General features: G+C 63.5%; 57 protein-coding genes and 1 pseudogene (2 of these 58 cut by a window edge). 26 read left to right on the top strand and 32 right to left on the bottom strand.

Annotated features, from left to right (window positions below; genetic code table 11):
• The 3 genes in view from KIP88_RS03810 to KIP88_RS03820 are tightly spaced (at most 14 nt apart) and all read left to right on the top strand, a layout consistent with a single transcriptional unit that may run on beyond the window.
• Positions 1-1014, top strand: the 3' portion of a protein-coding gene (locus tag KIP88_RS03810; RefSeq protein ID WP_214486499.1) for an FAD-binding oxidoreductase. It extends 414 nt beyond the left edge of the window; 1014 of the gene's 1428 nt are visible here — the last part of the coding sequence; its start codon lies beyond the left edge, outside the window; it ends in the stop codon at positions 1012-1014.
• Positions 1015-1022: 8 nt separating this feature from the next.
• Positions 1023-1472 carry a GNAT family acetyltransferase gene (locus tag KIP88_RS03815; protein ID WP_374226420.1) on the top strand — a complete coding sequence of 150 codons (450 nt, stop codon included), beginning with the start codon at positions 1023-1025 and terminating at the stop codon, positions 1470-1472.
• Between the two features lie 14 nt (positions 1473-1486).
• Positions 1487-2068 carry a GDP-mannose pyrophosphatase gene (locus KIP88_RS03820; protein WP_214486500.1) on the top strand — a complete coding sequence of 194 codons (582 nt, stop codon included), beginning with the start codon at positions 1487-1489 and terminating at the stop codon, positions 2066-2068.
• 100 nt (positions 2069-2168) lie between these two features.
• Here the strand turns inward: KIP88_RS03820 and KIP88_RS03825 are convergent, their stop codons facing one another.
• Positions 2169-2933, bottom strand: coding sequence for an SOS response-associated peptidase (locus KIP88_RS03825; RefSeq protein WP_214486501.1), 765 nt, complete (start codon positions 2931-2933; stop codon positions 2169-2171).
• A 104-nt stretch (positions 2934-3037) separates the two neighbouring features.
• Between KIP88_RS03825 and KIP88_RS03830 the strand changes: the two genes are divergently transcribed.
• From KIP88_RS03830 to KIP88_RS03850, 5 genes are all read left to right on the top strand, one after another.
• On the top strand, positions 3038-3511 hold the full coding sequence (locus KIP88_RS03830) for a hypothetical protein (RefSeq protein WP_214486642.1): 474 nt from the start codon (positions 3038-3040) through the stop codon (positions 3509-3511).
• A 92-nt stretch (positions 3512-3603) separates the two neighbouring features.
• On the top strand, positions 3604-4068 hold the full coding sequence (locus KIP88_RS03835; RefSeq protein ID WP_214486502.1) for an NUDIX hydrolase: 465 nt from the start codon (positions 3604-3606) through the stop codon (positions 4066-4068).
• A gap of 20 nt (positions 4069-4088) precedes the next feature.
• Positions 4089-4466, top strand: coding sequence for a TIGR02301 family protein (locus KIP88_RS03840; protein WP_214486503.1), 378 nt, complete (start codon positions 4089-4091; stop codon positions 4464-4466).
• 3 nt (positions 4467-4469) lie between these two features.
• Positions 4470-5108: an HAD family hydrolase gene (locus KIP88_RS03845; RefSeq protein ID WP_214486504.1), complete on the top strand. Its 639-nt coding sequence runs from the start codon at positions 4470-4472 to the stop codon at positions 5106-5108.
• Positions 5109-5259: 151 nt separating this feature from the next.
• Positions 5260-5526: a hypothetical protein gene (locus tag KIP88_RS03850; RefSeq protein ID WP_214486505.1), complete on the top strand. Its 267-nt coding sequence runs from the start codon at positions 5260-5262 to the stop codon at positions 5524-5526.
• Between the two features lie 172 nt (positions 5527-5698).
• Here KIP88_RS03850 and KIP88_RS03855 read toward each other — a convergent pair whose 3' ends face one another.
• Positions 5699-7033, bottom strand: coding sequence for a dihydroorotase (locus tag KIP88_RS03855; protein ID WP_214486506.1), 1335 nt, complete (start codon positions 7031-7033; stop codon positions 5699-5701).
• Positions 7034-7180: 147 nt separating this feature from the next.
• Here KIP88_RS03855 and KIP88_RS03860 point away from each other — a divergent pair, with 147 nt between their 5' ends.
• The 5 genes from KIP88_RS03860 to KIP88_RS03880 all read left to right on the top strand — a co-directional run bounded on the left by KIP88_RS03860 (position 7181) and on the right by KIP88_RS03880 (position 12802).
• The gene (locus KIP88_RS03860) at positions 7181-8062 is read left to right on the top strand and encodes a folate-binding protein YgfZ (RefSeq protein WP_214486507.1); all 882 of its coding nucleotides are present in this window, start codon (positions 7181-7183) and stop codon (positions 8060-8062) included.
• A 10-nt stretch (positions 8063-8072) separates the two neighbouring features.
• A complete protein-coding gene (locus KIP88_RS03865; RefSeq protein WP_214486508.1) occupies positions 8073-8696 on the top strand; it encodes a DNA-3-methyladenine glycosylase I in 624 nt (207 codons plus the stop codon).
• Positions 8693-9304: a YfbR-like 5'-deoxynucleotidase gene (locus KIP88_RS03870; protein WP_214486509.1), complete on the top strand. Its 612-nt coding sequence runs from the start codon at positions 8693-8695 to the stop codon at positions 9302-9304. Before KIP88_RS03865 ends, KIP88_RS03870 begins: the two co-directional genes overlap by 4 nt.
• 91 nt (positions 9305-9395) lie before the next feature.
• Positions 9396-9902, top strand: a complete 507-nt coding sequence (locus KIP88_RS03875) for a tyrosine phosphatase family protein (protein WP_214486510.1) — start codon at positions 9396-9398, stop codon at positions 9900-9902.
• A gap of 176 nt (positions 9903-10078) precedes the next feature.
• The gene (locus KIP88_RS03880) at positions 10079-12802 is read left to right on the top strand and encodes a DUF2339 domain-containing protein (RefSeq protein WP_214486511.1); all 2724 of its coding nucleotides are present in this window, start codon (positions 10079-10081) and stop codon (positions 12800-12802) included.
• Between the two features lie 4 nt (positions 12803-12806).
• Here KIP88_RS03880 and KIP88_RS03885 read toward each other — a convergent pair whose 3' ends face one another.
• The 6 genes from KIP88_RS03885 to KIP88_RS03910 form a co-directional block, all read right to left on the bottom strand.
• Positions 12807-14495, bottom strand: coding sequence for a methyl-accepting chemotaxis protein (locus tag KIP88_RS03885; protein WP_214486512.1), 1689 nt, complete (start codon positions 14493-14495; stop codon positions 12807-12809).
• A 168-nt stretch (positions 14496-14663) separates the two neighbouring features.
• Positions 14664-14897, bottom strand: coding sequence for a hypothetical protein (locus KIP88_RS03890; protein ID WP_214486513.1), 234 nt, complete (start codon positions 14895-14897; stop codon positions 14664-14666).
• 229 nt (positions 14898-15126) lie between these two features.
• A complete protein-coding gene (locus KIP88_RS03895; protein WP_214486514.1) occupies positions 15127-15741 on the bottom strand; it encodes a hypothetical protein in 615 nt (204 codons plus the stop codon).
• Between the two features lie 107 nt (positions 15742-15848).
• A complete protein-coding gene (locus tag KIP88_RS03900) occupies positions 15849-16835 on the bottom strand; it encodes an MDR family oxidoreductase (protein ID WP_214486515.1) in 987 nt (328 codons plus the stop codon).
• A 42-nt stretch (positions 16836-16877) separates the two neighbouring features.
• On the bottom strand, positions 16878-18128 hold the full coding sequence (locus KIP88_RS03905; protein WP_214486516.1) for an MFS transporter: 1251 nt from the start codon (positions 18126-18128) through the stop codon (positions 16878-16880).
• Between the two features lie 274 nt (positions 18129-18402).
• A complete protein-coding gene (locus KIP88_RS03910; RefSeq protein WP_214486517.1) occupies positions 18403-19854 on the bottom strand; it encodes a cell wall hydrolase in 1452 nt (483 codons plus the stop codon).
• A 101-nt stretch (positions 19855-19955) separates the two neighbouring features.
• Here KIP88_RS03910 and KIP88_RS03915 point away from each other — a divergent pair, with 101 nt between their 5' ends.
• Positions 19956-20300, top strand: a complete 345-nt coding sequence (locus tag KIP88_RS03915) for a hypothetical protein (protein ID WP_214486518.1) — start codon at positions 19956-19958, stop codon at positions 20298-20300.
• 24 nt (positions 20301-20324) lie between these two features.
• On the opposite strand, the gene ppdK is transcribed toward KIP88_RS03915, so the two are convergent.
• Together ppdK and KIP88_RS03925 are read right to left on the bottom strand one after the other, a co-directional pair.
• Positions 20325-23198 carry a pyruvate, phosphate dikinase gene (ppdK, locus tag KIP88_RS03920; protein WP_214486519.1) on the bottom strand — a complete coding sequence of 958 codons (2874 nt, stop codon included), beginning with the start codon at positions 23196-23198 and terminating at the stop codon, positions 20325-20327.
• Between the two features lie 91 nt (positions 23199-23289).
• Positions 23290-23445 (bottom strand): DUF3096 domain-containing protein, encoded by a 156-nt coding sequence (locus KIP88_RS03925; RefSeq protein ID WP_214486520.1) that lies wholly within the window; start codon positions 23443-23445, stop codon positions 23290-23292.
• 242 nt (positions 23446-23687) lie between these two features.
• Here KIP88_RS03925 and KIP88_RS03930 point away from each other — a divergent pair, with 242 nt between their 5' ends.
• Positions 23688-24050: a DUF1236 domain-containing protein gene (locus tag KIP88_RS03930; RefSeq protein WP_214486521.1), complete on the top strand. Its 363-nt coding sequence runs from the start codon at positions 23688-23690 to the stop codon at positions 24048-24050.
• A 236-nt stretch (positions 24051-24286) separates the two neighbouring features.
• Here KIP88_RS03930 and KIP88_RS03935 read toward each other — a convergent pair whose 3' ends face one another.
• The 7 genes from KIP88_RS03935 to KIP88_RS03965 form a co-directional block, all read right to left on the bottom strand.
• Positions 24287-24889 carry a bifunctional 2-polyprenyl-6-hydroxyphenol methylase/3-demethylubiquinol 3-O-methyltransferase UbiG gene (locus KIP88_RS03935; protein WP_214486522.1) on the bottom strand — a complete coding sequence of 201 codons (603 nt, stop codon included), beginning with the start codon at positions 24887-24889 and terminating at the stop codon, positions 24287-24289.
• Positions 24890-24892: 3 nt separating this feature from the next.
• Complete coding sequence (glyS, locus tag KIP88_RS03940; RefSeq protein ID WP_214486523.1) at positions 24893-26992, bottom strand: glycine--tRNA ligase subunit beta; 2100 nt, start codon at positions 26990-26992, stop codon at positions 24893-24895.
• Positions 26992-27927, bottom strand: a complete 936-nt coding sequence (locus tag KIP88_RS03945; protein ID WP_214486524.1) for a glycine--tRNA ligase subunit alpha — start codon at positions 27925-27927, stop codon at positions 26992-26994. The genes glyS and KIP88_RS03945 overlap by 1 nt, the downstream gene beginning before the upstream one ends.
• A gap of 119 nt (positions 27928-28046) precedes the next feature.
• The gene (locus tag KIP88_RS03950; RefSeq protein ID WP_214486643.1) at positions 28047-28238 is read right to left on the bottom strand and encodes a hypothetical protein; all 192 of its coding nucleotides are present in this window, start codon (positions 28236-28238) and stop codon (positions 28047-28049) included.
• Between the two features lie 121 nt (positions 28239-28359).
• Positions 28360-29271: a S49 family peptidase gene (locus tag KIP88_RS03955; RefSeq protein WP_214486525.1), complete on the bottom strand. Its 912-nt coding sequence runs from the start codon at positions 29269-29271 to the stop codon at positions 28360-28362.
• Positions 29272-29519: 248 nt separating this feature from the next.
• A complete protein-coding gene (locus KIP88_RS03960; protein ID WP_214486526.1) occupies positions 29520-30287 on the bottom strand; it encodes a tRNA1(Val) (adenine(37)-N6)-methyltransferase in 768 nt (255 codons plus the stop codon).
• Positions 30280-30507 carry a DUF2007 domain-containing protein gene (locus KIP88_RS03965; RefSeq protein WP_212420243.1) on the bottom strand — a complete coding sequence of 76 codons (228 nt, stop codon included), beginning with the start codon at positions 30505-30507 and terminating at the stop codon, positions 30280-30282. The genes KIP88_RS03960 and KIP88_RS03965 overlap by 8 nt, the downstream gene beginning before the upstream one ends.
• A 131-nt stretch (positions 30508-30638) precedes the next feature.
• Between KIP88_RS03965 and KIP88_RS03970 the strand changes: the two genes are divergently transcribed.
• Both KIP88_RS03970 and KIP88_RS03975 read left to right on the top strand, forming a co-directional pair.
• Entirely contained in the window at positions 30639-31646 is a 1008-nt protein-coding gene (locus tag KIP88_RS03970; RefSeq protein WP_057849530.1) for a polyprenyl synthetase family protein, read from the top strand.
• A gap of 177 nt (positions 31647-31823) precedes the next feature.
• Positions 31824-32456 (top strand): LysE family translocator, encoded by a 633-nt coding sequence (locus tag KIP88_RS03975; protein WP_214486527.1) that lies wholly within the window; start codon positions 31824-31826, stop codon positions 32454-32456.
• A 99-nt stretch (positions 32457-32555) separates the two neighbouring features.
• Here KIP88_RS03975 and KIP88_RS03980 read toward each other — a convergent pair whose 3' ends face one another.
• From KIP88_RS03980 to KIP88_RS03990, 3 genes are all read right to left on the bottom strand, one after another.
• The gene (locus KIP88_RS03980) at positions 32556-33440 is read right to left on the bottom strand and encodes a 4-(cytidine 5'-diphospho)-2-C-methyl-D-erythritol kinase (RefSeq protein ID WP_214486528.1); all 885 of its coding nucleotides are present in this window, start codon (positions 33438-33440) and stop codon (positions 32556-32558) included.
• A gap of 27 nt (positions 33441-33467) precedes the next feature.
• Positions 33468-35249 (bottom strand): tetratricopeptide repeat protein, encoded by a 1782-nt coding sequence (locus tag KIP88_RS03985; protein WP_214486529.1) that lies wholly within the window; start codon positions 35247-35249, stop codon positions 33468-33470.
• 265 nt (positions 35250-35514) lie between these two features.
• Positions 35515-37173 carry an electron transfer flavoprotein-ubiquinone oxidoreductase gene (locus KIP88_RS03990; RefSeq protein WP_214486530.1) on the bottom strand — a complete coding sequence of 553 codons (1659 nt, stop codon included), beginning with the start codon at positions 37171-37173 and terminating at the stop codon, positions 35515-35517.
• A 134-nt stretch (positions 37174-37307) separates the two neighbouring features.
• Between KIP88_RS03990 and KIP88_RS03995 the strand changes: the two genes are divergently transcribed.
• Complete coding sequence (locus KIP88_RS03995) at positions 37308-38135, top strand: uracil-DNA glycosylase family protein (RefSeq protein WP_214486644.1); 828 nt, start codon at positions 37308-37310, stop codon at positions 38133-38135.
• A gap of 134 nt (positions 38136-38269) precedes the next feature.
• Here the strand turns inward: KIP88_RS03995 and KIP88_RS04000 are convergent, their stop codons facing one another.
• From KIP88_RS04000 to KIP88_RS04020, 5 genes are all read right to left on the bottom strand, one after another.
• Positions 38270-39778, bottom strand: coding sequence for a glycosyltransferase family 39 protein (locus KIP88_RS04000; protein ID WP_214486531.1), 1509 nt, complete (start codon positions 39776-39778; stop codon positions 38270-38272).
• 81 nt (positions 39779-39859) lie between these two features.
• The gene (locus tag KIP88_RS04005; RefSeq protein ID WP_214486532.1) at positions 39860-40639 is read right to left on the bottom strand and encodes a ribonuclease HII; all 780 of its coding nucleotides are present in this window, start codon (positions 40637-40639) and stop codon (positions 39860-39862) included.
• A gap of 58 nt (positions 40640-40697) precedes the next feature.
• On the bottom strand, positions 40698-41273 hold the full coding sequence (locus KIP88_RS04010) for a GNAT family N-acetyltransferase (RefSeq protein ID WP_214486533.1): 576 nt from the start codon (positions 41271-41273) through the stop codon (positions 40698-40700).
• A 61-nt stretch (positions 41274-41334) separates the two neighbouring features.
• Positions 41335-41784, bottom strand: coding sequence for a VOC family protein (locus tag KIP88_RS04015; RefSeq protein WP_214486534.1), 450 nt, complete (start codon positions 41782-41784; stop codon positions 41335-41337).
• 141 nt (positions 41785-41925) lie between these two features.
• Positions 41926-43086, bottom strand: coding sequence for a PA0069 family radical SAM protein (locus tag KIP88_RS04020; RefSeq protein WP_214486535.1), 1161 nt, complete (start codon positions 43084-43086; stop codon positions 41926-41928).
• Between the two features lie 188 nt (positions 43087-43274).
• Between KIP88_RS04020 and KIP88_RS04025 the strand changes: the two genes are divergently transcribed.
• Together KIP88_RS04025 and KIP88_RS04030 are read left to right on the top strand one after the other, a co-directional pair.
• On the top strand, positions 43275-43847 hold the full coding sequence (locus KIP88_RS04025; RefSeq protein ID WP_214486536.1) for a glycosyl transferase: 573 nt from the start codon (positions 43275-43277) through the stop codon (positions 43845-43847).
• A 140-nt stretch (positions 43848-43987) separates the two neighbouring features.
• Complete coding sequence (locus tag KIP88_RS04030; RefSeq protein ID WP_214486537.1) at positions 43988-44917, top strand: helix-turn-helix domain-containing GNAT family N-acetyltransferase; 930 nt, start codon at positions 43988-43990, stop codon at positions 44915-44917.
• 126 nt (positions 44918-45043) lie between these two features.
• Here the strand turns inward: KIP88_RS04030 and moaB are convergent, their stop codons facing one another.
• Together moaB and KIP88_RS04040 are read right to left on the bottom strand one after the other, a co-directional pair.
• Positions 45044-45607 (bottom strand): molybdenum cofactor biosynthesis protein B, encoded by a 564-nt coding sequence (gene moaB, locus KIP88_RS04035; RefSeq protein ID WP_214486538.1) that lies wholly within the window; start codon positions 45605-45607, stop codon positions 45044-45046.
• 143 nt (positions 45608-45750) lie between these two features.
• The gene (locus KIP88_RS04040) at positions 45751-46689 is read right to left on the bottom strand and encodes a neutral zinc metallopeptidase (protein WP_214486539.1); all 939 of its coding nucleotides are present in this window, start codon (positions 46687-46689) and stop codon (positions 45751-45753) included.
• 256 nt (positions 46690-46945) lie between these two features.
• On the opposite strand from KIP88_RS04040, the gene KIP88_RS04045 reads away from it, so the two are divergent.
• The 3 genes and pseudogenes from KIP88_RS04045 (at position 46946) to KIP88_RS04055 (ending at position 49490) form a co-directional block, all read left to right on the top strand.
• Positions 46946-48079 carry a site-specific DNA-methyltransferase gene (locus KIP88_RS04045; protein WP_214486540.1) on the top strand — a complete coding sequence of 378 codons (1134 nt, stop codon included), beginning with the start codon at positions 46946-46948 and terminating at the stop codon, positions 48077-48079.
• A gap of 246 nt (positions 48080-48325) precedes the next feature.
• On the top strand, positions 48326-48652 hold the full coding sequence (locus KIP88_RS04050) for a hypothetical protein (RefSeq protein WP_214486541.1): 327 nt from the start codon (positions 48326-48328) through the stop codon (positions 48650-48652).
• Between the two features lie 152 nt (positions 48653-48804).
• A pseudogene (locus KIP88_RS04055) lies at positions 48805-49490 on the top strand (glutathione S-transferase family protein).
• Positions 49491-49631: 141 nt separating this feature from the next.
• On the opposite strand, the gene KIP88_RS04060 reads toward KIP88_RS04055, so the two are convergent.
• Together KIP88_RS04060 and KIP88_RS04065 are read right to left on the bottom strand one after the other, a co-directional pair.
• The gene (locus tag KIP88_RS04060) at positions 49632-50063 is read right to left on the bottom strand and encodes a nuclear transport factor 2 family protein (RefSeq protein ID WP_214486542.1); all 432 of its coding nucleotides are present in this window, start codon (positions 50061-50063) and stop codon (positions 49632-49634) included.
• Positions 50064-50115: 52 nt separating this feature from the next.
• A complete protein-coding gene (locus KIP88_RS04065; protein ID WP_214486543.1) occupies positions 50116-50673 on the bottom strand; it encodes a carboxymuconolactone decarboxylase family protein in 558 nt (185 codons plus the stop codon).
• Positions 50674-50765: 92 nt separating this feature from the next.
• Between KIP88_RS04065 and KIP88_RS04070 the strand changes: the two genes are divergently transcribed.
• A complete protein-coding gene (locus KIP88_RS04070; protein WP_214486645.1) occupies positions 50766-51686 on the top strand; it encodes a LysR family transcriptional regulator in 921 nt (306 codons plus the stop codon).
• Positions 51687-51776: 90 nt separating this feature from the next.
• On the opposite strand, the gene KIP88_RS04075 is transcribed toward KIP88_RS04070, so the two are convergent.
• The 3 genes from KIP88_RS04075 to KIP88_RS04085 form a co-directional block, all read right to left on the bottom strand.
• The gene (locus KIP88_RS04075) at positions 51777-52394 is read right to left on the bottom strand and encodes a glutathione S-transferase family protein (RefSeq protein WP_214486544.1); all 618 of its coding nucleotides are present in this window, start codon (positions 52392-52394) and stop codon (positions 51777-51779) included.
• Positions 52395-52522: 128 nt separating this feature from the next.
• Positions 52523-52999 carry a nuclear transport factor 2 family protein gene (locus KIP88_RS04080; RefSeq protein ID WP_214486545.1) on the bottom strand — a complete coding sequence of 159 codons (477 nt, stop codon included), beginning with the start codon at positions 52997-52999 and terminating at the stop codon, positions 52523-52525.
• Between the two features lie 20 nt (positions 53000-53019).
• The gene (locus tag KIP88_RS04085) at positions 53020-53844 is read right to left on the bottom strand and encodes a helix-turn-helix domain-containing protein (protein WP_214486546.1); all 825 of its coding nucleotides are present in this window, start codon (positions 53842-53844) and stop codon (positions 53020-53022) included.
• A gap of 114 nt (positions 53845-53958) precedes the next feature.
• On the opposite strand from KIP88_RS04085, the gene KIP88_RS04090 reads away from it, so the two are divergent.
• Positions 53959-54333: a nuclear transport factor 2 family protein gene (locus KIP88_RS04090; RefSeq protein WP_214486547.1), complete on the top strand. Its 375-nt coding sequence runs from the start codon at positions 53959-53961 to the stop codon at positions 54331-54333.
• A gap of 94 nt (positions 54334-54427) precedes the next feature.
• Positions 54428-54810, top strand: partial view of a flavin-dependent oxidoreductase gene (locus KIP88_RS04095; RefSeq protein WP_214486548.1) — the beginning only. It continues 904 nt past the right edge of the window; only the first 383 of its 1287 coding nucleotides appear in the window; its start codon is at positions 54428-54430; its stop codon lies beyond the right edge, outside the window.

Genomic DNA, 54810 nt, shown 5'->3' on the forward strand with positions numbered 1-54810 from the left:
CCGCTGTCGCTCGGCGCGGAAGGAAGCTGCACCATCGGCGGCAATCTCTCCACCAATGCCGGCGGCACCGCCGCCTTGGCGTATGGCGTGGCGCGCGAGATGGCGCTCGGGCTGGAGGTGGTGCTCGCCGATGGCCGGATCCTGAACGGGCTCTCGAAGCTGAAGAAGGACAATACCGGCTACGATTTGCGCAACCTCTTCATCGGCGCCGAGGGCACGCTCGGCATCATCACCGCGGCGACGCTAAAACTGTTTCCGAAGCCGCACGCGGTGGAGACCGCCTATGTCGGCCTCAAATCGCCGGCAGAGGCGCTGAAGTTGCTGTCGATCTCGCAGAACGAGGCCGGTGGCAGCCTCACGAGTTTCGAATTGCTCGCCGACATCGCCGTCGACTTCAGTCTGCGCCACGGCATCGACATCCGCGATCCCCTGGAGAGCAAGCATCCCTGGTACGTGCTGATGGAGTTGTCGTCCTCGCGCGACGACGCCAGCGCGGCGCTGGAGTCCATCCTCGCCAAGGGCATGGAGGAAGGCATCGTCGACGACGCCGTGATCGCGGCGAGTCTTTCCCAGCGCGCCGGGTTCTGGAAACTGCGCGACGAGATGTCGGCGGCGCAGAAGCCGGAAGGCGGCTCGATCAAGCATGATATCTCGGTGCCGGTCGCGGCCGTGCCTGATTTCATCGAAGAAGCCAACGCAGCCGTCGTGAAGCTGATTCCGGGCTCACGGCCGGTGCCGTTCGGCCACCTCGGCGACGGCAACATCCACTACAATGTCAGTCAGCCGATCGGCGGCAACACGGCCGACTTCATGTCGCGCTGGCACGAGGTCAACGAGGTCGTGTTTGCGATCGTGCTGCGGATGGGCGGATCGATTTCCGCCGAGCACGGCATCGGCGTGCTCAAGCGCGACGAACTGCCCGACGTGAAAGACAAGGTCGCGATCGAGCTGATGCGCGGCGTCAAGGCGATGCTGGATCCCTTGGGCATCATGAATCCGGGCAAGGTGTTGTGATTGTGCCTGTGACGAAGACGATTCCCGCGCTCGCCGTCGCCGACATTGCGGATGCCGACGTCGCCGCTGTCATCGCGCTGTGGCAGGCCTGCGGCCTGACGCGGCCGTGGAACGATCCCGCCGCCGACATCGCGCTCGCCCGGCGCGAGCCGAATTCAACAATCCTGATCGGCCGCGACGGTGACGCGATCGTGGCGACCGTGATGGTCGGCCATGACGGCCATCGCGGCTGGGTCTATTACGTCGCCGCAGATCCCAAGCTTCGTGCGAAAGGCTATGGCCGCGCCATCATGAACGCAGCCGAGGACTGGCTGCGCGCGACCGGCATTCCAAAACTGCAATTGCTGGTTCGGCGCGAAAACGCCGGCGTCGCCGCGTTCTATCAGTCGATCGGCTACGAAGAGGCCCAGACCATCGTGTTCGCCAAATGGCTCGACGGCCGCGAGCCGCCGCGGTGAGCTGAAGGATTTCCATGACCATCTCCGATCGCGTCCGCGTCAAGAACGTCCATGTGCTCTCCGACCGGCATTATCGGCTGGAGGAAGTCGAGTTCGACTATCGCCGCGGCAACGGCGAATGGCAGACGCAGAAGCGGGAAGTGTTTGAGCGCGGTCATGCCGCGACGCTGTTGCCCTATAATCTCGCCAGCCGCAGCGTTGTGCTGACGCGGCAGTTCCGGCTGCCGCCCTACCGTGCCGGTCACGACGATTTCATGATCGAGGCCGCCGCCGGCATGCTCGACGACGCTTCGCCGGAGGAGCGCATTCGCGCGGAGGCCGAGGAAGAAATCGGCTACCGGCTGGGCGAGGTCCGCAAGATATTCGAAGCCTTCATGAGCCCGGGTGCGGTCACCGAGAAACTGCACTTCTTCGTCGCCGAATATGAAGCGGTGATGCGGATCGGCGACGGCGGCGGGCTCGCCGACGAAGGCGAGGACATCGAGGTGCTGGAACTGCCGATCGATCAGGCGCTCGCGATGATATCAGATGGCCGCATCGTGGATGCGAAAACCATCATGCTGCTGCAGTACGCCGCGCTGAGTATTTTTAAGTGAGAACCGTAGGGTGGGCAAAGCGCAGCGTGCCCACCATTCTTACGATTTTGGGCCGGATGGTGGGCACGCTTCGCTTTGCCCACCCTACAAATACTGCGCTTCAAAACAACGAGCCCTGCCCGTCATCTTCCGGCGCCGCCGTCGCCTTGCGCGACGCAGCCCGCTTCGCAGGCTTCGGCTCCTCCGCCGCCCGCTCTTCGTCGGTGATCGGCAGCACCAATTGCGCGTCGTCATTGACGACGCGATTGACGCGGGTGGAAATCTCGTGCCAGGCGAACTCGCCTTCGGCCGGCCCACGCAGCAGCGGCATCACATCCTCGGCGTCGTTGGTGCGGCCGTCGAGCCAGCGTTCGAATTCCTCAGGCGCGATCGTCACGGGCACGCGGTGATGCAGCACGGCGAGATCGCGGCTGGCCGGTGCGGTGACGATGGCGACGCTGTCGGTCTCCTCGCCGTTCGGCCCCATCCAGGTTTCAGCAAGCGCGGCAAAACCCACGGGACGGCCATCGCGGCGATGGATGAAAAACGGCCGCTTGCGGCCGCTCGCATCCTGCCATTCGTAATAGCCGTCGGCCGGAATCAGACACCGCCGCCGCTTGATGGCATTCTTGAACGCAGGCTTATCGAGAATCGTCTCGGAGCGCGCGTTGATCAGCAGCGTAAATTTACGGGGATCCTTCACCCACGACGGAATCAGTCCCCAGCGCATCAGCCGGAAATGGCGGCCGCCATTTTCCAGAATCACAACCGGAACTGGCTGAGTAGGCGCGATATTATACCGCGGCGGGAAATTAGGCTGCTCGATATAGCCGAATATCTGCCGGAGCGCTTCGGGTGGCGAGGTAATTACAAAACGTCCGCACATTATCTGACCAGGATAAGCCGCTGTTTAACGTGTGTTAACCCCAGATGTTAACAGTGGAACAGATGACCTCCATGGCCGCCACAGAAGTTCGATCCGATCGCCCGATGCCACCACCGACGACGGCCCGTATCGACGAGGCGCGTGCGGAGCAACTGCGCGCGGCCAATATCAATCCGCGCACCGGGCTCGCCACCGACTACCTGAATCATTTCAACGAAGCCATCATGTTGCTCGAAATGGTTCCGGACATGCCGGAATGCGCGGAGGATTTCCTCACCTGGACCCCGCTGTCCTACGCCGAGCATTTCTGGGCCTCCAACTTCAAGGCCCGCGACCTCGCGATCGAGGCCTATGAATGCGCCGACCCCAAGGTCCGTGCCCATTTCGACAATCTCACGGCTACCATGACCTCGATCCTGACCGCGGTGGGCCAGGCGATGCGCGAGGCCCAGCAGGACAAGACCCGCTCCACGCTGGCCGAGCAAGCCACCGCCTGGGTCAAGCCGCTGGTGGCGCTGGCCGGCGGCATCATCAACGGCAACGCCGAGAACGACGTCGAAGCGGTCATGTCGAACTAGCCACCCCACGCTTCGCATCCACCCGCCGCATTAGACCTGCGCGAACCGATCGGGCATGATCACAGCAAGTTCCCTGCTTACCGGATCACCCCTTGGCTTCCCCTGTCCAGCCGACCCACCCCCAGCTTGCCGTCAGCGGCGCGATCTTCCGTGACGGCAAGGTCCTGCTGGTCCGCCGCGCCCGCTCGCCCGGCAAGGGATTCTACTCGTTCCCCGGCGGCCGGGTCGAATTCGGCGAATCCGTGCAGTCAGCGCTTCACCGCGAGGTGGATGAGGAAACCGGCCTGAAAATCGAGATTCTGGGCCTGGCCGGCTGGCGCGAAGTGCTGCCCGGGGCCGGCGGAAGCGGCGGGCACTACGTGATCATGTCATTCGCCGCACGCTGGACGGCCAGAGAGCCAGTCCTGAACGACGAGCACGACGATTTCAAATGGCTGGCGCCGGATGCGCTCGGCGACCTCAAGGTAACCGGCGGCCTCCTGGATGTCATCGAGGCCGCCCGGAAGCTGGTCCAGGCGGCCGTTCCAGGGCCTCACACCTTGCCTCGGGCGTATTGAGGGGGCATATCGGCCCTCAAATGCTCAAGCACGCCCTCGCCGCCCTCATCCTCATCTCGGCGTTCCATGTGGCCCCCGCGCGGGCCCAGGATGCCGCCGCGCCGTTTGACGGCGACCTGCAGCGGCTGGCCGAGATTCTCGGCACCCTGCACTATCTCCGGGGCATTTGCGGCTCCAATGAAGGGGCGAAATGGCGCAACGAAATGCAGGCGCTGATCGACGCCGAAACCCCTTCCGGCGACCGCCGCGCCCGCATGATCGCGGGCTTCAACCGGGGCTATAATGGCTTCCAGCAGACCTACCGGACCTGCACGCCCGCAGCCACCGTTGCGATCCGCAGGTATATCGAGGAAGGCTCGAAGATTTCGCGCGACCTCACCGCGCGCTACGCGAATTGAACCATGGACACGATCTATTTCGACCTCGACGGAACGCTGACGGACCCCAAGCCGGGCATCACCCGTTCGATCCAATACGCGCTGCAAAGGCTCGATCATCCCACGATGCCGACCGAGGACGAACTGACCTGGTGCATCGGCCCGCCGCTGCGCACGAGCTTTGTGAGATTGCTCGGCGGCGATCACTCCGCCGATCGCGCGGTCGCGCTCTACCGTGAGCGATTTTCCGACGTCGGCCTCTATGAGAACCGCGTTTACGACGGCATCAGCGAGGTGCTGACGACGCTCCGCGCGTCCGGCCACCGGCTGTTCGTCGCCACCAGCAAGGCGCACGTGTTCGCCGACCGCATCATCGACCATTTCGGCCTGCGCCATCATTTCGAGCGCGTGTTCGGTGCCGAGCTCGACGGCACCCGCGTGGAAAAGTCGCATCTGCTGGAATACGCGCTGAAGGAGACGTCGGTCGATCCCGCCAAAACCCTGATGATCGGCGACCGCAGCCACGACATGATCGGCGCCAAGAACAACGGCATGAAGGGCATCGGCGTATTGTACGGCTACGGCAGCCGGGACGAGTTGCTGGAGGCCGGCGCGCAGCATGTTTGCGCGACGCCGGCCGCGATTCTCGATTGCATTCCGTGAAACGCGCGGGAACTTTGTCGCCGCCCGAAATTCGTGCAGCGCCGTTAACCTTTCCTAAAGATGTGACCTAGGCGCACCCGCGGCGCATGCTACAGCTTGTCGCGTTAGGATGCGTTCCGCCCTGGTTCGCGCGCAGATTTCGTTGAGCTTCATGAGCCGCCCAGCCTCCTTCTCGATCGCCCGCGACCCGCTTCCCGACCTCGAGCAGAAGCAGACTGCCCTGAGCTACTTGAACGAAGCCTGGGCGGAAGCGCGGCACGAGGGCGTCGATGGCGACTGCCTCGCGCAGGCAAGCCTGTTCACGGCGCTGGCCGAACTGGTCTCGACCTACGGCGAGGATGCGGTGGCGAAGTTCGCGGAAGGTCTCTCGGCGCGCGTGCGCAACGGCGAGTTTTCGCTGAAGCTCGCGAAGCAGTAGGAACTCGCGCCAAGCCTCAAGCTGTCATCGCCCGGCTTGACCGGGCGACCCAGTACGCCGCGGCCTCTCGGTTCAATCGCTATCGTCTCTGGAATACTGGATCACCCGCCTTCGCGGGTGACGACGACTGTGGTTGGCGCAACGCCCTGCCCTCGCCCGACAGCAGAAACTCTCACGCCTTCAGCGTCTCCAGGAACTGCACCGGCTCGCCGGTTGACGGCATCGTCACCTCGCCCTGCCACATCACGCGGCTGCCGCGCACGAAGGTGCCGACCGGCCAGCCGGTGACGCGCACGCCGTCATAGGGCGTCCAGCCCGCGCGCGAGGCGATCCATTTATTGGTGATGGTCTCGCTTCGCTTGAGATCGACGATGGTGAAGTCGGCGTCATAACCCGCCGCGATGCGGCCCTTGCAGGCGATGTTGTAGAGACGCGCGGGGCCGGCGCTCGTCAGATCGACGAAGCGCGCCAGCGACAACCGCCCGGCATTGACGTGGTCCAGCATCAGCGGCACCAGCGTCTGCACCCCGGTCATGCCAGAGGGTGAAGCGGGATAGGTCTTGGCCTTTTCCTCAAGGGTATGTGGCGCGTGGTCGGAGCCGAGCACGTCGATGATGCCCTGCTCGATGCCGTACCAGATGCCGTCGCGGTGATCGGCCGAGCGCACCGGTGGATTCATCTGCGCAAGCGTGCCGAGCCGCTCGTAGCATTCGGGCGCCACCATGGTGAGGTGATGCGGCGTCGCCTCGCAGGAGGCGACATCCTTGTGGTCGCGCAGATACTCGATCTCCTGTTTGGTGGAGATATGCAGGACGTGGATGCGCTTTCCCGTTTCGCGCGCAAGATTGACCAGCCGCTGGGTCGCCATCAGAGCGGCGGTCTCGTCGCGCCACACCGGATGCGAGCGCGGATCGCCCTCGACGCGGATCGGCTTGCGCTCGTTGAGGCGATATTCGTCCTCGGCGTGAAAGGCGGCGCGGCGGCGGATCACCTGAAATATGCGTCGCAGGCTTTCGTCGTCCTCGACCAGCAACGCACCGGTGGAGGAGCCGATAAATACCTTCACGCCTGCGCAGCCTGGTGCGCGTTCAAGCTCAGGCAAATCCTGAACGTTTTCGCGGGTGCCTCCGATAAAGAACGCAAAATCGCAATGCATGCGATGGTGGCCAGCCTTGATCTTGGCGGTGAACGTCTCCTCGGTGACTGTGAGCGGGTTGGTGTTCGGCATCTCGAACACCGCGGTGACGCCGCCCATCACGGCGCTGCGCGATCCGGTTTCAAGATCTTCCTTGTGCGTCAGCCCGGGCTCGCGGAAATGAACCTGCGTGTCCATCACACCGGGCAGGATGTGCAGGCCCTTGCAGTCGATCGTCTCGCCGGCGGAAGCCTGTCCCAGCCCGCCGATCGCGGCGATCCGGCCATTGGAGATGCCGATATCGCGGATGCCCTCGCCGTCCTGATTGACCACGGTGCCGGATTTTAGAATGGTGTCAAATCGTTGATTCATCGGAGCTTCAAAGATCCTTACGCCCGCCTGAGGCTCTCGCACAGGCCTTGTTGGCGGCACCTTAGCGCCTTAACTTCGCATGGGATATCCGTCACCTGCGTTTCCCCAGGAACTTCAAAAACACGTCAAAAGAGGCCGATTTATCTTATGAAAGCAGCGTTTCTTCCGGACCGGGGCGTGGTCAAGGTCAGCGGTGAGGATGCCCGCACCTTCCTCAACGGCCTCGTCACCACAGACGTCACGCCGCTGCAGCCCGGCCTTGGCCGGTTCGGTGCGCTGTTGACGCCGCAGGGCAAGATCACGTTCGACTTCCTGATCACCGAAGCCCCGGCCGGCCATGGCGGCGGCTTCCTGATCGATGCGCCCCGCGCGCTGGCGCAGAACCTCGCCGACAAGCTTGGCTTCTACAAGCTGCGCGCCAAGGTCGCGGTGGAGAACATCTCCGACAGCATGGGCGTGCTGGCGGTATGGGACGGCGAGCCCGCGACGAAGCCCGATCTGGCTTTTGCCGATCCGCGGCTTGAGGCGCTGGGCTGGCGGATTCTCGTGCCCGAAGATCTCAAGCAGAAGGTGGCCGACCTGATCGGCGCCGATCTCGTCGACAGCGAGGCCTATGAGGCCCATCGCATCGCCTCGGGCGTGCCGCGCGGCGGGCTCGACTTCATGTACAGCGACGCATTTCCGCACGAGACCAACATGGATCGCCTGCACGGCGTCGATTTCGACAAGGGCTGCTATGTCGGACAGGAAGTGGTGTCGCGGATGCAGCATCGCGGCACCGCGCGCACCCGGATCGTGCGGGTCACGCTCGAGGACTTTTCGCCGGAGACCGGCGTTGCCGTTCTCGGCGGCGACAAGCAGGTCGGCACCATGGGATCGACCGCCGGCGGCCACGGCCTCGCGCTGGTCCGGATCGATCGCGTTGCCGACGCGCTCGATGCGGGACTTGCGTTGACGGCCGGTGGCCTTGCGATCCGGCTGACCGATCCGAACGACGTTCGCACCCCGCCGAAGCAGACCGTCGCATGAGCAAATTCCTATGAGCCGATCCGCGCGCCTGCACCCCGACGGCAAGATGCGGTGCCCGTGGCCGGGCGAAGACCCGTTCTACATGGCCTATCACGACACCGAATGGGGCGTGCCTGAGTACGACGACCGGGCGCTCTATGAAAAGCTGATCCTCGACGGCTTTCAGGCCGGGCTGTCGTGGATCACGATTCTGCGCAAGCGCGAAAACTTCCGCAAAGCGTTCGACGATTTCCAGCCGGAAAAGATCGCGCGCTACAGCGACAAGAAGGTCCACGCGTTGATGAACGATGCCGGCATCGTGCGTAACCGCGCCAAGATCGAAGGCGCCGTCAACAGCGCCAAGGCCTATCTGAAGATCATGGAAGGCGCGGGCTTCTCGAAATTCCTGTGGGACTTCGTCGACGGCAAGCCTGTCGTCAACCAGTTCAAGACCACCGCCAGCGTGCCGGCCTCGACGCCCGTCTCGGTCAAGATTTCAAAGGAGCTCGGCGCGCGCGGCTTCAAATTCGTCGGTCCGACCATCGTCTACGCCTTCATGCAGGCCACCGGCATGGTCAACGATCATCTGGTCACGTGTTTCTGCCACGAGAACTGCAGCGGCAAACTTCGCAAGCCCCGCCTCAAGGCCAAATGACGGCGCGAAAATCGACCAGCATCGCCAACCGCGCCTGGCAGCGGATGCTGTCGGGGCGGCGGCTCGATCTGCTGGATCCCTCCCCGCTCGATATCGAGATCGCCGACATCGCGCATGGCCTGGCGCGCGTGGCGCGCTGGAACGGCCAGACCAGCGGCGCGCATATTTTCTCGGTGGCGCAGCACACGCTGCTGGTGGAAACCGTGATGCGCGAGCAGATGCCGCGCGTCGACGTCCGCTTCCGGATTGCAGCGCTGCTGCACGACGCGCCGGAATATGTCATCGGCGACATGATCTCGCCGTTCAAGGCGGTGCTCGGCGGCGACTACAAGGTGGTGGAGAAGCGCCTGCTGGCGGCGATCCATATTCGCTTCGGCCTGCCGCCTGATCTCGCCGATGAAATCACCAAAGCCATCAAGGCGGCAGATCGCGGGGCGGCCTATCTCGAAGCCACCCATCTGGCCGGATTTTCGGAAAGCGAAGCGAAGCGCCTGTTCGGCAGGGACCCCGGCCTACCCGAGGCCACGGTGCGCGACTATCTGACGCCGTGGACCGCGGCCCGGGCAGAGAAGCAGTTTTTGGCGCGATTCAAGCTGCTGCTCGGTTGATTGCCCCGCGCAAACCTGCTTTCACCGCCCCACGCGCGGGCCTATAATTGCACCAAAAGAGACCTATCAGGGAACGCTTCAAGGGATCGCCATGCTTCACGTCTGTTCGCTTGCCGCACTTCCCGAGACCGTAAGAGCCACCGGCGCCAGCCACATTCTCACCGTGATGGCCAATGTCGACCAGGTGCTGCGCCCAGCTTCGGTGCTCGAGGCCAACCATCTGAGAGTGTCGATGGACGACATCACCGAGCAGATGGACGGCTTTGTTGCGCCGGCAGATCATCATATCGAAAGGGTGCTGAATTTCGTCCGTGGCTGGGACCGCAGTGCGCCGATGGTGGTGCATTGCTATGCCGGCATCAGCCGCTCGACGGCGAGCGCCTTTGCGGCTGCCTGCGCGCTCAATCCGCACCGCGACGAGATCGAGATTGCCCGGCAGATTCGTGCCCGCTCCCCGATCGCTTCCCCCAACCGGCTGATCGTCAGCCTCGCCGACAGGGCGCTGGGGCGCGAGGGCCGAATGCTGCGCGCACTCGACGAAATGGGCCCCGGCAGCATGACGATCGAAGGTCGGCCCTTCCAGCTCGATCTGGAATAGAACCTGTGCGCTCCTGAGGGATATGGCACGAAAATGCCATATCCCTTGCTGCGAAGCGTGCGACACTGCCTCACGGGCTTGATTTGAACTTTTAGCGGACAAAGCCCCACACAGGAATGCAGCCGGGCCGCTGACGTGGGCCGGTTAATGCTTTGATGCGCCCGCCTGGAGGCCTGATGTTCGACGAACCCTTCGTTTTTTTCTTCGCGCCGATCGCGATCGCGATCGTCGCCCTGGTCTTCGCGCGAAAGGCCATTAACCAGGTTGCCGAGCTCCGCGAGCGGCTGGATTTGATAGAGAAACTGGCGGCGGCCGCTACCACCGCCGTGCCTCCGCCGCTACCACCGTTGCAGGAGTTCGAGCAGAGTCGACCGTCGGCTTCATCCGGGGTCGCACCGGAGCCGCCACCAATCATTCCGGATACGGAATCCATTGCGCCTGCCGCAACGCCTGAGGCTGCAGAGCAAGCTGCCGGCGCGCCGCCGCCCGCGCCGCCACCGTTGCCACAGCCCGATCGCGGCTTCGAGGAAACGATCGGCACCCGCTGGGTGGTATGGATCGGCGGGCTGACGCTGGCGCTCGGAGGCTTCTTCATGGTGCGCTATTCGATCGAGGCCGGCCTGCTCGGCCCGGGCGTCCGCACGATGCTGGGCGGCCTGTTCGCGCTGGCCCTGCTCGGGGCCGGCGAGTGGACGCGCCGCAAGGAGAGCGTGTCTTCCATCGCAGCGCTGCCGATCGCCAATATCCCGGCCATTCTGACGGCCGCCGGAACGGCAGTGGCGTTCGCCACGGTGTATGCGGCCTATGCGCTGTACGGCTTCCTGGTGCCGGCCACCGCATTCATCCTGCTGGGACTGGTGGCGCTGGGCACGCTGGCCGCGGCGCTGCTGCACGGGCCGGCGCTCGCCGGTCTTGGCGTCGTCGGCGCATTCGTCACGCCGGTCCTGGTCTCGTCCGGCAAGCCGGACTTCTGGGCGCTCTACATCTATCTCGCCATCGTCACCGCAGCCGCTTTCGGCCTTGCACGCGTCAGGCTGTGGCGCTGGCTCGCAGTCACGACGATCGCGTTCGCGCTGTTGTGGACGTTCCCTTGCCTGCAATGCGGTCCATCGATGGTCGGCCCGCATGCATTCCACGTGCTCGCCGGTTTCATTCTCGCCGCATTGCTCGTGGTGTGCGGTTTCATGTTCGGTCCGCCCGCCGACGAGGGCCAGGTCGAGCCGATCTCATCCGGCTCGCTCGCGGCCTATCTGCTCGGCGCAACCTTGATCGTGCTGAGTAGTTTTCATGCCGACACCGCGATGATCGTATTCGGCCTCCTGGTGGCCGGCAGCCTCCTGGTCGCCTGGCGCAGCGATGCCGCCGCCGGCGCGGTCGGAGCCGCCGCGGTGCTGGTCTTCGTCGTTTTCGCCGAATGGGCCGTTCGCGCCAATCCCGACATGCTGGTGCTGCCCGGCGGGCCGCTGGCGGGTATTGGACCGAATCCCTCGGACGGATCGGTGTCGCTGCACCTGATATCGGCCGCGATCTTCGCCGCAGGCTTTGGCGTGGCGGGATTCCTCGCGCAGGGCCGCTTCGCGGGGCCGGTCATACCGGTGATCTGGTCGGCCGCCGCGGTGTTCACGCCGCTGGCGCTGCTGGTCGCGCTCTACGCCCGCATCGCGCATCTCGACCGCTCGATCCCGTTTGCGATTCTCGCGGTCGTGCTGGCTGTGGCCTATGCCGCCGCGACCGAGATCCTCTCTAAGCGCGAGGACCGTCCGGGATTGCAGGCTTCGATCGCGCTGTTTGCGACCGGTTCACTCGCCGCGCTGGCGCTGGCGCTAACATTCGCGCTGGAAAAAGGCTGGCTCACAATTGCGCTGGCGTTGATGTCGGCAGGTACCGCGTGGATTTCGACGCAGCGGCCGATTCCGTTCTTGCGCTCGCTGGCCGCGATCCTGGCTGCGATCGTGGTGCTGCGGATCGCTGACGATCCGCGCATCGTGGGCAGCGCCGTCGGCACCACGCCGATCTTCAACTGGCTGTTGTGGGGCTATGGCATTCCGGCGCTCTCGTTCTGGGCCGGCAGCATCTTCCTGCGCCGTGGCGGCGATGACGGGCCACTGCGGACGGTGGAGGCGGCAGCGATCCTGTTCACGGTGTTGCTGGCGTTCATGGAAATCCGCCATGTCGTCAATCAGGGCGACGTCTATAGCCAGAGCGCTGGCCTCACCGAGATTGCGTTGCAGGTCTGCGTGGCGCTGGCGATGGCAATCGGGCTCGAGCGCCTGCGCATCCGTACCGGCAGCGTGATTCACAACGCCGGCGCGATTCTCCTCACAGTGTTTGCCGGCCTGGCGGCGTTGTTCGGGTTGTTGGGGCTGGAAAATCCGATTCTCTGGTCGATCGATGTCGGCGGCACCGTCATCAACCTGCTGCTGCTCGGCTACGCCCTGCCCGCGGTGCTCGCGCTGCTGTTGTCCTATGCTGTGGCGGGACGGCGTCCGGTCGCCTACGCCAACACGATCGCGGCAGGCGCGCTCATTCTCGCGCTCGCTTACGTGACGTTTGAAATCCGGAGGATCTATCACGGCCCAATCATGGCCCACGGCCCGACCACCGGCGCCGAGCAATACACCTACTCGATCGCGTACCTGGCGTTCGGCGTCGTCATGCTCGGCATCGGTATTCTCTTCAACTCGCAGCGCGCGCGGCTGGCGTCGGCGGTCGTCATCGCGCTGACGATCCTGAAAGCCTTCCTGATCGACATGTCGACGCTCACGGGTGTCTACCGTGCGCTGTCCTTCATGTGCCTCGGCCTGGTGCTGGTGGCGATCGGCTGGCTGTACCAGCGGATCCTGTTCCGCAGGCAAGCGGCATCGCCGCCGCCTGCGCCGGCTGCACCAACGGGAAGCTGAACGGTCAGGCGGCGCGCACCGACTCGAGGAATTTGGCGACCTCGATCTTGAGACGGTTGCTGTCGCCCGACAGCAGCTGCGCGGCGGAGAGAACGTGTGACGAGGCGGTCTCCGTCTCGGTTGCGCCGCGCTGCACGTCGGTGATGTTGGCGGAGACCATCTGCGTCCCCTGCGCCGCCTGCTGCACGTTGCGGGAGATTTCCTGCGTCGCCGCGCCCTGCTCTTCCACGGCAGCCGCGATCGCCGAGGAAATTTCCGACAGCTTTCCGATGGTGCCCGAGATCTCCTGGATGGCGCCGACCGAATCCTGGGTCGCAGACTGGATACCGGTGATTTGCTGACCGATCTCGCCGGTGGCCTTGGCGGTCTGTTCGGCCAGCGCCTTCACTTCGGACGCGACGACCGCGAAGCCACGGCCGGCTTCGCCGGCGCGCGCCGCCTCGATGGTGGCGTTGAGTGCAAGCAGGTTGGTCTGGCCCGCGATGTTGTTGATGAGCTCGATCACGTCGCCGATGCGGGCGGCGGCTTTCGACAATTCGCCGACCCGATCGTTGGTCCTTGACGCCTGATCCACGGCTTCGCTGGCCATCCGCGCGGATTCCTGCACCTGCCGGCTGATCTCGTTGACCGAGGACGCCATTTCCTCGGTGGCGGATGCGACCGACTGCACGTTGGTGGAGGCCTCTTCCGAGGCTGCCGAGACGGTGGTGGCGAGTTCCTGCGCGCGCTCAGCGGTCGAACTCAGCGTGCCTGCAGACGCCTCCAGTTCGGTCGAGGCCGAAGAAACGGTTTCGACGATCTCGCCGATCATAGCTTCGAAGTCCCGCGTGATGCCGTCAACACGACGGCCGCGCTCGATCTTGGCTTCGGCATCGCGGGCGGCGGCCTCATCGGCGGTCTTCTTGGCGATCAGTGCATCCTTGAATACCTGCAAGGCGTCCGCCATGGCGCCGATTTCGGTCTTCTCACCGCGACGCGTCACTGCGGCGCTCAGGTCGCCGCTTCCCAGCGCCTGCATCGGCTTCACGATGCAGGCAATACCGCTCGAGAGGTCGCGGACCAGGTACATCCCCACGCCGACGCCGCCGATGATGACAGCAGCGACAATGCTCAACACGAGCCAGAATGCAGAATTGTAACCTTCGGCGGCCTGCCGGGTTGCGGTGTCCGCACCCGTGTTGTTGAGATTGATGCCCTTCTCGAGGAACGCATCGGATTCGGCGGCAATGACCGCAACCTTCTTGGAGATGGCTTCGCTCGCCTCAGTGGGAATCCGCCCGATGCTCTGGCGCGACAGCTCGATCACCTCCTGGACGCCGGTGATATACTTGTCCCAGGCGCGCGACCAGTTCTCGTAAATCGAGCGCTCCTCGGGAGTGGAAATCAACGGCTCGTAAGCCTTGCGATCCTTCGCGATCCTTTCGAGGATGCCGGCCAACCTCTTGTCGTTGGCGGCTTTCGCCTCCAGCGTTTCCGCCATGACATGGGCACGGAGCGCAACACGGAACAGATTGATATCCGCGCGCAGTTCGCCGAGCACCCGGACGCTCGGAAGCCAGCTCGAGGCGATTTCCACCGTATGGGCGTTGATCACCTGCATGCTGCGGATCGCCAAAAGGCCCATGCCGGACATCGCAATCAGCATTAATGCGATCACGGCAATGACTTTGGCGCGGATGGAAAGTGCGGACATGTTAGCTCTCTCAAGCGTTGGAGACGGGCGCCGCTGAATTATGAGGAATTGCCGTCAAACTTCGATGCGCCGGGAATATTCGGCAACGGTACGCATCAGGTTCCAAGCGATGGTTAACTTGGAGCTCCGTAAAATTACCGGGTGCGGGGGCGCACGCTTGATTGAGCGCTAACTAACGGATTCGGAGACAAGACGAATTCGGAAAACCGGCTTCTTGGCTTCGTCCAGAAGCTCCATCTGCCATTCGGCATTCTGTTTCAGGCCGCGCGAAAGGCTGCCGAGGAGGTTGCCGCAGACCTTGGTCATCTCGGTCCAGGCGGCCTCGCGGCTTTCGAATTCGGACCCCTGATCGGACGCGCCCGCGTACCGGCCGTGGCTGATCCGAAAAAAATACAGCGGCATGATTGATCTCATGGGTTTGACCGCCCCCGGCCTTCTCTGCCGGTCACCACTTGGAATGAGATTCGCTACCAGGACATGAATCCGCCAGCCCGTATGACTACGGGCTCGCCTGCGCCGGACAAGGCGGGATGCCCGGGTGAATCACGGGCCGCACGGCGGCTCTCGGGTCAGCAGCGTTCCGATCCCAAGGCGGCTTATTTGCCGTCCTGGCGCAGGCGGTATTGCGCGATCAATCGGTCGAGCGGCGCAGTTCCGGGGCGCCCTCGGCCTTGGCCGCTTCGGACTTCGCCGGTTCAGCCTTGGGCTCGGACTTCACCGGCTCGAGCTTGGCGCTCTCGACCGCCGGCGTTTCGACCCGCGCCGTTACCTCGGCACGTGCGTCAGCCGTCGGGCGCGGCTCCTCCCGACGATGCAGCGAGCGCGGTCGCGCCACGGAGCGCGCCATCAGCATCTGCGAGGCTCCCTGATGGCGGAAGTCGCAATAGGCGAAACCCATGCCCGAGACCGAGCCGCGGAACGAGCGATCGTCGCGCTTGTCGAGATTGAAGCACGGCTCGAACGGAAGACCCTTGATCGAAGCGCAGACGGCCTGACCGCGAATCTGCAGCGTGTTGCCGGGCAGGCGTACGTGGCGGATCGGGCCCGAGCCGGCGAATTGGACCGAACCGGCTGCGCCGAGATCATCGAGAATGCGGCCGGCACCACGGGTGCCGTCGAAACAGGTGAAGGCGAAAACCTTGCCGTTCACAAACCTGCGCGCCTCGTCGGCATTCATGCTCCCGGCCAGCGCAGGAACAATCATCGCACTGGCCGTGACGGCCCCCAGAACCAAACGCGCAAGCATGCAGCTACTCCAACTTAACAATAGCGCGGGCGCCCGCCTTTACCCCGTGCTTACCATACCAACCGTGGCAACATTGGAGCAGGTTGGTTGGTAAAGTCTGAACGCCGTTAGAGAATTTTTACCACGATTCGACCGCGGACCTGGCCGGCGAGGATTTGTGCACCGGTTCCAATGACTTGGTCGAGGGTTATTTCCTGAGTAATTTCAGCCAGTTTACCCTTATCCAAATCGCTGGCAAGACGGTTCCAGGCAAGCTTGCGCTGGGGCAACGGACACATCACGGAATCGATGCCCAGAAGGCACACCCCACGTAAAATGAAAGGCGCGACCGAGGACGGCAGGTCCATGCCGGCCGCAAGCCCGCAGGCGGCAATGGCGCCGCCATATTTCGTCATCGAAAGCAGGTTGGCGAGCGTGGTTGAGCCGACGCTGTCGACGCCGCCCGCCCAGCGCTCCTTCGCCAGCGGCTTGGCGGGCCCGGCGAGCTCGGCACGGTCGATCACCTCGGCGGCGCCGAGACCCTTGAGATAATCGGCTTCCGACATCCGCCCGGTGGATGCGATGACGTGGTAGCCGAGCTTCGAGAGCACGGCGGTGGCGACCGAGCCGACGCCGCCGGCGGCGCCGGTCACCACGACAGGGCCGCTCGCAGGCGTCAGGCCATGCTTCTCCAGCGCCAGCACCGACAGCATCGCGGTGTAGCCGGCGGTGCCGATCGCCATCGCTTCGCGCGTCGAGATGTTTTCCGGCAGTCGCACCAGCCAGTCACCCTTGACGCGGGCCTTTTCGGCATAGGCGCCGAGATGGGTCTCGCCCATGCCCCAGCCGTTGCAGACGACCTTGTCGCCGGCCTTCCACGCCGGGTGTGAGGATTGTTCGACAGTGCCGGCGAAATCGATGCCGGCGATCATCGGGAAGCGTCGCACCACCGGGGCCTTGCCGGTAACGGCCAGCCCATCCTTGTAGTTCAGCGTTGACCACTCGACCGCAACCGAGACGTCGCCTTCCATCAATTCGGCTTCGTCGAACTGCGTCAGTGCGACGGTGGTGCCCTTCTCCGCCTTGTCGATCCTGATGGCCTTGAATGTTCCCACGGCAAACTCCCCGGACTTTTCTCTGTCGGAGTGTTTACCGCATCAGGCGGGTTGTGCAACCGGGCGCGCGACCGGCTGTTCGACGATCGGCAGGTTGATCAGCGCCGACAGCACGCCGAACACGATCGAGAGCCACCAGATCGGCGTGTAGGAGCCGAACTGCTCGAACACCACGCCGCCGAGCCAGACCCCGAGGAAGCCGCCGACCTGATGGCTGACGAAGGCGAAGCCGTACAGTGTGGCGAACCAGCGGGTGCCGAACATCAGCGCCACCAGCGCCGAGGTCGGCGGCACCGTCGAGAGCCAGGTCAGGCCGGTAGCGGCGCCGAATACGATCGCCGAGAAGGTAGTAATCGGAAACGAGATGAACGCCATGATCGACAGCGCGCGGGCAAAGTAGATGATCGAGAGGATATAACGCTTCGGATATTTGTTCTGCAGCCAGCCGACGCTGAGCGAGCCGATGATGTTGAAGAGACCGATGGCCGCGACCACCCAGCCGCCGGTCCACGCCGCGACGCCGCGATCGGCGAGATAGGCCGGCAGATGCACGGTGATGAAGGCGAGTTGGAAGCCGCAGGTGAAGAAGCCGAGCACCAATAGAACATAGGAGCGATGGCCGAACGCCTCCGCCAGCGCGGTCTTGAACGATTGCTGGTCGCCAACAGGCTCGTTCGACGACGTCGAAGGCGGCGTCGCGATCGCGAGCGAGAGCGGCACGATCAGCAGCATCAGCAGAGCGAACACCGTCAGCGCCGCCTCCCAGCCGAAATTGTCGATCATCGCGACGCCGAACGGCGCGAACAGGAATTGCCCGAACGAGCCGGCCGCGGTGCCGGCGCCGAGCGCAAAGCCGCGCTTCTCGGGCGGCAAGAGCTTGCTGAATGCCGAGAGCACCAAATTGAACGAACAGCCGGATAGACCGAAGCCGATCAGGACGCCGGCGCCGAGATCGAGCGAAAGCGGCGCCGTCGAATAACGCATCAGGAGCAGACCGCCGGCATAGAGCAGCGCACCGACGATCATCACACGCAGGATGCCGAAGCGATCGGCGATAGCGCCCGCGATCGGCTGGCCCAGGCCCCACAACAGGTTCTGCAGCGCCAGCGCGAGGCCGAACACGTCGCGTCCCCAGGCGAAATCGCGGCTCATCGGCTGGACGAAAAAGCCGAGGCTCGAGCGCGGCCCGAAGCTCAACAGCGCGATCGCGCAGCCGCAGATGATGATAACGAGCGGCGTCCGCCAGGTGCCAAGGCCGGAAGATGGACGAAGGTCGCCGGTCGTTACAGCCATGTGTTTCCCCTGATCGATCGGCGCCTGGAACCGCCAGCCGAAATGTTAGGATGAGTTAATGCATCTGCATGAAAAGCCCAAGGGGCGCGATGCAAAAATTCTCGCTGCAGGGCAGCCCTGCAAAATCGGCGAGTGCAATCGGACCATCAGGGAGAACAATTTTTGCCGTAGGGCGTAGCCCGGATGGAGCGAAGCGCAATCCGGGACCGTCTCAAACGCGGGGCAACCGGCCCCGGATTTCGCTTCGCTTCATCCGGGCTACAGGACGACGTCGTTACCGCTTCGCGCTGACCTGCTCGGCCGAGCTTTGTGCGGCTTCGGCGAGCTTGGCGGAGATCGCCGCGGTTTCGGCCTGGCTTCCCCAGCTCGGCGCGTCGCTGCCGTTGCCCCAGGCGCGCGGCCGGTAGAAGGTGTGTACGCCGGTCTTGTACATCTTCTTCATTTCATTGACCCAGGACGGCCGCACCCAATAGGCGTGGTAGTGCGTCGACTTGTCGACTTCCGGCAGCCAGAGCTGGCCGTCGAGCATCGCCTTCGCGATCTTCTTTGCGCGCTCCCACATGTCGGGTTCGCGAATGACGTCCTTGTTGTTGTCGCAGGCGAAGGTGAACTGGCAGGCCAAATGGCGATGCTTGTTCTGGTAGACCACGCCGCACACGGTTTCCGGATATTTGCCGGAGAAGGCGCGGTTCAGCACCACCTGCGCCACCGCCATCTGGCCCCGCACCGCTTCGCCGCGGGCTTCGAAGTAGATGGCTTCAGCCAGACACTTCTCCGACTTGGCGCGCGACTTTTCGTCGAACAGGCCGAGACGTTCGGCGGGCGTCTTGGCGCGCTGGTTGTCGGAATTGACCTCGCCCTTCGGCGCAACGCTCTCGCCCATCTCGCCGGCCCGCACCGGACCATCGGCATCGACCGGAAGCGAGGCCATCACCTTCATGTCGGGATCGGGAATCGCGCCCGGCATCACGATGACAGGCTCTTCGCCGGGCTGCCAGCGCTCGATGCTTTCGGGCGAACCAAGCGACGAACCAAAGAACAGGCTCGAGGTCTTGAAGGAGAAACCATCGCGCGGCGGCGCAGGCGCGCGCGCGGCCTCGCGCTTTTCCGGAACAATCTTGAGATCGTCCTGAGGTCGGGTTTCGAGCGACAGCGACATGTCGAATTGCGGCAGCGGCGGCGCGCTCAGCGCGGCCTGCAGCTCGGGATCGAGCGGCGCGCGCTCGACGGACGGCGCCGTCCCGGCGGTCTTGGCGCCCTTGACCGATGTATTCGATGTCGCGGGATCCTCGGTCACCGGCGCGCGCTCGGCGGGGCTTGCTGTTTCCGCAGGGGGCGGCGTCACAATGAGGCGATCGCCTTTCAGCGTGCGATCGACCTTGGGAAAATCGGCGGCATGATAACGCGGCGGCGGAGCGACGAGCGGATTGCGCGTCACGGATCCTGTGATGTCGATGCCCTGATTGTCGAGACTGGCGAGGCGGTAGGTTGCCGTTTGCGGTGACGAGGTTCCGATCGGACGGCCGAAGCTGAATGTCGCGACCTGGATGGTGCCGGCGGAGGAGAACACCCGCTTCTGCCAGCGCTCGGCGACGCCGGGCTGGCGCGCCAGCAGCGAAGCGATATCCTGATATCCGATCTCGGTCGGCATCAATGCGAAGACGCAGAGACCGAGGCCGAAGGACGCGAACCGCGCGCCCTTCGGCTGGCTACGCAACACAAACATTGTACGCTCACGCAACGCTTACACGATCGAACTTCAGTACATCCGTGCAATTCGACCTTTTTTGTTGGTATCGAATTTAGGTTGCCGGGGAGTTAATCGGCGTGGCCTGCGTGCTACACGCAAGACTTCGCGAGATTTTCGCGGATCGCATGAGAAGTGTTGGTAAATGGCCACTCGATGAAAGTGGTAAACATCTCGTCAACGAAGATGATGAAGAAATTTCCGCGCAAGTTTCTCTTTCGCATCTTTGCGTGCATAGCGGCGCGTCCTGCCGAAATGTCGAGGAAATCTGCGAGACCGAAGTTTCACCGTCATTGCGAGCGAAGCGAAGCAATCCATCTCACGGCATAATGGATGGATGGATTGCTTCGTCGCTTGCGCTCCTCGCAATGACGGCTTTCACGCGTGCACCAAAACGCGAATGCCCGGGACAAGCCCGGGCATGACGCCGTTTTCATTGCTGCGAAGGCTTACGCCTGGCTCGCAACCGTCTTGCCAAGAGCGGCCTGCGCAGCGGCGAGGCGGGCGATCGGCACGCGGTAGGGCGAGCACGAGACGTAGTCGAGCCCGATCTCGTGGCAGAACGCCACTGAAGCCGGATCGCCGCCATGCTCGCCGCAAATGCCGACCTTGAGACCGGGCCGGGTCTTGCGGCCGCGGGCGACGCCGATCTTCACGAGTTCGCCGACGCCATCGCGATCGACCGAGATGAACGGATCGATCTCCAGGATCCCCTTGCTGACATAGGTGCCGAGGAAGCTCGCCGCGTCGTCGCGGCTGATGCCGTAGGTAGTCTGGGTCAGGTCGTTGGTGCCGAACGAGAAGAACTCCGCGGTCTGCGCGACGTCGCCGGCCATCAGGCATGCGCGCGGCAACTCGATCATCGTACCAACTTGATAAGCGAGCTTCTTGCCGGTCTCCTTCATCACCGACTGCGCTGTGGCGTCGATGCGCGCCTTGACCAGATCGAACTCGGCCTTGGTCGCGATCAGCGGCACCATCACCTCGAGGCCGACGGCCTTGCTGGTGCGCTTTTCGGCTTCAACCGCCGCTTCGAAGATCGCGCGCGCCTGCATCTCGGCGATCTCAGGATAGGCAATGGCGAGGCGGCAGCCGCGGAAGCCCAGCATCGGGTTGAACTCGGCGAGATCGCGGGCGCGATCGGCGAGCCGGCGCGGATCGGTGTTCATCGCGCGCGCGACTTCCTCGATCTCGGCCTGGGTGTGCGGCAGGAACTCGTGCAGCGGCGGATCGAGCAGGCGGATCGTGACGGGCAGCCCCTTCATGATCTCGAACAGCTCGACGAAATCCGCGCGCTGCATCGGCAGCAGTTTTGATAGCGCCGCACGGCGCGACTGTTCGTCCTCGGAAAGGATCATCTCGCGCACGGTGCGGATGCGGGTTTCCTCGAAGAACATGTGCTCGGTGCGGCATAGCCCGATGCCCTCACCGCCGAACTTGATGGCGGTGCGTGCATCTTCCGGCGTGTCGGCGTTGACGCGAACGCCCAGCTTGCGAACCTGATCGGCCCAGCCCATCAGGGTGCCGAATTCGCCCGACAGTTTCGGTTCGATCATCGGCATCCGGCCGGCCAGCACCTGGCCCAGCGAACCGTCGATGGTGATGACGTCGCCGGTCTTGAAGGTGCGCGAGCCGATGCTCATGGTGCCGCGGCCGTAGTCGACGCGAATGGCGCCGCAGCCGGAGACGCAGGGCTTGCCCATGCCACGCGCGACCACGGCGGCGTGCGAGGTCATGCCGCCGCGAGTGGTGAGAATGCCTTCAGCGGCGTGCATGCCGTGAATGTCTTCCGGGCTGGTTTCGACCCGCACCAGGATGACGTTGCGGCCGTCGGCCTGCAGCTTGGCGGCTTCATCGGACGAGAACACGATCTCGCCCGATGCGGCGCCGGGCGAAGCCGGCAGGCCGGTCGCGATCACGTCGCGCTTGGCGGCGGGATCGATGGTCGGATGCAGCAATTGATCCAGCGAAGCCGGATCGATCCGCATCACCGCGTCCTTTTTCGAGATCAGGCCTTCATTGGCGAGTTCGACCGCGATGCGCAGCGCCGCTTTCGCCGTGCGCTTGCCGCCGCGGGTCTGCAGCATCCACAATTTGCCCTGCTCGACCGTGAACTCCATGTCCTGCATGTCGCGGTAGTGCTTCTCGAGCAGCGTGTAGAACCGCGTCAGTTCCTTGAACGCCTCCGGCATCGCGCTTTCCATCGACGGCTTGTCGGAGCCGGATTCCTGGCGCGCTTCCTCGGTGATGTCCTGCGGCGTGCGGATGCCCGCCACCACGTCCTCACCTTGCGCGTTGATCAGGAATTCGCCGTAGAGCTTGCTCTCGCCGGTGGAGGGATTGCGCGTGAACGCGACGCCGGTCGCGGACGTCTCGCCCATATTGCCGAACACCATGGCCTGAATGTTGACGGCGGTGCCCCAGGATTCCGGAATGTCGTGCAGGCGGCGGTAGGTCACCGCACGCGCATTCATCCAGGATGAGAATACCGCGCCGATCGCGCCCCACAATTGCTCGTGCGGATCCTGCGGAAAATCCTTGCCGGTCTCGCGCGCCACCGCTTCCTTGTACTTGCCGACCAGTTCGACCCAGTCGTCGCCGGAAAGATCGGTGTCGAGCGTATAGCCCTGGCCGTCCTTGAAGGTGTCGAGGATGTCCTCGAAATGATGATGCTCGAAGCCGAGCACCACGTCCGAATACATCGTGATGAAGCGGCGATAGCTGTCATAGGCGAAGCGGCGATCGCCGGAGAGCTCGGCGAGCGCTTCGACCGTCTTGTCGTTGAGGCCGAGATTGAGCACGGTGTCCATCATGCCCGGCATCGAGGCGCGGCCGCCGGAGCGAACCGACACCAGAAGCGGATTCTTCGAATCGCCGAACGCCTTGCCAGTCAGCTTGCCGACGTGATCGAGCGCCTTCTCGACCTGCGCCTTCAGTGCGGCGGGATAGGATTTGTCGTGCGCGTAGAAATAGGTGCAGACCGAGGTTGGAATGGTGAAGCCCGGAGGCACCGGCAGGCCGAGATTGGCCATTTCGGCGAGGTTGGCGCCCTTGCCGCCCAGCAGATCGCGCAGGCCCGCTTTGCCCTCCGCCTTGCCGTCCCCGAAAGTATAGACCCACTTGCCGGATTTTACCGCCTCGACGGCCGGCTTGCGAACCGCAGCCTTCTTGGCTGCACCCTTGGCGACCGGCTTGGCCGGGGCCTTCTTCAGCGCCTTGCGGGCGGAAGGGGCAGCGGCGGCGGCCTTGGGCCGGGCCGATGGCTTTGATTTCGCTGCAGATTTCACTGCAGCCTTCTTGGACTTCGCGACGGCTTTGGCCATGGATTCCAACTATCCGAAAAGATGAGAAGATTGCGCGCCTTACACCACTTTGAAGGGTTCCGCGCAAGCCGCGAAACCCTGCTTTCCCGCGCTAGAACTTCAACATCTTGAACACGCCGAGGCCGGCCAAACCGACCACGATCAAGTAGATGGCGACGATGAAATTCAGGAACCGCGGCATAATCAGAATCAAGACGCCCGCGATCAGGGCGATGATCGGGGAAATGTGCGCAGCATTGATGGTCATTGAAATCTCCGGCTGATGGGTGGGGGATCGAATCGAGGATCGAGGGTGGCAACTTAACCGCTGGCGCGGTTTGGGAATAGCAAGACGCCCACGACTTCAATGGGTTCCAGCCTCCGCAACAATTCCCCAGAAATGCCTCGTATGAGGCCGCGATTTTGCCGGAACAATGCCGTACGCGATGAATTGGCCCCGCATCGTATGCGCTGGTGAAAGCCGGTGCTCTTCTCGCGAAGGAGTTGACCATGCGGAACAGACTATTTGCCATTGCGGCGATCGCCGGTGCGATGGCCGCCCCGATCGTGGCACAGGCGCAGACCACGATCACCACCGGCACTGCCGGCGGCGGCACGGTCGTCATCGGCGAACACGAAGGTATCGTTGCCGCCCAGCGGCCGGCCTTCCGTGAATACATCGTGCGTGAACGCGTGCCTAACTACACGATTTCCGAGCGCGTGATCGTCGGCGGGGTGCTGCCGGAAACCGGCGTGACCTATTACGACGTGCCGCAATCGTTCGGCATGACGCCTTATCGCTACACCGTGGTGAACGGCCAGACGGTGCTGGTCGAACCGCGATCGCGTCGCATCGTTCAGGTGGTCGATTGACCTCAGTAGCCTGAACGATTGGTCCGGGCGCCGCGCAAGCGGATGTGCGCGAGATACGACCGGACACGAAGCCCCGCCCGGCGTCCCCTCCGGGCGGGGTTTTCTTTGTGCGTCTGAGTCGTGCGGCAGACGTGGTGCTGTAGGGTGGGCAAAGGAGCGTCAGCGACGTGCCCACCATTCCATCAGCTCGCTTTGGGGACGATGGTGGGCACGCTTCGCTTTGCCCACCCTACAATTTATTCCCGAATTTCCAGTCCCGGCTTCTTCACCACGAGCCGGTGAATCTTCTTCCCCGATGAGGCGGTGAGCGCCTCTTCGTCCAGCAACACCGTTGTCGCCTTCAGTTCCGTCAGCACCAAGGCGGCATCGAAGGCGACGTAAAGCCGCCCCTGCGCGTCGCGTTGATCGGCGCCCTCGGTGACGCGCCAGCTCAGGTAGAGAATGCCGCTGGGCTTGACGATATCGAGCAGCCGGCGAACCGATGCCGCAATCTGCTTGCGGTCGAGATGCATGATCACGGTTTCGCACAGGACGTTGTCGAACGTCCCGACGCCGCGCAGCTCGGGCAATTCGGCCTGCGCGAACTTGAAGGAAGGGTATCGCCGGCGCGCCTCGTTGAGCAGGCCTTCGGAAGGATCGAAGCCCACGGCCGAAAAACCGTTCGCATGGAGCCAGGCGACCTCGCGGCCGCAGCCGCAGCCGATATCGGCCGAAGTGCCGCCGCGCACGAAAAACCGCTCGACGACTTCCTGCAGGTCGACGGGCGACGGCTGACCGAGCCAATCCTTCGCGAACGCCGCCGCATCCAGGTCGTAAGCGGCGAGCGTCTGACGATCCATGATCTAGCCTTCGATCTTCGAAAAATCCGCAACCGCGCGGGTCGCCGCGCGGATCTCGTTCAGAAGCTTTAGTCGGTTCTCGCGCACCTTGGGTTCATCGTCATTGACCTTGACCTTGTCGAAGAACGCATCGACCGCCGGACGCAGCTTGGCCATCGCGCTCATTGCGCTGGCGAAATCTTCCTTCGCGACTGCAGCACCGGCTTCGCTCTTGACCTGATCGATCGCCTTGGCGAGCGCCTTTTCCTCAGGCAAATTGTAAAGCCCGGCATTCGGGGCGCCGTCAAACGTGCGCTTGTCCTTTTTCTCCTCGATCGCAAGGATGTTACTCGCGCGCTTGGTCCCTGCAAGCAGGTTCTTGCCGTCGTCGGTGTCAAGGAACTTTCCGAGCGCCTCGACGCGGCGGACGACCAACAGGAGGTCATCCTGGCCGCCGAGCGAAAACACGGCATCCACGAGATCGTGACGCGCGCCCTGATCGCGAAGCTGGACCTTCAGGCGGTCGGCGAAGAAGGAGAGGAGATCGCCCGGAAGTTTCTGAGCGTCGCCCGTTGCCGGCAAACCGACCATGGCCGACTTCGCCACGTTCAGGATCGGTAGTCGAAGCGTATTCTCGACGATCAGCCTGATGACACCCAGCGCCGCGCGCCGCAACGCATACGGATCTTTGCTACCCGTCGGCTTCTCGTCGATCGCCCAGAATCCGGCCAGCGTGTCGATCTTGTCGGCCAGAGCGACCGCAACGCTCACCGGATCGGTCGGCACGCGATCGGCGGGCCCTTGCGGCTTGTAGTGCTCCTCGCTCGCTGCGGCGACGGAGGCGTCTTCGCCCAATGCCTGCGCATAGTACTTCCCCATCAAGCCTTGCAGCTCGGGGAATTCGCCGACGACTTCGGTGAGCAAATCGGCTTTCGCCAGATGCGCGGCACGCTTGGCCTTTTCGACGTCGGCGCCGACCAGCGGCGCGATCTCGGCGGCCAGCCGTTCGATGCGCTTGATACGTTCGGCCTGCGTGCCGAGCTTCTCGTGGAACACGATCTGCTCGAACTTCGGCAGGCGAGCTTCGAGCTTCGTCTTCAGGTCGGTCTCATAGAAGAATTTTGCGTCGCTCAGCCGCGCGCGGATCACACGCTCGTTACCGCCGATGATGGTCTTGCCGCCGTCGGTGGCTTCGATGTTGGCGGTGAGGATGAACTTGTTGGTGAGCTTGCCCGTCTTGGGATCGCTGACCACAAAGCATTTCTGGTTGTTGCGGATGGTGGCGCGGATCACCTCGTCCGGGATCGTGAGATACTCCTCGTCGAACGATCCCATCAGCGCGACCGGCCACTCCACGAGGCCTGCGACCTCGTCCAGCAGCACCTGATCCTCGACCAACTCAAATCCTTGCGCGAACGCCAATTGCTTGGCATCGGCCAGGATGATGTCCTTGCGCGCCTGCGGATCGAGCACGACTTTTGCGGCCTTGAGCTTCGCTTCGTAATCCTCGAAGCGGCGCACCGGGATCGCTGACGGCGCCATGAAGCGGTGACCGAACGTGGTCTGGCCGGCCTCGATGCCGTCGACGGAAAATTTCACCACATCGGGTTCTTCGGTCTCCGGCCCGAAGGTCGCGATGATCGAATGCAGCGGCCGCACCCAGGACAGCGAACCCGATTTGGCCGAACGTTCGCCCCAGCGCATTGATTTCGGCCAAGGGAAGGTTCTGACGATGACCGGCAGAATCTCGGCGAGCACGTCGAGCGTGGCACGTCCCGGCTTTTCGATCAGCGCGATGTAGAAATCGCCCTTCTTCGGATCGGTCTGGATCTTGGCGTCTTCGATCCGGGCGAGACCCGTCGCCTTCAAGAACCCCTGGATCGCCGCATCGGGGCCGCCGACGCGCGGGCCGCGGCGCTCTTCCTTCAGGTCGGACTGCCGCGCCGGGATGCCGTGCACGGTCAGCGCCAGCCGCCGCGGCGTCGCAAACGCCTTGGCGCCTTCATAGACGAGGCCTTCGGCGACCAGCTTGTCGGTGACCATGCGGCGCAGGTCGTCCGCCGCCTTCGCCTGCATGCGTGCGGGGATTTCCTCGGAAAACAGTTCCAGCAGAAGATCAGGCATCAGATCGCCCTGCCCGCTTCGGTGTGAACCCAGGCTTCGCCGCAGGCCTTTGCCAGTTCGCGCACCCGCATGATGTAGCTCTGCCGTTCGGTCACCGAGATCACGCCGCGGGCGTCGAGCAGGTTGAAGACGTGGCTCGCCTTGATGCACTGGTCATAGGCCGGCAGCGCCATCAGATGTTCTTTCTGATTGCCGCCCTCTTTCCACCCGACCGCGAGATATTTCCGACAGGCCTCTTCCGCCATCTTGAACTGCTCGAACAGCATCGCCGTATCAGCATGCTCGAAATTGTGCCGCGAATATTCCTGTTCGGCCTGCAGGAACACATCGCCATAGGTGACCTTGTCGGCGCCGTCGCGGCCGTTGAAGTTGAGATCGTAGACGCGGTCGACACCCTGCACATACATCGCCAACCGCTCGAGCCCATACGTGAGTTCGCCGGCAACGGGCGCGCATTCGACGCCCGCGACCTGCTGGAAATAAGTGAACTGGCTGACTTCCATGCCGTCGCACCAGCACTCCCAGCCCAGGCCCCACGCACCCAGCGTCGGGCTCTCCCAATCGTCCTCGACGAAGCGGATGTCGTGCAGACTCGAATCGATGCCGATGGCGGCCAGCGACTTCAGGTACAGGTCCTGAAGGTTCGGCGGCGACGGCTTCATGATCACCTGAAACTGATAGTAGTGCTGCATCCGGTTGGGATTTTCACCGTAGCGGCCGTCCTTGGGCCGCCGCGAAGGCTGCACATAGGCCGCATTCCAGCGCTTCGGGCCAAGCGCACGCAGCGTCGTCGCCGGATGAAAGGTGCCCGCACCCATTTCCATGTCGTAGGGCTGCAGGATCACGCAGCCCTGCTCCGCCCAAAACCGTTGCAGGGCAAGGATGAAGCCCTGGAACGAACGTTCCGGGCGCATATGGGCAGGAAGTGCGTCCATCGGCAGAATCGGTCTCGCGAAGGGGGATTGAAGAGCGCGGGACCGTATCGACGCGGGGCCGTGGAATCAAGGCGGTGCCGGTGGTATGGCACCGCCCAATTGGTGCGAAGGCGCTTGTTCTAACCCGGCCGATAGGCGCCGGTGACGGGGTCGCGGCGCAGCGTCGGAATGTCGGCCGTTTGGGCGGCCTCGCCGACGCGCGCCAGGCGCGCCTCTTCCAGTTCCCTGTTGATCCGGACGGCAGTCTTGTAGGCCCATCGGACCACGGCGAGCCCACCCAGGGCACCCGCGAATGCGATCAGCGGCGGCATCGGTCGATCCTTGTCGTTCACGTGTCAGCCCCCAATGGCTCGCATTGTCGCCCAAGCCGGCCTGCGCCGCAATTCCGCTTTTGGGACTAAATGGCGCGGCCCGTTGACTTCCAGTTGATTTCTAGAACCCGAATTTGGCCCAGATCGCCCGTGTCTCCAGCGCGGAAATCAGGTCATCCGGCAATCCCCCGATACCGTCGAATGCGGCCAGCGCGCCCGCCCCCGGCGACTTCCGGCCCAACAGCCCGGCCAGCATCCCGCTTGCGGGCGCGATGACGGGCGTCAGCACCTTCTCGCCAAAGCGCTCGCGCAGCGTCGACCTGATATCGCCGATCTTGTCCGCAAGACCCAGCGAGACGGACTTCTCGCCCGCCCAGTATTCGCCGGTGAACAGGACGTCCTCGGCTCCCTTGAGCCGCGCACCGCGACTGCCTTTGACCAGCGCAATGAAGATGGCGTGGATCTCGCGCTGAAGCGCCTTCAGGCGCGCCACGTCTTCGGGATCTTCAGGCAGGAACGGATCGAGCATCGCCTTGTGCTCGCCTGCCGTATAAAGCCGCCGCTCGACGCCAATTCTCTTGATCAGGTCCTGAAAACCGAAACTGCCGCCGACCACGCCGATCGAACCGAGGATCGAGGACGGATCGCAGAATATCTCGTCGCCGGCGCAGGCGATCATGTAGCCGCCGGATGCCGCGACGTCCTCGACGAACACCAGCACCGGCAGTTTCTTTTCCGCGGCAAGCTGCCTGATCCGCAAATAGATCTGGCGCGATTGCACCGGCGAGCCGCCGGGCGAATTGATCACCAGCGCCACAGCCTTGGCGTGTTTGGTGGCGAAAGCGCGTTCCAGCGTCCTGGCGATGCCCGCCAGCGTCAGGCCAGGCCGTAACGGCGTCACCGCGCCGATGACACCCGACAAACGCACCACCGGAACGACAGCGGCGTCGCGCCGGAATTTTGCCGGAATGAGTTGCTTCACCCTGTCAATGAGGTTCGGCAATCCCGCGCGATCACTTATTTGTTCACTCATGCCGTTACCTCGAATTAACCATTTTTTATCCCACCACTGTCATTGCAAAGGCAGAAACGCCGTTTTTGGCCGGAACGCCTTTTGCATTGCAGACGTTAAAGCTGCAATGGCGCAGCGGAGACTGACATGAAAATTTACCTGCTGATAATGCTCATCGGCAGCCTTCTGGCCGCGATCCACTTTACATCGGCGCCGAAGCAACAGTCAGAGACGCTTCCGCAATAGCGTCCTGTTCGAGGAAGCCACCATTACGGGTTCGCGAGCGGCAAGCTCCCCTTCCCGGCCAGAACCTCCTGCACCCTTTTACTAGGCAAGCCTTGCTCATCATTGAGCATCAGGGCGGGATGGATTTGCGTCGGCGCCCGCCCACCCTTGGTGGCGCGAACCAGGATGCGATTGGCAGGCCCCCGCGCGTCGCCGTGAACCGGCAGAACCTGCAGGCTCCCGAAACCGTGATCGAGCGCGGAAAACACCTCGGCGATCCCATCGGCGCGCCAGATCAGCGTCAGCGCGCCCCTCGATTTGAGAATGCGCCGCGCCGCGTGAATCCATTTCCAGAGCGTCGTTGCGGTCGCCATATGCGCTATCCCGCGCGCGGTGTCCGGCGAGGCGCGATGCCGCGCGGGGTCGTTGAAGGGCGGATTCATCAGCACCGCATCGACGCTGTCAGGCGCGAGGCCAGCAGCGGCAAAGGCTGCGGCATCAGCTTCCACATCGAGCACGATCACGTCAGCGTGAATCGCATTCGCATCCGCATTGGCGCGCGCAATGCCCGCCAGCGTTGTATCGATCTCGACCAGGGCCAGATCGATGCCGGCCACGCGCCTGGCAACCGCCAGGCCCGCGACCCCGACGCCGGCCCCGAGATCGGCCACGCGGTCGCCCGAACGGGCTGGCGTCGCCGCCGCCAGCAACACCGCATCGTGACCGGCGCGATGTCCCGATTTCAGTTGCATCAGACGCAATTGCCCGCCGAGAAACGCATCCTCGGTGAGTTCGAGGACGGGGTCAGTCATCGGGGCGCAATTCGTGGGCCAGGCCCGCCTCGGCCAGCAGCTGGCGCGCAGCGCGATTGTCGTCCTCATGGACCAGGATACGGCGCGGCAGGATGCCGAGCGATCCCTCGATGACGCTCATGTTCTGGTCCAGCACCAGATGATGGATATTGGCGCCGTCGAGCAGCGCGCCGACTGCGGAAACCAGCACGATATCGTTGGTCCTGACCAATTCCCGCACGTGACGCACTCCTTTTCGCCCGGGTGCGGCGATGGCATCGGGCCTGTCAACCGCTACCTGCCCTTGCCGCCATAGCCCGCACTTTCTATTGTAGTAAGGATAGTGCGAATTGGCCAAAATTGGAGACCCGCGTGGCGGTTATTGTACCCTTCGAAAGCCCGAACGCCTCGATAGATGCGCTGGTCGGGCTCGTCGCCGCCGACATGGAGCGGGTCAACGCCACGATCCTGTCGCGGACGGGGTCGGAAGTCACCATGATTCCGGAGGTCGCCAACCACCTGATTTCATCCGGCGGCAAACGTCTGCGCCCGATGCTGACGCTGGCGATGGCAAGCCTCACCGGCTATTCCGGCGACGGCCATATCAAGCTCGCGGCCTCCGTCGAGTTCATGCACACCGCGACGCTGCTGCATGACGACGTGGTCGACGAGAGCGAACTGCGCCGCGGCAAGCTGTCGGCGCGGATGCTGTGGGGCAATGAGGCGAGCGTGCTGGTCGGCGACTTCCTGCTCGGCCAGGCCTTCCGCATGATGGTCGAAGTCGGCTCGCTGCGCGCGCTCGACATTCTCTCCTCCGCCGCGGCCACCATCGCCGAAGGCGAAGTGATGCAGCTTGCTGCAGCCAAGAACACCGCGACCACCGAAGACGAATACCTCGCCGTTATCAGGGGCAAGACCGCCGAACTGTTTGCCGCCGCCTGCGAGGTCGGCCCCGTGATCGCCAACCGGCCGAAGGCCGAGCAGACCGCGTGCCGCTCGGTCGGCATGAATCTCGGCATCGCGTTCCAGCTCGTCGACGACGTGCTGGACTATGGTGGCAAGGCCGCGAAACTCGGCAAGAACATCGGCGACGATTTCCGCGAGGGCAAGATCACGCTGCCGGTGGTACTGGCATTCCGCCGCGGCAATGACAGCGAGCGCAAGTTCTGGATCAAGGCATTGGAGCGCGGCGAGATCGGCGACAGCGACCTCGATCATGCCATCGGCCTGATGACCAAGCACCGCGCGCTGGAAGACACGATCAGCCGCGCCCAGCATTACGGCGCGATGGCCGTCGACGCGCTGGCGCTGTTCCCGGCCTCACCCATGAAGACCGCGCTCGAGCAGGTCGTGGCGTTTTGTTTGGCGCGGTCGCATTGATTCCGCTTCCGTCATACCCCGCGAAGGCGGGGTATCCAGTACGCCGCGGCTTCTCAATGGAACGCTGATGCCTCTGGAATACTGGATCACCCGCCCCAGTGCGCAATTGCGCACAAGGCGGGTGAAGACAGCGCGTAGTTGAGCGAAGCCATACCCTTCCTACAAAAAGAGATCGCATTGAACGGCACCAATTTCACATTGTTTCTCTTGGCCGCGCTTGTCATTGCCGCGGTCCCCGGTCCGGGAATCTTTTACGTCGCGGCACGGACGCTGTCGGGCGGCAAAAGCGCCGGTATCGCCTCGACATTTGGGACCGCACTCGGCGGGCTCGTACATGTAATCGCGGGCGGACTTGGCGTCTCGGCGATCATCCTTGCCAGTGCCGAACTGTTCACCGTGCTCAAATTCACCGGCGCGCTCTATCTGGTCTGGCTTGGCCTCAAGACGTTTCGCGAGGCGCGCGATCTTCTGCCGCAACAGGCCATCGCTGTCGATAAGCAACAACGGGTGTTTCGGGAAGGCGTGCTCGTTGAAGCGCTAAATCCGAAGACCGCGGCGTTCTTTCTGGCCTTCATTCCGCAATTCATCGACCCGGCCGGCGGCTACCCTGCGCTCCAGTTCATCACGCTCGGCCTGATCTCGGTGGCGCTCAACACACTGGTCGATGTCGTCGTGGTGATGATGGCCGCGACGGCGCGCGCCGGCCTCACGCGCAATCCGAATCTGCTTCAACGATTGCGACAGGGCTCGGGGCTGTTCATCGCCGGCCTCGGTATTTCGCTGGCGCTGGCGCGGCGGCCGGCAAGCTAGGCCGTAGGGTGGGCAAAGGCGCATCGCGCCGTGCCCACCATCAGCACTCCGCCAGGAATGGTGGGCACGCTATCGCTTTGCCCACCCTACAAAATCGGCCTAGCTCAGCGTTCCCGCATGCACCCACCATCCGGGGTGATCGCGCCGGATTTGCTCCGCCGCGCGGCCGGCTTCGGCGGTGTTCTCATAGATCGCAAAGCAGGTGGCGCCCGATCCGGACATCCGCGCCAGCCAGGCGCCGTTGGTCGCGTTGAGCGCTGCGATAACCTCAGAGATCACGGGCTGGACGCGCATGGCCGGCGCTTCCAGATCGTTGGAACTGGCAGCGAGCGCTTCAACCCAGTCTTCGAGCGATGCTTTCTCGTCGGGCCAGCGGTCCTGCAGCAGCACGTCGGTGACGCCGACCAGCAATTGGCCCTTACGCAGGCCAAGCGCGTTGAAGACGTCTTTGGTCGCGACGGGAACGCCGGGATTGACCATCACGCAGGGCATTTTTGGCAAGTTGAGCGGCTGCAGCGACTCGCCGACGCCGGTCATGACGCAACCGAGCGAATTGACGCAGACCGGCACGTCGGCGCCGGTCAGTTGCGCCACTTCGATAATACGGGGATCGTCGAGCGCGAGCCCGTTCAACTGCGAAAGCAGCCGCAGCGCGGCTGCGGCATCGGCCGAACCTCCGCCGATGCCGGCCGCGACCGGCAAGACCTTGTCGAGCGAGAAGCTGCCGGCCTTCATATCAGGTACGCGCTCGGCCAGCAGACGCGCGGCCTTGAGCACCAGATTATCCGACGTATCGCCGCACGCCTGCGCCAGCGGTCCCGACATTTTCAGATCCAGATCGGGACCGGGCGTCAGCGTCAGCAGGTCGGCGCAATCGGCGAACGCCACCACGCTTTCGAGATCATGAAAGCCGTCCGCACGACGGCCGTTCACCTGCAAGGTCAGGTTGACCTTGGCGCGCGCCTCATCACTCAATGCCGGCATTACCGAACAGCCCCTAAAGTCCTCGCCTCAGCCGCCCCTGCCGTCTTCTTTCTTCTTGTCGGCGGAAGCCGCAGAAGAGGTGTCTTCGGGCAAGCCGTTGGCAATCTTGGCCTCGATCTTCGGCAGTTCCTCCGCCTCAGGCTTGAGGTCGCGGGCATGGGCCCACTGGAATTTGGCTTCCAGCGTCCGCCCGACGCGCCAATAGGCATCGCCGAGATGGTCGTTGATGGTCGGATCCTCGGGCTTGAGATCGATCGCGCGCTCGAGATGCTTCACCGCATCTTCAAAATTGCCGATCCGATAAAACGCCCAGCCCAGCGAATCCACGATGTAGCCGTCGTCGGGGCGCTGATCGACGGCGCGCCGGATCATCTTCATGCCTTCGTCGAGATTGATGCCCTGGTCGATCCAGGAATAGCCGAGATAGTTCAGGACATGCGGCTGCTCGGGCTGCAGCTCCAGCGCCTTGCGCATGTCGACCTCGGCCTTGCTCCACTGCTTGGAACGCTCCTCGCAAATGCCGCGATAATAATAGGTGACCCAGGTGTTCTTGTCCGTCACCCCGGGCATCGCGTCGATCGCGAGCGTATAGGTGTTGGCGCAATCGTTGAATTTCTTGCGACCGCGCTCGATGTTGCCGAGCGCCATGATGGCTTCGATATCCTTGGGTGCTTCCCCGGTGACGCCCTTCAGGATCTTGATCGCCTCGTCGCTGCGGTCGGCGGCATCGAGATTGGTGGCAAGCTGGATCTGCGCGTTGCGCTTGAGCGGCGAACTCGCCGGCATGCGCTCGTAGACCTTGATCGCCATCTGGGGCTTCTTCACGGACTCATAGAGATCGGCGAGCGACAGCAGCGCCAGCGGATGATTGGGCTGCAGGTAGAGCGCGAGCTGCAAATAGACCAGCGCCAGATCCTCGCCGCCACGACGGGTCAGCGTGGCGCCGATGCCGTAGAGCGCCTCCGCCGCGCCGGCTTGCGCCGAATCGACCAGCGGCGGCAGCTTCTTGCCGGCCCGGGTGTCGCGCAGGCCTTCCTGCACCAGCGGATGCCGCGGCAGCTTCTTGTCGAACGCTTCGTAAATGCCGGCCGCCGCCGCGCCGTCCTTGTTGCGCGACAACCAGCGCGCATAGGCGTCGGACACGCGCAGCATCGAATCGTCGAGCTTGTAGGCGCGCTCGAACCGCGTCCCGGCATCCTTGTCCTTGCCCGAGGTCTCGAGGATCATGCCGGTGTGGAGATCCTTGAAGATCGGATACCATTCAGGGCCGGTCAGCTTGTCGATACCTGCAACCGCGGCCTTGGCATCGCCCGCGCCGTAGCTCGCCCATCCCGACAGCAGCGTCGCCACCAGATCGGTAATCGGTCCGCGGATCGACTGGTTGATGTTGATCTGCGCGGCCGCATATTTCTTCTGCTTGAGGTCACGGACGCCGACCACCAGCCGCGCGACGCGGTTCGCCTTGTCCATCGTCAGGATGCGGTCGGCGAGCTTGACCGCTTCATCGATGTCGCCATCGGCCAGCGAGGAGATGAAGGCGCGGTCCAGCAGTTCGTTGTTCTTCGGATCGGTGCGCAGCGCGGAGCGATAGAATGCCGCGGCGGAAGCGGCGTCGCGCTCGACGCTGGCATGCCGCGCGGCGAGGTAGCTGCCCGCCGTCGTCAGCGATTTCAGATCGGCCTTGCTCGGGAATTGCGCGGCATTGTCGCCCGTGTGTTCGGGCGTCTGGGCCAAAACCGCAGCCGGTGCGGCCAGTGCGGCGAGAGTAATTGCGGCGAAGGTCCAACGATTCATACGAGTGGAAAGCATCACGTTCGCCTAGCTCCAGGATGTATGGCGGGATCGTTACGATCGGTCTCGAATGCTAACCCAAGCGGCGGCATCTCGGGCAGCGACAATGCCGCTTTTGGCCCTTAACCGCAAGGATACGGGTTGGCGAATCGATTGGCAGAGTAGGCCCTGAGGGCTCCGATTTAGCCAGCCTAACCCGGAAACGCTTTTACTATGGCGGTATCGTGGCCGGAGGCGGTATCACCCTCCTCCAGCTCACGCAATCGTGGTCTATGCGGCCTGTCTACATACCCAGGTAGTTGGGCCCGCCGCCGCCCTCCGGCGGAACCCAGGTGATATTGCCGTTCGGGTCCTTTACGTCGCAGGTTTTGCAGTGGACGCAGTTCTGGGCGTTGATCTGGAAGCGCGGACCTGCGCCCTCTTCTACCCATTCATACACGCCGGCCGGGCAATAGCGGTTCGACGGACCGGCGTAGACATCGTGCTCGGACGTCTTCTGCAGGTTCATGTCGGCGACCTTGAGATGAACCGGCTGGTCCTCTTCATGGTTGGTATTGGAGAGGAACACCGACGACAGTTTGTCGAAGGTTAGCTTGCCGTCCGGCTTGGGATAGGCGATCGGGGTGTGCGCCTTCGCCGCATCCAGCGTCTTGCGGTCGGGCTTGGCGTGCGACTGGGTCCCGAACAGCGAGAAGCCCAGCGTGTTGCACCACATGTCGAAGCCGCCGAGCGCCACGCCGATGATGGTGCCGAACTTCGACCATAGCGGCTTGACGTTGCGGACCCGGTGCAGGTCTCGGCCCACGGCGGAATCCCGCCAGGCGTTTTCGTATTCGACCAGTTCGTCATTGGCGCGGCCGGCGGTAAGCGCTGCGGCGACATGTTCGGCGGCGAGCATGCCGCTGCCCATCGCGTTGTGCACGCCCTTGATGCGCGGCACGTTGACGAAGCCGGCGGCGCAGCCGATCAGCGCGCCGCCCGGGAAACTCAGACGCGGCACCGATTGATAACCGCCCTCGGTGATCGCGCGCGCGCCATAGGAAATCCGCTTGCCGCCTTCGAACACGGTACGAATCGAGGGATGCGTCTTGAAGCGCTGGAATTCGTCGAACGGCGACAGATACGGATCGTCGTAATTGAGATGCACGACGAAACCGACCGCCACCTTGTTGTCGTCGTAATGATAGAGAAAGGAACCGCCGCCGGTCGAATTGTTCAAGGGCCAGCCGAACGAATGCTGGATCAGGCCCTTCTGGTGCTTGGCGGGATCGATCTCCCAGACTTCCTTCAGGCCGATGCCGAACTTCGACGGCTCGCTCTTGGCGTCGAGCGAAAACTTCGCGATCAGCTGCTTGCTCAGGCTGCCGCGGGCGCCTTCGGCGAACAGCGTGTATTTACCCAACAGTTCCATGCCGCGCGTGAAAGAATCCTTGAGGCTTCCATCCCTGGCGATGCCCATGTCGCCGGTCGCGATGCCGCGCACAGCGCCGTTGTCGTCATAAAGTACCTCGGCGGCGGCAAAACCGGGATAGATTTCAACGCCGAGCGCCTCCGCCTTCGGCCCCAGCCAACGGCAGACATCGCCGAGCGAGCCGATATAGCAGTGATGGTTGTTCATCAGCGGCGGCATCGCGAAGTTCGGCAGCCGGATCGCGCTGGTCGCCGTGGTCCAGTAGAAGCGATCGTCCTTGACCTGGGTCTTCAGCGGGCAATCGGCATCCTCGCGCCAATCGGGGATCAACTTGTCGAGGGAGACCGGATCGATCACCGCGCCCGATAGGATATGCGCGCCGACCTCGGACCCCTTTTCCACCACGACGATGCTGAGATCGGCATTGAGCTGCTTCAGCCGGATCGCCGCGGCGAGGCCTGACGGCCCGGCGCCGACGATCACGACGTCGAATTCCATGGATTCGCGGGGAGGAAGTTCTTCTGCACTCATGATCTGATCTCAGCCCGATTGAGAACGGCTCTAAAGGCTCGTTGTTTCCGATTTTTGCGGGGAGGACAACCATGGAAATGGCAATGCGAGGCGTTTCACGCCGGCGCGATCCATATTAGATTGGCATAATGGATTTGATCCCCGAACCCGCGCCTAATGTCAGGCAATTGCTGGCCTTTTATCTGGAGGCCGGGGTCGATTGCGCGTTGACGGAGGAGCCGGTCGACCGGCTGAGCGAGCCCGACGCCCCGATAACCCCCGTCCCAGTCCGCGAGACGGCGCCACCCCGCCAGTTGCGGGAAACGCCCGCCGCAACGCCGGCAGTTCCGCGCAGCGAAATAGCACCCCCGCCGGAAGCGGCCATCGCCATCGCGCGCGAAGCGGCGCGGACGGCGCCGACGCTGGAAGCGCTGCGCGCGCTGTTGGAAAATTTCGAGGGCTGCGCGCTCAAAAACACCGCGACGCGGCTGGTGTTTGCCGACGGCAATCCGCAAGCCCGCATCATGTTCGTCGGCGAAGCGCCCGGACGCGACGAGGACATCGAGGGCCTGCCCTTCGTCGGACGTTCCGGCAAGCTGCTCGACCGGATGATTGCGGCGATCGGGCTCGATCGCAGCAAGGCCTACATCGCCAATGTGATCCCCTGGCGGCCGCCCGGCAACCGGACGCCAACGCCGCAGGAAACGCAAATCTGCCTGCCGTTCATCCAGCGGCAGATCGAGCTCGTGAACCCGGACGTGCTGGTGACGCTCGGCAATCCCTCGACGCAAACGCTGCTGTCGACCCGCGAGGGCATCATGAGAACCCGCGGAAAATGGTTCGACTACGACACCGGCACGCGCTCCATCCGCGCCATGGCGACGTTCCATCCGGCGTATTTGCTGCGCTCGCCGTCCTACAAGCGGATGTCGTGGCAGGATCTGCGCGCCATTGCGAAGGCGCTGGAACAGACAGCTTCGTAGGGGTGGGCAAAGGCTTTGCGCCGTGCCCACCACTTATCCAAATTACGATTCAAAGTGGTGGGCACGCTTCCGCTTTCGCTCGTTGAGCTACGGCGGACAAGTCGCTTTGCCCACCCTACAATCTCAGGATCCGGCTACGGCGCCTTCGGCCGCACAATGGCCCAGCCGACGCGCAACAGCGGCTGGCGGCCATTCACCATCCATTCGAAGGCGCGCGGCACTTCCGGCACGAGGCCGGGAAAGCGTTGCGCAATCTCGGGCGGAGGCGTGCCTGATGTATCTGAGGCGCGCCAGACCACGACGCCGCCGGTCTGGTTGAATTTCGCGACCGACAGCCACGGCGTTCGTTCGGGCGTGGCGTCGAGCAATAGATGCGGGCGGCCGCGGCTCATCGCAATGAAACTCGCCAGTTGCGGATCGCCGGCCACGGCGCGCAGCCGCTGATTGGTTCGCCGTTCGAAATTGTCGCCGAAGAATGCGGCAATCGCTTTCGCCGGCAGCGAGGTCGTCACTTCGGCAGTTCCAGTCCAGGGCACAAATAATGTGGTCGCAATCACCGCGAGGGCGGGAGCGGCGAGCGCCGCGGCCCAAACCGCGCGCAGCACGCGCTGGCGCCGCAGGTAGAGCAGATCGCCGGTAGCCACGATCACGGCAAGTCCGGACATCAGCAAGGCAACGCCCGCGCCGCCTACGACATGGTCGAAATTGAACAGCCCGGCCAGGAAACTTCCGAGCAGCGCCGGAGCGATGGCGAAGAAATAGACGAAGTCGCGCGCCAGCGGATCGACCGGCGGCCGGTAGATGATCGGCGCTTCCCCGGCATTGCGGGCGAACCAGCCGGAATTGAGGATTGCCAGCAGCACGATGGCGGACATCGCGAGCACCAGGCCTATGAGCAGCCAGCCCCATTGCAGGATTCGCGCGCCGAGATCGGAGATCGCGGGCCACGGCGGCATGGCGAATGCATCGGCGCGGAGCAGCCAGATCAGATAGGGCAATACCAGGACGACGATCACGAGCAGCGCGTAGAGCGGATCGAGCGACGTCAGCACGCGCCGTCCGCGCGGGGTGGCAACGGCAAATCCGGCGAGCAGCAGCAACATTAAGGGCGCGGCCGACGTCGTCAGCAGCAACAGCCCGGCCTCGATCGACCAGGCGAACCACGCGTTGCGCCGGTTCTGGCCGATCAATTGCCAGGAATGCAGCAACAGCAGCGCCCATAGCGGGCGCGCCAGCACCAGCGGGCCGAACTCGACGCCGGGCGAGCTGAACGCCACCACCGTCATCGAGAGCAGGACCGCGAGCACCGCCTGCTGCCCGCCGATGATCGCGCGGGCCAGTTGATAATAGATCCAGAAGGTGGCGACGGCGCAGGCTTGCGCCAGTAGATAGACGCCGAACATGTGGTTGCCGGCAGCGCGGAAGGCGATGTCGGCGAGCCAGAACGCCAGCGGCGGACCGAGCCAGGTTCCAACCTGGTATTCCCGGCCGAAGGCCAGCACGGTCGCAAGGTCGCCGGGCGGGCTCCGGTAGAGCAGCATCGGCAGGAACAGCCAAAGTCCGGCCTGGGCCAGCACCACGATCCAGACCACCAGCCGCGGCCGGGCGCGGATCAGTTCGACAACGAGCGAGGTGAAGCGCATGAAACGTCCGAATGCCGGGCCGAGCAGCCCTGTCCCCCAAGGACGTTTGATAGAGCGCACGAGCCGCCGAGGCAACCGGCCTCAGATCGTGACTGAAATCTCGGAAGTAATCTCCGCATCAACGGTAAAGAGATCGGGCTCGACCGTCTCCTCGACTGTCTCAGGGTAATGTTTCTGCCGCGCGGCTATGACCGGCGCGAAAAATCGGCGGTGGTGGATGCTCGGCCCTAACCGGTCCAGCGCCTCGCGATGTTCCGGCACGGCGTAGCCCTTGTGGTTCTCGAAGCCGTAGCCCGGGCAATCCAGCGCCAATGCGCTCATCAGGCGGTCGCGCGTCACCTTGGCGATGATCGAGGCGGCTGCGATCGACATGACAATGCCGTCGCCGCCGATCACAGCGTCGCAGTCGCAGGGCACGTCGATCTTGTCGCGGCCGTCGACGAAAACGTGCTTCGGTATCTCGGGCAGCGCACAGACCGTGCGCGCCAGCGCCCACAGCGAGGCGCGCAAGATGTTGTCGCGATCGATCCGCGCCGGCGAGGCAAAGGCGACCGCAAAGGACGATGTCGCGCAGATCTCCTCGAACAATTCCTCGCGGCGCTCGGCGGTCAGCCGCTTGGAATCGTCGATCCCCCTGGGGATTCGCTTGGGATCGAGCACGACGGCGGCCGCCACCACCGGACCCGCCAGCGGCCCGCGCCCGGCCTCGTCGCAGCCCGCCACCGGCCAGACGCCGCGCTTGATCAGCGCCCGCTCGCGGCGAAAGCTCGGCGGCGCGACGGCGATCACGCCCTTGGGCAGCTCGACCTGTTCCTTGCCGGCTTTCTTGTCAGTTCTCTTGGCGGACTTGTCCCGAATCATGCCGGGATCCTGCGAAAGTGCGCGCCCGGGCGCAACGGGAAACCCGGCACAATTCCCGTTATTCAGCGCGCCGCCGTCGCCACTCCCCGGCCTCAATCATATAAACGCTCCGGCTTCCGCGCTTGGGATCCGCAATCGTCTCCCGGAATCGCATTCCGAGCTTCTCGAGCGCGTGAATGGACGGCGCATTTCGCGGATCGACCATCCCGAGCAATCTGCCGCATTTGAGTTGCTCGAACCCGAAAACCAGCTGCGCCTCGCCGACTTCGGTTGCGATCCCCCTGCCCCATGCCCGGCGCGCAAGGACAAACCCGATCTCAAAATCGTCGGCCTCCAGCGCCTGGCATGGAGACAAACCCGCGAAGCCGATGACCTCGCCCGCGGGCTTTTCCGTCAGGACCGCCATCCCCGTGAGGCTTTCGCCGAAGGTGAATGATCTCCGGATGAAATCCTCGGCGGCTTCCCCCGCCATCGGCGCTCCGGAAAATGCAAAGCGCATCACATCGCTGTCGCCGAGGATCAGATTCTGCAGAACCGATATATCCTCTTCGGCCGTCGCGCGCAGAATCAGGCGCGGCGTCGTCAAGATGACGAGCGACTGCTTTTTCGATGCTGGCGCGGGCTCTTGGTCCATCACGCCTGAATACGGCAATTCACCAGCAGATAGAAGTGGTACGGCCCCACTATCAAGGGTTCTAATCCGCCAGATGAACCCGCCGGTCGTCGCCGACCTCGATGCCGGGCGCGACCACGACTTCCCAGGGATGGTTGTCGGGATCGCCGAAATAGCCGGAGTAACCGCCGTAGTCGGTCTTGTGCGCGGGCTTCAACAGCGACGCGCCGCAGGAGATTGCGAAATCCAGCACGGCGTCGACCTCCTCGACGGAGCCGCAATTCCAGGCGAGCGTCATTCCGCGAAAGGTTTTCGGCCGCGGCTCATCCGGCAGCGTGGCGTCGCGGGCGAGTTGATCCCACGGGTAAAGCGCGATCACGGTGCCGCCGGTGTCGAAGAAGGCGACCGCCTCGCCGGTTGCCTGCATTTTTCGGACAAAACCGAGCGCTTCGTAAAAGGCAACGCTGGCGCGCATGTCGCTGACGCCGAGCGTGATGACGGTGAACCGCGGGGTTGGTGCTTTCGTACTCATGCTACTACCTCCGCGTCATTGCCTGCGACAAACGCGAAGCGTTTGCGCAAGGGAGCGAAGCGACGAAGCAATCCATCCTTTCTTGTGGCACGATGGATTGCTTCGCTTCGCTCGCAATGACGATTACAAATCCTATCGCTTTCAGAACAAACTCAGTTGCTGTCCGCTGCGATTCGGCTTGACGAAATGATCGGTCGTCAGTTTCGAGCGGCGCTTGTTGAGGCCGAGCTTTTCGCAGGCGATCTCGAAACGCCGTCCTATCATCCAGGCCATCGGGCCGGTGCCCTTCATTCGCGTTCCCCATTGCGAGTCGTAGTCGCGCCCGCCGCGCATGTCGCGGATCAGGGTGAACACGTGACGGTAACGGTCGGGATAGTTCGCCATCAGCCATTCGCGAAACAGGTCGCGAACTTCCAGCGGCAGCCGCAGCAGCACGTAGCTTGCTTCCTTGACGCCGGCATGGGCGGCGGCATCGAGAATGCGCTCGATCTCGGAATCGTTCAGCGCGGGGATCACCGGCGCGACCATGACGGTCGCAGGGATTCCGGCCTCCGACAATTGCCGCAGCGCCTCCAGCCGCTTCGGCGGCGTCGAGGCGCGCGGCTCCATGGTGCGTGCGAGCTTGGGATCGAGCGTGGTCACGGAAATGGCGACCTTGGCCAAATTGCGCTTCGCCATCCGCTGCAGAATATCGATGTCGCGCGTCACCAGCGCCGATTTGGTGACGATGCCGACGGGGTGGCCGGCCCTATCGAGCACTTCGAGAATGCCGCGCATGATTTTGTAATCGCGCTCGATCGGCTGATAGGGATCGGTGTTGGTGCCGATCGCGATCATGCGCGGCTCGTAACCCGAAGCGGCCAGTTCCTTCTCGAGCAGTTCCGGCGCGTCGGGCTTGGCGAGCAGCTTGGATTCGAAATCGAGCCCGGGCGACAGGCCGAGAAAGGCATGCGTCGGCCGCGCGAAGCAATAGACGCAGCCATGCTCACAGCCGCGATAGGGATTGATCGAGCGGTCGAACCCGATGTCGGGCGAGTCGTTGCGGGTGATGACCTTGCGCGAGGTATCGAGCGATACCGTCGTCTTGAACGGCGGCAGGTCGTCCAGGCTCTGCCAGCCATCGTCGAAGGCGACCCGTGCCTCGGCCTCGAACCGGCCGCTCTGGTTGGACTGCGCGCCACGGCCGCGCCGCCGCTGGCCTTCGATCGCGACAGCAAGCTCAGGAAATGGTGTTGCACCCGCCGGCTCGGAGGGCGCCGTGACCGGCGGGTGCTTGAGGGCATGAGAGGATGCTCGGCTCATGAAGCGAACATAGCACGCCGAAAGAACAAATCAAGAACATCATCGAGAACAATTCACAACGACGCAGAACGTCGAAAGCACACCGGCGCCAGGTGCCGCAAAAAACTGCACGCAAACGGCTGCTTTGATTATGACAAGGTGATAACAGTGCAGCGTTTTTCCCCCGTTGAGCCACCGAAGTCTCATTCATGCTGAGCGTGATCATTCCGACCGAAGGAGTAGAACAGCCCGCCGTCGCAACGCTGGCGGCGCTGGTGCCGGGAGCCGCCGCCGGCGTCATCCGCGAAGTGCTGTTGGTGGACAGGGCCGGCAACGGCGTGATCGAACGGGTGGCCGACGTCGCCGGCTGCCGCTTTCTGGCGTTTGAAGGAACACACGCCGCGGCGCTCGCCGCTGGCGCGCGGGCGGCGCGCTCGCCATGGCTGATGTTCCTGCATGCCGGCGCGGTGCTCGACAGCGGCTGGATCGACGAGACCGCGCAATTCATCCAGAACGTATCGAGCAGCGACCGGCCGCGCGCCGGGGTGTTTCGCTATGCCCGCTCGCCCTACGCCGACACGCGGCTGCGCGACGGCTTCAAATTCGTGGCCCGCCTGATTGCCGGGCCGTCGGCGGAACAGGGGCTTCTGATCGCGCGCGATCATTATGAACGGCTTGGCGGTTATCGTCCGGATTCCCGCCGTTCCGAGACGCGGCTGCTGCGCCAGCTCGGCCGCGCCTCGCGCACCCAGTTGCGCAGTCGGATCATGGTCGTCGCCTAGGGCGGCCAGACACAAAATATCGAAAACAACCCCATGCAAAGTAGAACGGTCCCGCGTGCGCCTCGCCGGATACCTAGCGTGAGAATATACTTGCCAAAGGCAATTATATATTTGACAATGGCAAGTATCGAGGTGCTGCCATGTCCCAACTGGATTCCGAACAAGAAGTCGCGGCGGTTCGCGCCTTCAACCGCTTTTACACCCGCAAGCTTGGCGTGCTGGACCAGCAGCTCCTGAAGAGCCCCTTCTCGCTGAGCGAGGCGCGGGTGCTGTACGAACTCGCCCACCGTGAAGATCTCTCGGCCAAGGAGATCGGAACCGAATTGGGCCTCGATGCGGGGTATCTCAGCCGGATCGTGCAGAATTTCGATGAAGGGGGATTGATCACCCGCGAACCGCTGCCATCCGACCGCCGGCAATACCGGCTCGGGCTGACCGCCAAGGGACGTCAGACATTCGCAAAACTCGAGCGCAGCATGCAGGACGAAGTTGCGGCGATGCTGGCGATGTTGCCGCACGGCGGCAAAGCGCGCTTGATCGGGGCGATGGCCGTGATCGAACGGCTGCTCGGTGAATCCGGCGACCTGCCTTCGCACGCGATGCTGCGCGAGCCACGCCCCGGCGACATGGGGTGGGTGGTGCAAAGCCACGGCGCGTTCTACGCCCGCGAATACGGCTTCGATTCCTCGTTCGAGGGGCTCGTCGCCGAGATCGCGGCAAAGTTCCTCGCCTCATTTGATGCGTCGCGCGAGCGTTGCTGGATCGCCGAGATCGAGGGAGTGCAGGTCGGCTCGATATTCCTGGTGCGACACACCGATGACGTCGCCAAGCTGCGCCTGCTGCTGGTCGAGCCCGCCGGACGCGGACAGGGATTGGGGCAGCGGCTGGTCGGCGAGTGCATCGCGTTTGCGCGACAGTGCGGCTATCGCCGGATCACGCTGTGGACCCAGAGCATTCTGGTCGCCGCCCGCAAGATCTATCGGGAGGCCGGATTCAAACTGCTCGCCACGGAGCCGCACCGCAGCTTCGGCCAGGACCTGATCGGCGAAACCTGGGAACTGGAACTGTGAAGCCCGTGCGTCGCGACAACTCGCGGCGCGTGACGCCTGATATCCTCGAGTTCCATATCAAGCGCGCGCATCAATTGCGTGTTGAATCCTATCGCAACATGTGGCGCGCGATAGGCGCGTTGCTGATCAGGCTGAAGCGCCTTGTGCTTTAGGCCGCCGCAGATGCTCGTCGAGCCGCGGCATGATCTCGACGAAATTGCAGGGACGCGTGCGGTAATCGAGCTGGGCGGCGAGTATGCCGTCCCACGCATCGCGGCAGGCGCCCGGCGATCCCGGCAGGCAGAAGATGAAGGTCGCACCCGCGACCCCCGCGGTGGCGCGGCTCTGCACCGTCGAGGTGCCGATCTTGGCGTGGCTCAGCATATGGAAGGCGATGGAGAAACCATCCATCCGCTTTTCGAACAGCGGCTCGATCGCCTCGGGCGTCACGTCGCGGCCGGTGAAACCGGTGCCGCCGGTGGTGATGATCGCATCGACGCCGGCGTCGGCGATCCATCGCTTGATGATGACGCGGATCGCATCGACGTCGTCGACGATGATCTCACGCGCGGCAAGAAGATGACCGGCCTCGGTCAGCCGCTCCGCCAGCGTGGCGCCGGATTTGTCATCGGCCAGCGAGCGGGTGTCTGAGACCGTCAGCACCGCGATGTTGAGCGGCACGAATTGTTTGGTTTCGTCGATGGAGGACATAGCGTTGTTTCCCCGTGTCCCGGACGCGGTGCAGCGCGGAGCGATGCGCCGCAGAGCCGGGACCTATTCGTGTCCAAACGGCATGGGCCCCGGAATAGCAGCGCATCGCTGACGCGCTGCGCTGCATCCGGGGCACGAGACCGTCACAACGCTCCTGCCGCAAACGTGTTGCAGGACTGAACCGTGCCCTGCTGGTAGCCGGTCATGAACCATTGCTTGCGCTGCGCCGCGGAGCCATGGGTGAAGCTATCGGGCACCACCCTGCCCGTCGACTGCCGCTGCAGCGTGTCGTCGCCGATCGCGGTTGCCGTCCTCAGTGCCGCATCGATGTCGCCGGGTTCGATGAAGCCCGGACGTTTCTTCTCCTCGCGGTTGACCCAGACGCCGGAAAGACAATCCGCCTGCAGTTCGACCTTGACCTGCAGCAAGTTGGCCTCCGCCTTGCTGCCGGCCTGCTGTTGCAGCCGCTGCACGCGCGGCAGGATGCCGAGCAGGTTCTGGATGTGATGGCCCGCTTCATGCGCGATGATATAGGCCGTCGTGAACTTGCAGGCGCTGCCAGAGCAGCCGCGAAAGCGCGTTTCGACTTCGCGGAAGAAACTGGTGTCGAGGAATATCTGCTTGTCCGGCGGGCAATAGAACGGCCCCATCGCCGACTGCGCCATGCCGCAGCGGCCGCCATTGGTGGCGTTGCGAAACAGCACGATGCGCGGCCCCGTGTAATTCTGTCCGCTCGACTGGAAGATCTCGCTCCAGCGATCGTCGATCTCGCCGAGAATGCCGGCGATCATGCTGCCGACTTCGTCCTTCGGCGCGCCGGTCTTGGCCGGTCCCGATTTGCGATCGGTCTGGTAGGTCGGCGCCTGGTTGCCGCCGGTCAGGATTTCGGCGCCGCCGATCAGGATGCGCGGATCGATGCCGAAGGCATAGCCGACCAGGCCGAGCACGATGATGGTGCCGATGCCGAGCCCGCCACCGCCCATCGGCAGGCCAAACCCGCCGCCGCCACCACCCATTCCGCCACCGCTGTCGTCTCGACGGTCATCGATTTCGTCGCTGCGACGGAAATCATCGTAACGCATGGCGCTGTTTCCTCATCCCCGGGGCTGTTTGCTCGAATACCCAACGCAGCAATCACGTAAAATTTCCATTCCATTAATCAATAACCTGCCCGGCAAATATTGCCTAGTGCACCCAACCCCGCAATTTCTCTCGGCAATCTCTTCTCAGCAACAATACCGATTAAGTCGATTTTTACTTTGCCGGGTCAATGTATCGCCAGTCGGTTGTTTAGTCCCGCGTCGCCGACAGCGTCGCCTGAGTCAGAGTAATTGAGTCATGGTAGTGTCGCGTCGCGGGGCGTCTGCAAGGGCGCCCCGCACTAAATTTGAGTCCGAGTCCAGCGCTCGCATCGTCGTCGGCGATTGCGTCGCCGAGATGTCGAAGCTTCCGGCCGGTTCGGTCGATCTGGTGTTCGCAGATCCGCCGTATAACCTGCAGTTGAAGGGCGACCTGAAGCGCCCTGACGAATCCCATGTCGATGCCGTCAACAACGACTGGGACAAGTTTTCATCCTTCGCCGCCTATGACGATTTCACCCGTGCATGGCTGCTCGCCTGCCGCCGGATCATGAAACCGTCGGCGACGCTGTGGGTGATCGGATCCTATCACAACATTTTCCGCGTCGGCTCGATCATGCAGGACCTCGGCTTCTGGGTCCTCAATGACATCGTCTGGCGCAAGACCAACCCGATGCCGAATTTCCGCGGCCGCCGCTTCACCAATGCCCATGAAACCATGATCTGGGCGGCGCGCGACGAAAAGGCCAAGGGCTATACGTTCAATTATGAAGCCCTGAAGGCCGCCAACGAGGATGTGCAGGCGCGCTCCGACTGGCTGATCCCGCTCTGCACCGGCGAAGAGCGCCTCAAGGGCGCCGATGGCAAGAAAGTGCACCCGACCCAGAAGCCCGAGGGCCTTTTGGCTCGCGTGCTGCTGTCGTCGTCGCAGCCCGGCGATCTCGTGATCGATCCCTTCAACGGCACCGGCACGACCGGCGCCGTGGCAAAACGTCTCGGCCGCCGCTACATCGGCTTCGAACGCGACAAGACCTATGCGGCTGCGGCCGAAGCGCGCATCGCTGCCGTCGAACCGCTGCCCGAAGCGACGCTGGCGCCGTTCATGACGGCGCGCGACGCCCCGCGCGTAGCGTTCTCCGAACTGATCGAGCGCGGCATGATTCCGCCCGGCACCAAACTGGTCGATTCCAAGAAGCGCCACGGCGCCCTGGTTCGCGCCGACGGCGCCATTATGCTCGGCGACAAGGTCGGTTCGATCCACCGCATCGGCGCGGTGGCCCAAGGCTCCGGCGCCTGCAACGGCTGGACCTTCTGGCACGTCGAGACCAAGAACGGCCTCAGGCTGATCGACGAACTGCGCGCCGAAATCCGCTCCGGGATGGCGGTGGGCTGAGCCTCGTTTCACATCGTCACGAGACGCCAGACGCAGGCCCATGGCCCGGCCGCGCCAAAGCACCGCAGTGTGCGTATCTCACCGCGGGCCGGCAATGGCGCGAAACGCGGCTTTGCCCATACCCCGCGCAGCAGGCGTGATCCGCCGGCATGGCAGCCGTGTCATGTACGCGGGTGGCGATGCGCCTTTTTGCTCCTATTTGAGAGCATTCGTGGTAGATTCATTTGCCCAGAAGAGATTGCTCCCATGCGCACGCGAGGCTCCGAGTCGTTCATCGTGCTGCCACTGCTGCCGATCTTCCTGATCGGCTTGTTTCCAATGCTGCTGATGAGTTTGCTGGGCCCTGCCGGACTGATTATCCTCGGCATCCTGGTCGCCAGTGCGGGCCTGACCGACATTCTGGACGCCAACGGCACCTTCAGTGAGCAGATCATCGTCCACGGTTATGCAAAAGGATCGGAACGCAGGGGGCAACGCAGCGCTTTGCGTTCGGAAGTTCGCTTTGCGTCGGTGATGATTGCGTCGGGCGCCGCCCTTGCGATCGCCGGCATAGCCGGCCTGGCCATGGCGTAAGGCCAGTTGTTTTCGTAAGGCTGCCTTTCACGAACTCGTCGCTTGCGCACCTCGCAAAAATTTGAGCATGGACGTGCCGCCCGGCGGCGTTCCTGCCGTGTCCGGATTCCGCAATAAGCCTTCCTGCAGGAAGCAATGGGGGAAAATTCCAAATGCTCAAATTTTACTTCAACGGATCGCCCAACCCGACCAAGGTCGCCCTCTTCCTCGAAGAAGCCGGCATCGCCTACCAGCCGGTCGCCGTCGACACCCGCAAGGGCGACCAGTTCAAGCCGGAATATCTCGCCATCAATCCGAACGCCAAGGTGCCCGCGATCGACGATGACGGCGTCAAGGTGTTCGATAGCAACGCCATCCTGCTCTATCTCGCCGAAAAGACCGGCAAGTTTCTCCCCGCCAACACGCCGGCCAACCGCGGCGAATTGCTGTCATGGCTGATGTTCGCCGCCACCGGCGTCGGCCCGTATTCCGGCCAGGCCGTCCACTTCAAGCACTTCGCACCGGAAAGATCGACTACGCCCACAACCGCTATCAGTTCGAGGCGCAGCGACATTTCGGCATTCTCAACGACCACCTCGCCAACCGCCGCTATATGGTCGGCGACACCTATACCATCGTCGACATGGACGTCTGGGGCTGGGCCCGCATGATGCCCTTCGTGATGGGCGAGGACGCGGTCGCGAAATATCCCAATGTCAAGCGGCTGGTCGATGAGATCATGGCACGGCCTGCGGCGGCAAAGGCGATCGCGCTGAAGGATAGCTTCAAGTTCAAGGCCGAGATGGACGACGAGGCCCGCGGCAACATGTTCAGGCACATGAAGGTGAAGGCGGCCTGAGCGCGGCAGCACCATCGGCAATCGGCGCCCTCTTGGGCGCCGTTTTTGTTTTCGTAGGGTGGGCAAAGGAGCGAAGCGACGTGCCCACCATCCATCACCGAGCTCGCGGTGAGATGGTGGGCACGCTTCGCTCTGCCCACCCTACGCAGCCGCTACCTTCCGCTCTGCCGGGAACGGCCCGAGCACGCGTTCGACCAGCGCGGAATCGCAATATTCCTTGATCTGCTTGATCTTGCCGTTCTCGATGCGCCAGACCATGCAGTAGTGATTGTCGTAGCGCTCCCCGGACTTGGCGACATTGTCGCCGCGGGCTTCGACCACGACGTAATCGCCTTCCGCGATGAAATTGAATGCCAGCGTACGCGGCCGCCCGGCGGCCAGCAGCGATCGCAGATGCCCCATCAGGCCGTTGTTGATGGCATCAAGGCCCTTGAATTCGCCCGACCAGGAATATTGGCCGGTGACGATCCAGGTGACATCCTCGGCGACATTGTCGACGAACGTCGTTCCGCTGCGGTTTGCTGAGTCTGCGTAGATTTGTTGCACCAGTTTCTTGTTGTCGGCTGAACTCATTGATTGTCTCCGTTGTTGAGAAAGGGACCGCGTTCTCCGCGGTTGACGGACATCAGGCCGCCGGAAACGGCCTGCTGACATCGGGTTCAAGCGGCAGGCGCAGGCCGTTGGCGAGATAGCCGACCGTCCGGTAGTAGCCGGCGAGCAGCAGCAGCTCGAGGATGGCTTCATCCTCGAACGCCGCGCGCAATGCGGGCCACAGTTCGTCGCTGATGTCGCAGGTGTCGTGCAGTTCGTCGGCGAGGCGGATCAGAAGCGCGTCATTGGCTTCCCAGCAGGCGCTGTCGGCATCGCCATGCACCGTGGCGCTGACCTGTGCCTCGGTCAGGCCGGCCTCGCCGGCAAAGTAGTGTACGCGCATGCCCCATTCATATTCGCAACCGCACCGCGCGGTGACGCGATGCAGCAGGACCTCGCGCTGCCGGATGCTGAGCTTTGTTCCGGGAAGATAGCTCGGCGCACCGCGGATGAAGCGCTCGAACAGCTCGGAATGGCGCGCGAGTGTGGTGAACAAGCGAAAGGGCGGCATCCAGGATCGCGGCATGCGATCGAAAGCGGCCTGAACTTTGTCGGGATAAGGCGGGGTGGCCGGCTCCAGTCGTGCGGTCATTCAGGCGGGTCTCGTTGTTTCGAATGCCCGCCATCCTCGGCCGTCGCCGTTCATTCTTCCAATCGATAGTGAATATGATATATATTCATCTCATGAATTTGCATTCGCTTGACCTCAATTTGCTGGTGGCGCTCGACGCCTTGCTCAGGGAAGCCAATGTCAGCCGCGCGGCGATGCGGATCGGGCTATCGCAGCCGGCCGCCAGCCATGCGCTGCAGCGGCTGCGCGACCTGATCGGCGATCCATTGTTGGTTCGCACCGGCGCGCGTATGGAGTTGACGCCGCGGGCGCAAGCCTTGCGCGCGCCCCTGGCGCAGGCGCTCGATCAGGTGCGCTCCCTGTTCATCGCCGATGAGTTCGACGCCGCGAGGAGTGAGCGCCAGTTTCGCTTGATGATGCCTGACCTCGCTGTCGAGCTTTTGATGCCGCCGCTGATGGAGAAGATCACCAAACAAGCGCCGAACGTCCGGATCGACGTGGTGCCATGGCGGGGGCCAGCGATCTTCACCGCCGAATTCGCCCGCACCATCGATCTGGTAATCTCGATCGGCAACGCCTTCACCGGATTTCACCGGCAACGGCTTTACACCGACAGCGACGCGCTCGCGGTGCGGCGCGGCCACCCCATCGGCGCGCGGCTGAAGCGGCCGGACGTATTTCTGGACGCGCGCCACGTCGCTGTCGTGATCCGCGGCCAGAGCGAGGACCTGATCGACATGTGGTTGCGCCCCAAGGGCATCGAGCGGCGGATCGCGCTCGTCGTGCCCGGTTATATCGAGGCATTGCACGTCACGGCGCGCACCGACCTCGTCGCCTTCGTGCCGCGCCGCCTGATCGGCGCGCTGTCCCGGCAATTGTCTCTTTCAACCATCACGCCGCCGCTCGATCCCGGGATCGACGAGCAGTTCATGTTCTACCCGACCCGCGCCCAGATGGACCCCGGCTCGATCTGGCTGCGCAACATCATGCTCGGCATCGGCCGCGAGATGGAGCGGGGGAAAAAGGCTGCGTAACTGCGTAGGGTGGGCAAAGCGAAGCGTGCCCACCATTTCAAGCAAACGATATTGGAGAGATGGTGGGCACGCTACCTACAAGCGACGAGCTCAAGCCTTCGCCTCCGCCAGCACCTTCTGCACCGCCGGCCGTTCCGACATCCGCTTGCGGTGAGCCGCCACCATCGGCAGCGGCGCAAGATCGACGCCATCGCCTTCCAGCCAAAGCGCGATCGTAAACAGATAGGGGTCGCAGATCGTATACTGCTCACCCATCACCCACGGCCCCTTCAGCATGTCGCGCTCGATCAGCGCGAACGCTGCGGCCATCGTCTCCGGCACCTTGCGCTTCATGTCGGTGAACGAGGATTCCTCGACCGCCCAGCGATAGCCGCGCATCTTGTGGGCGTGGGAAACATGCACCGTTGAGCAGAGATAGCTGTTGAAGGACTGAGCTTGCGCGAACGCGAAGGGATCATCGGGCACCAGCTTGGCCTGCGGAAAGCTCTGCGCAATGTAGGCGAGGATCGCCGGCGTTTCGGTCAGGGTGCCGCGGTCCGTCACCAGCGCCGGCACCCGGCCCTTCGGATTGATCGCAAGATATTGCGGGGTGGTCTGCTGGCTGTTCTTGAAGTCGAGCCGCTCTGCCGTGTAGGGGGCTCCGGCCTCTTCCAAAGCGATATGCGAAGCCAGCGCGCAGGTGCCGGGGGCGGTATAGAGCTTGAACATGTTGATCCTCTCGGTGGGAACCGGAGGTTAACCGCGCGTCTGTCCGCCGTCCATCCCCGCAGCGTTGCAGCGCTCTGCGCCAACACAACCCCTCGCGTGCGGCCAGCATGCGCACGCCACAGGGGCGCTCACGCCGCGCGCCGCTGAAGCTTTCCTTTGATATAGACGCTAACGATCGTCTCATCGGCGGGATAATGCTCGGGCGCGACCGCCGTGATCTGGGCCTGAATGCATTTCCACGTGCCATTCTCGAACAGGTAGGTATCGGTATAAGTGGTCATGCCGGTCACTTCATTTCCATCGCGGCGGCGCGTGTATTTGTTGGTGGAACGCACCAGCGCAACGTCGCCGACCACTGTAATGAGTTCATCACGGACGTCCCAATACACGATGACCTCGGGATCGAAGGCCGTTGCCCAATATTTCAGATAGGTCGCGCGGTCCCAGCGTTGGCCTGTGGGCCAGATATTGATGAAGCAGGGATGAAGAATGGCGTCGTGCGAGGGCACGTCGTTGGTCACAAAGTTATGGATGAAGCGGGCGTTCAACGCGCGCAATTCGTCCATGGTGTCGGCCGATTGATGATCACGCACAGCAGGTTGCATCTCTATTCTCCTGGGCCTTGTCAAAGCGCCAGTTGGCGCGCCTTCTCGGCGGTCGCACTGTCCGCCGGAAAGAAACATTCGATCTTGATCTGCTGCAACGCCGCGTCCGTCGGCATCGCGAGCGTCGTGAAGGTGGAAAAGAAGGTAAGGCGGTAGTCGCCCTTCGCGAGTTGCATCGTCATGACAGGCGAGGACGCTTGCGAATGGCGTGGAAGCCGCCATTCGGCCGACAGCCCGGGATAGACCATGATTTCATCGAGCAATTGCGCCGCCGCCCGACTGCCCTGCGCGACATCGCGATGCAGGATCTGGATCAACTGCCGGGCGAACTCGTCCCAGTTCAACATGAACTGCCGCAGGCCCTTTGGATGAAAAACGACGTGCATGGCGTTGTCCGCAAGCCCGTTTTCCATCTCGTACGAATCACGAAACGGCTTGAGCAGGCGCGCCGACGCCTGATTGCGGATGCGAACATCCCAGTGCCCGTCGATCACGATCCCCGGATAGGGCTCCTGCTGCCGGAGAATGAAATCCAGCGCCTGCCGCACCGGCTGCAGATTTTCGGCCGCCAGCCCCTTGTCGCCATAAGGCGGCACGAAGCCCGCCGCGACATGCAGCGCATTCCTCTCCTCGAGCGGCAGATCGAGCGCGCTGCCGAGCAACTGCACCATCTCGCGGCTCGGCTGCGACCGGCCGGTCTCCAGAAAGCACAGATGCCTGGCCGACACGTTTGCGTCCGTCGCCAGTTCGATCTGGGTCAGCCGACGAACGCTGCGCCAATGCTTCAGCAGTCGGCTGAAATGTCCGGCCGGTATTTCGTGCGAGTTCGTGTCTGAAGCAGCCATGACGACAATCTAGACCATCGCATCAGGACGGCAATTACCTCCGATGTAAGTGACGAGCCCCGCAAACCCTTGCAGACTGAACCCCATAGCAACCGAAGTTCAAGGACAGCATGGATGGACAAGAGCGCAATCACGAAAACCCTGACGCAATATATGGCGGCCTGGAACGAGCCTGATGATACGGCCAGACGCGCCTTGCTCGGGCAATGCTGGAGCGACGGCGGCGTCTATCTCGATCCGAATGTCTCGCTGGCCGGGCGTGACGCACTGGCGACGCAGATCGCCACGGTTCAGGCCAGCCGCCCCGGCGCGCGGCTCGAATTCATGAGCGGTATCGACGTGCATCACAACGTGGTCCGCTTCCTCTGGCGCCTGGTGCGCGCGGATGGAACCTGCGGCGACACGTCAATCGATTTTGGCGAGGTCGGTCCCGACGGCCGGCTGATCAAGATCGTCGGCTTCTTCGGTCCACCCCCTGCGCTCCCGTAATTGCCCGGGTGCATGGAGATTGCCGCCCGGCTTTCGCAGTTGCCCCCTTGCCTCCTCTCATGTCATGACGCCCAAGGAGTAAGAGGGGCGTACCATGACTGTTCTCATCGCGGGCGGCGGCATCGGCGGGCTGACACTGGCACTCAGCCTGCACCAGATCGGCGTTCCCGCCAGGGTCTTTGAAAGCGTGCCCGAGCTGCGGCCGCTCGGCGTCGGTATCAACGTGTTGCCGCATGCGGTGCGCGAATTGATCGAGCTCGGCCTGCACGACAAGCTCGATGCGCACGCTGTCCGCACCAAGGAGCTCGCGTATTTCTCCAAGCACGGCAAGCCGATCTGGAGCGAGCCGCGCGGCATCGAGGCCGGTTACAAATGGCCGCAATTTTCGATCCATCGCGGCACGCTGCAGCAGATTTTGCTCGATGCCGCGATTGAGCGGCTGGGAAAAGAGAACATCCTCACCAGCCATCATCTCGC

It is taken from the genome of Bradyrhizobium sp. SRL28 (assembly GCF_018596315.1).
In the GTDB taxonomy this organism is placed as follows: Bacteria; Pseudomonadota; Alphaproteobacteria; order Rhizobiales; family Xanthobacteraceae; genus Bradyrhizobium.

Bases quoted from the DNA above. Each gene is read 5' to 3' on its own strand.
- KIP88_RS03905 (WP_214486516.1), bottom strand. From the start codon at position 18,128: ATGGCTGTAACGACCGGCGACCTTCGTCCATCTTCCGGCCTTGGCACC.
- moaB (WP_214486538.1), bottom strand. From the start codon at position 45,607: ATGTCCTCCATCGACGAAACCAAACAATTCGTGCCGCTCAACATCGCG.
- KIP88_RS04065 (WP_214486543.1), bottom strand. From the start codon at position 50,673: ATGACCGCACGACTGGAGCCGGCCACCCCGCCTTATCCCGACAAAGTT.
- KIP88_RS03955 (WP_214486525.1), bottom strand. From the start codon at position 29,271: ATGAGTGAACAAATAAGTGATCGCGCGGGATTGCCGAACCTCATTGAC.
- KIP88_RS04060 (WP_214486542.1), bottom strand. From the start codon at position 50,063: ATGAGTTCAGCCGACAACAAGAAACTGGTGCAACAAATCTACGCAGAC.
- KIP88_RS03845 (WP_214486504.1), top strand. From the start codon at position 4,470: ATGGACACGATCTATTTCGACCTCGACGGAACGCTGACGGACCCCAAG.
- KIP88_RS03875 (WP_214486510.1), top strand. From the start codon at position 9,396: ATGCTTCACGTCTGTTCGCTTGCCGCACTTCCCGAGACCGTAAGAGCC.
- KIP88_RS03830 (WP_214486642.1), top strand. From the start codon at position 3,038: ATGCCACCACCGACGACGGCCCGTATCGACGAGGCGCGTGCGGAGCAA.
- KIP88_RS04040 (WP_214486539.1), bottom strand. From the start codon at position 46,689: ATGCGTTACGATGATTTCCGTCGCAGCGACGAAATCGATGACCGTCGA.
- KIP88_RS03935 (WP_214486522.1), bottom strand. From the start codon at position 24,889: ATGGATCGTCAGACGCTCGCCGCTTACGACCTGGATGCGGCGGCGTTC.
- KIP88_RS03980 (WP_214486528.1), bottom strand. From the start codon at position 33,440: ATGCCGGCATTGAGTGATGAGGCGCGCGCCAAGGTCAACCTGACCTTG.
- KIP88_RS03925 (WP_214486520.1), bottom strand. From the start codon at position 23,445: ATGACCATCAATGCTGCGCACATTTCCCCGATCATCGCCCTGATCGCG.
- KIP88_RS03860 (WP_214486507.1), top strand. From the start codon at position 7,181: ATGAAAGCAGCGTTTCTTCCGGACCGGGGCGTGGTCAAGGTCAGCGGT.
- KIP88_RS04030 (WP_214486537.1), top strand. From the start codon at position 43,988: ATGTCCCAACTGGATTCCGAACAAGAAGTCGCGGCGGTTCGCGCCTTC.
- KIP88_RS04070 (WP_214486645.1), top strand. From the start codon at position 50,766: ATGAATTTGCATTCGCTTGACCTCAATTTGCTGGTGGCGCTCGACGCC.
- KIP88_RS04010 (WP_214486533.1), bottom strand. From the start codon at position 41,273: ATGGACCAAGAGCCCGCGCCAGCATCGAAAAAGCAGTCGCTCGTCATC.
- KIP88_RS04050 (WP_214486541.1), top strand. From the start codon at position 48,326: ATGCGCACGCGAGGCTCCGAGTCGTTCATCGTGCTGCCACTGCTGCCG.
- glyS (WP_214486523.1), bottom strand. From the start codon at position 26,992: ATGCCTGATCTTCTGCTGGAACTGTTTTCCGAGGAAATCCCCGCACGC.
- KIP88_RS04000 (WP_214486531.1), bottom strand. From the start codon at position 39,778: ATGCGCTTCACCTCGCTCGTTGTCGAACTGATCCGCGCCCGGCCGCGG.
- KIP88_RS04020 (WP_214486535.1), bottom strand. From the start codon at position 43,086: ATGAGCCGAGCATCCTCTCATGCCCTCAAGCACCCGCCGGTCACGGCG.
- KIP88_RS03990 (WP_214486530.1), bottom strand. From the start codon at position 37,173: ATGAGTGCAGAAGAACTTCCTCCCCGCGAATCCATGGAATTCGACGTC.
- KIP88_RS03985 (WP_214486529.1), bottom strand. From the start codon at position 35,249: ATGCTTTCCACTCGTATGAATCGTTGGACCTTCGCCGCAATTACTCTC.
- KIP88_RS03930 (WP_214486521.1), top strand. From the start codon at position 23,688: ATGCGGAACAGACTATTTGCCATTGCGGCGATCGCCGGTGCGATGGCC.
- KIP88_RS04045 (WP_214486540.1), top strand. From the start codon at position 46,946: ATGGTAGTGTCGCGTCGCGGGGCGTCTGCAAGGGCGCCCCGCACTAAA.
- KIP88_RS04005 (WP_214486532.1), bottom strand. From the start codon at position 40,639: ATGATTCGGGACAAGTCCGCCAAGAGAACTGACAAGAAAGCCGGCAAG.
- KIP88_RS03890 (WP_214486513.1), bottom strand. From the start codon at position 14,897: ATGCCGCTGTATTTTTTTCGGATCAGCCACGGCCGGTACGCGGGCGCG.
- KIP88_RS03870 (WP_214486509.1), top strand. From the start codon at position 8,693: ATGACGGCGCGAAAATCGACCAGCATCGCCAACCGCGCCTGGCAGCGG.
- KIP88_RS03865 (WP_214486508.1), top strand. From the start codon at position 8,073: ATGAGCCGATCCGCGCGCCTGCACCCCGACGGCAAGATGCGGTGCCCG.
- KIP88_RS03885 (WP_214486512.1), bottom strand. From the start codon at position 14,495: ATGTCCGCACTTTCCATCCGCGCCAAAGTCATTGCCGTGATCGCATTA.
- KIP88_RS04080 (WP_214486545.1), bottom strand. From the start codon at position 52,999: ATGCAACCTGCTGTGCGTGATCATCAATCGGCCGACACCATGGACGAA.
- KIP88_RS03895 (WP_214486514.1), bottom strand. From the start codon at position 15,741: ATGCTTGCGCGTTTGGTTCTGGGGGCCGTCACGGCCAGTGCGATGATT.
- KIP88_RS04085 (WP_214486546.1), bottom strand. From the start codon at position 53,844: ATGGCTGCTTCAGACACGAACTCGCACGAAATACCGGCCGGACATTTC.
- KIP88_RS03850 (WP_214486505.1), top strand. From the start codon at position 5,260: ATGAGCCGCCCAGCCTCCTTCTCGATCGCCCGCGACCCGCTTCCCGAC.
- KIP88_RS03910 (WP_214486517.1), bottom strand. From the start codon at position 19,854: ATGTTTGTGTTGCGTAGCCAGCCGAAGGGCGCGCGGTTCGCGTCCTTC.
- ppdK (WP_214486519.1), bottom strand. From the start codon at position 23,198: ATGGCCAAAGCCGTCGCGAAGTCCAAGAAGGCTGCAGTGAAATCTGCA.
- KIP88_RS03855 (WP_214486506.1), bottom strand. From the start codon at position 7,033: ATGAATCAACGATTTGACACCATTCTAAAATCCGGCACCGTGGTCAAT.
- KIP88_RS03880 (WP_214486511.1), top strand. From the start codon at position 10,079: ATGTTCGACGAACCCTTCGTTTTTTTCTTCGCGCCGATCGCGATCGCG.
- KIP88_RS04015 (WP_214486534.1), bottom strand. From the start codon at position 41,784: ATGAGTACGAAAGCACCAACCCCGCGGTTCACCGTCATCACGCTCGGC.
- KIP88_RS03960 (WP_214486526.1), bottom strand. From the start codon at position 30,287: ATGACTGACCCCGTCCTCGAACTCACCGAGGATGCGTTTCTCGGCGGG.
- KIP88_RS03945 (WP_214486524.1), bottom strand. From the start codon at position 27,927: ATGGACGCACTTCCTGCCCATATGCGCCCGGAACGTTCGTTCCAGGGC.
- KIP88_RS04025 (WP_214486536.1), top strand. From the start codon at position 43,275: ATGCTGAGCGTGATCATTCCGACCGAAGGAGTAGAACAGCCCGCCGTC.
- KIP88_RS03950 (WP_214486643.1), bottom strand. From the start codon at position 28,238: ATGCCGCCGCTGATCGCATTCGCGGGTGCCCTGGGTGGGCTCGCCGTG.
- KIP88_RS04090 (WP_214486547.1), top strand. From the start codon at position 53,959: ATGGACAAGAGCGCAATCACGAAAACCCTGACGCAATATATGGCGGCC.
- KIP88_RS03820 (WP_214486500.1), top strand. From the start codon at position 1,487: ATGACCATCTCCGATCGCGTCCGCGTCAAGAACGTCCATGTGCTCTCC.
- KIP88_RS03825 (WP_214486501.1), bottom strand. From the start codon at position 2,933: ATGTGCGGACGTTTTGTAATTACCTCGCCACCCGAAGCGCTCCGGCAG.
- KIP88_RS03840 (WP_214486503.1), top strand. From the start codon at position 4,089: ATGCTCAAGCACGCCCTCGCCGCCCTCATCCTCATCTCGGCGTTCCAT.
- KIP88_RS04075 (WP_214486544.1), bottom strand. From the start codon at position 52,394: ATGTTCAAGCTCTATACCGCCCCCGGCACCTGCGCGCTGGCTTCGCAT.